Here is a 56,333-nt window from a genome sequence, read left to right on the forward strand (position 1 = left end):
TGTCCGGCGGAGTCGGCGACGGGGCCGAGGCCGTGGAAGAACGGCACGTTCGGCAACTGCCCGTAGTCCAGGGAGAAGACGCAGTAGCCCCGGTTGACCAGATAGGGCGCGAGGACCAGCCAGTTGTCGACGGAGTTGCCGAAGGTGCCGTGGACGAGGACCACCGGGCGGGGGTGGGCGGCGGAGGGCTTGCAGGAGAAGTCGTTCCAGCCGCGGCTGGGGGCGGATCCGGCGGTGTCGGCCTGGGCGGACGCGGTGGGGGCGAGGGTGGCGGCGACGGTCAGGAGCAGTACGGACAGTGCTCTGACGGCGTGCTTCCAGAGGTTCCGGGACAGCATCGGGCGATCTCCTTGCGGCTCAAGGGGAGTCTCGAAGAACGAGTTGCTGTACGCCCTGCGGTCCGGACCACAAGTGGGGATGCGCTTCCCGCCAAGCTACGCACGGGTAGCGTTCAGGGGGAAGTTACGCGTCGGTAAAAAGTCGTGTGTCGCGCTCGCGGGTGATCTCTCCGCCCGGCGTCCCGCTCACGCCGCCAGCGAGCCCGGCAGCACCGCCCGCGGCCCGAACTTCGCCCGGGCCCGGTCCGCCACCTCCTCGATCCGCCGGGCCTTGTCGTCCGCCGGGTCGAAGGTCAGCTGGTGCGCGGCGCCCTCGGCGGGCGCCAGACCCTCGGCGCGCAGCGCGATGCCGCGGACCCGGGCCCGCTGGAGCCCGAAGGAGGCGTGGATCGCGTACGCGAGCGCGGTGAGCTCGGTGGAGTGCGCGGTCGGTTCGCGCAGCGTCCGGGTGCGGCCGGACGTGGTGCGGTCCGCGTAGCGCACGGTCACCGTCAGGGAGCGGCAGACCTGTCCCTCGGTCCGCATCCGGGCGCCCAGCTCCTCGGTGAGCGAGAGCAGCGCCCTGCGGTGCTCGCCGGTGTCCAACTCGTCGTGCGGGAAGGAGCGTTCGGCCGCGAGAGAACGGGAGACCTCGCCGGGGACGACGGGGGCGCGGTCGATGCCCCGCGCCCGCTCCCAGAGCTCCCGGCCCGCCTTGGCGCCGACCAGCCGCTGGAGCACGGCGAGCGGCGCGTCCGCGACCCGGCCGACGGAGTCGAGGCCGTAGCCGCACAGGGTGCGGGCGGTGGCGCGGCCGACGCCGTCGAGGGCGACGACCGGGCGGTCGCGCAGGAAGGCCGCCGGGTCCTCGACGACCAGGGTGGCGCCCGGCCGGGCCTCACGGGCCGCCATCCGGGCCAGCATCGGGTTGGGGCCCGCGCCGATCACGCAGTCGATCCCGTACAGGGCGAGCGCCCTGACCCGGACGACGGAGGCGAGTTCGGCCGGGCTCCAGCCGAAGTAGCGCAGCGCGCCGCGCACGTCGGCGAGCGCCTCGCCGGGCGGGGCGGCCTCGACGACCGGGGTGAACTCCCGCAGCAGGTCGAGCAGCCGAGGGAGCATCACTTCGCCCATGGGCTCCATCCTGAACCGTACGCAGAGGATCATCCCGCGCTCCCCGGACTGCTGTGCCAGAGCTTCCGCGACGGTGTCGCGGCGCCTTCCCCGGCCGGCCGGAGGTCGGCCCAGGGGTTCATCGCGTAGCCGGTGGACAGGGTGATCCGGCGGCCGGTGTCGCCCTCTTCCGGAGTCCCGGTCTCCGGCTGTTCGGCCAGCCGCTCCCCCACCGCCTCCAGGCCGCCCTCCGCCCGCAGTTCGGCGAGCTCGGCGAGGTTCCAGGCGGCGGAGCCGACCACGCTGAGGCTGCGCGGGCCGCGGCGCTGCACCACGCCCCGGACGAGCAGCAGCCAGGAGTGGAAGACGGTGTGGGCGCAGGCCGCGTGGGAGTCGTCGAAGAAGGCGAGGTCGACCAGGCCGGTGCCGTCGTCGAGGGTGGTGAAGATGACCCGCTTGCCGGAGCGGATCGGCGGGGTCTGGGTGGCCGCCTTGGCCCCGGCGACCAGGACGGTCTGGCCGTGCCTGGCCGAGCGCAGCCGCTGGGCGGAGACCACGCCGAGTTCGCGCAGGAAGGCCTGGTGGTCGCCCATGAGGTGGCGGGAGGCGTCCATCCCGAGGATGCCGAGCTCGGCGCTGAGCCGTTCGGTCTCGTCGAGGTCGGGCAGGCCGACGGGCGCGGTCTTCTTCCCCTGGGCGAGGGGGAGCTGGCCTCCGTAGGAGGCGGCTCCGCGCTGGAGGCGGTGGAGTTCGGTCAGGTGGAGCAGCAGGTCGCGCCGGTTGGCGCCGAACGCGTCGAGCGCGCCGACCTGGGCGAGCCGTTCGGCGACGGGTTTGCGCGGGCGGGCCCGCTCCCAGAAGTCGAGCAGGGAGGCGTAGGGCTGCCCGGCCTCGATGCGGGCGCTCTCGGCCTCGCTGATGCCGTGGACGTCGGTGAGGCCGAGCCGCAGCCCCCACCTCTCCTCACCACGATCGGACACCAGTTCGATACGGTGGGCGACCGCCGACCGGTTCACGTCCAGCGGCAGCACGGGCACCCCGCGCCGTCGGGCGTCCGCGAGCAGCAGCCGCTTGGGGTACATGCCGGGGTCGTGGGTGAGCAGTCCCGCGTAGAAGGCGGCCGGGTGGTGGGTCTTGAGCCAGGCCGACTGGTAGGTCGGCACGGCGAAGGCCACCGCGTGCGCCTTGCAGAAGCCGTACGAGCCGAAGGCCTCGACGATCTCCCAGGTACGGGCGACGACCTCGTCCTCGTACCCCCTCCGCTTCGCCAGCTCGGCGAACCATGCCTTCACCCGCCCCTGCGCCTCGGGATGGGAGAGCCCGCGGCGGGCCTGGTCGGCCTCGTCGCGGCCGCAGCCGGTCATGACGCGCAGGATCTCGATGATCTGTTCGTGGAAGACGACGACTCCGTACGTCTCCTTCAGCGCCTCCTCCAGGTCGGGGTGCGGGTAGCGGACCGGGGCGCGGCCGTGCCGGGCGGCGATGAAGGGGCGGACCATGTCGGCCGCGACCGGTCCCGGCCGGAAGAGCGAGATGTCGACGACGAGGTCGTGGAGGGTCTCGGGCTGGAGCCGGCCCACCAGGTCGCGCTGGCCGGGCGACTCGATCTGGAAGCAGCCGAGGGTCTCGGTGGAGCGGATCAGCCGGTACGTGTCGGGGTCGCCGGGCGGGATCGCGTCGATGTCCGGGCGGGTGCCGGTGGCGCGCTCGACCTCGGCGACGGCGTGCGCCATCGCGGACTGCATCCGCACGCCGAGGACGTCGAGCTTGAGCAGCCCGAGGTCCTCCACGTCGTCCTTGTCGAACTGCGCCATGGGCAGGCCCTCGCCGCTGGTGGGCACGACGGGGGTGCGGGTGAGCAGCGAGGCGTCCGAGAGGAGCACGCCGCAGGGGTGCATGGCGATGCCGCGGGGCAGCGCGTCGAGGGCCTCGACCAGCTCCCAGAACTTCTCGCGGCCCCGGGTCTCCTCCGCGATCCCGCGCAGTTCGGGCAGTTCGGCGAGGGCGGCGCGGGCGTCCCGGGCGCGGATGTGCGGGAAGGCCTTGGCGATCCGGTCGGTCTCGGCCGGGTCCATGGACAGGGCGGCGCCCACGTCCCGTACGGCGTGGCGGACCCGGTAGGTCTCGGGCATGGCGACGGTGGCGACCCGTTCGGCGCCGAAGCGGCCGATGATCGCCCGGTAGACCTCGAGCCGGCGGGCGGACTCCACGTCGATGTCGATGTCGGGCAGCTCGGTGCGGCGCTTGGACAGGAAGCGTTCCATCAGCAGGTTGTGCTCGACCGGGTCGGCGTGGGCGATGCCGAGGAGGTGGTTGACGAGGGAGCCGGCGCCGGAGCCGCGGGCGGCCACCCGGATGCCCATCTCCCGGACGTCGTCCACGACCCGGGCGACGGTGAGGAAGTAGCTGGCGAAGCCGTGGTGGGCGATGATGTCCAGCTCGTGGTGCATCCGGTCCCAGTAGACGCGCCGGTCGGGGCGGCGGTCGTAGCCCTTCAGGACCATGCCGGCGGCGGCCCGGGAGGCCAGCACGCGCTGGGCGGTGCGGTGGGCCGCGCCGACCAGGTGCGGTTCGGGGAAGTGGGCGGAGCCCATGCCGAGGTCGTCCTCGGGGTCGACCAGACAGGCGGCGGCGACCTCCTCGGTCCGCTCCAGGAGCCGGTGCGCGGCGTCCCGGCGGAAGCCCGCGGCCTCGACCACCCGCTCGGCGGCGGCCAGCATGTCGGCGGGCCCCTTGAGCCAGGCCTCGCCGCTGTCGAGCCCCGCACCCCGGGGGTCGATGGGGACGAGGCGGCGGGCGGAGTCGAGCACGTCGGCGACGGGGCCCTGGCCGGGGTCGGCGTACCGCACCTCGTTGCCGAGCACCGGCCGGACGCCCTGCTCGGCGGCGAAGCCGACGGTGCGGGCGGCGAGCCGCAGCGAGCCGGGCCCGGTGCCGGTGCGCCCGTGGTGCACGACCTCCAGGCACAGGGCGTCCCCGTACCGCTCGCGCCAGGGCACGAGCAGTCGCGCGGCCCGGTCGGGGCGGCCGGCGACGAGGGCGCGCCCGACGTCGGAGCCGGGCCCGAGCAGCACGAAGAGCTCCTCGCCGCGATGGGCGGCCCAGGGCAGCACGGGCTGCCCCTCGCCGGCGTGGGCGTGGGCGGCGGTGACGAGCGCGCAGAGCTCGGCCCAGCCGGCGCGGGACCGGGCGAGGAGGACGGCCCGGGGCGCGGACTCGTCGACGAACGCCCCGCCGCGCACCGGCGAGCGCCGGGCGGAGGTCCGCGCGTCACCGGACGGACCGGCCGCCGGCGCATAGGCCAGGTCCACGCCGAACAGGGGACGGACACCCGCCTTGGCGCACGCCTTCGCGAAGCGGACGGTGCCGGCGACGGTGTCGCGGTCGGTCAGGGCGAGGGCGTCCATGCCCCGCTCCGCGGCGCGCTCGGCCAGGCGGGCGGGGTGGGAGGCGCCGTAGCGCAGCGAGAAGCCCGACGCGGTGTGCAGATGCGTGAACCCCGACATGCGCACCTCCCGCACTTCCGCTCGAATTCGTACGTACGTTCCACCCCCTCGGATCCAGCGTAACGCATTTCGAACGCCCGTACGATAACCGTGGCGCGTCAGCCGTTCGGCCCAGGCCCGCCTGCGCGGACGGTCCCCGCCCCCGAGCGTGGGGGCATGAGTCTCGTCGACGAACTGAAGAGCGCCGTCACCCCCCGAGCAGCCCTGCTGGTCGTCGGCGTGTTCGCCCTCCAGCTGCTGTTCATCGCCTCGTACGTCGGAGCCCTGCACAACCCGAAACCGAAGGACGTGCCCTTCGGGGTGGTCGCCCCCCAGCAGGTCTCCGCCACCCTGATGGGACGCCTCGAGAAGCTGCCCGGCGAGCCGCTCGACCCGCGGACGGTGGCGAGCGAGGCCGAGGCGAGGCGGCAGATCATGAACCGGGACATCGACGGCGCCCTGATCGTCGACCCGGGAGGCCGCACCGACACCCTGCTCGTCGCCTCCGGCGGCGGCACCGTGCTCTCCTCCGCCCTGGAGCGCATGTTCACGCAGGTGGAGGCGGCCGAGCAGCGCACCGTGAAGACCGTCGACGTGGCCCCCGCCTCCGCCCAGGACTTCGACGGCCTCTCGGCCTTCTACCTGGTCGTCGGCTGGTGCGTCGGCGGCTACATCTGCGCCGCGATCCTGGCGATCAGCGCGGGTTCCCGGCCCGCCAACCGGGAGCGGGCGATCATCCGGCTCGGGGTGCTCGCGCTCTACGCGGTCCTCGGCGGCCTCGGCGGCGCGGTCATCGTCGGCCCGATCCTCGGCGCCTTGCCCGGCGGCGTCGCCGCGCTGTGGGGGCTGGGCACCCTGGTGGTCTTCGCGGTCGGCGCCACCACCCTCGCCCTGCAGTCGGTCTTCGGGATCGTCGGCATCGGCCTGGCGATCCTCCTCGTCGTCGTCGCCGGCAATCCCAGCGCCGGCGGCGCCTTCCCGCTGCCGATGCTGCCGCCGTTCTGGAACGCGATCGGCCCGGCCCTGCCGCCGGGCGCGGGCACCTGGGCGGCGCGCTCGATCGCGTACTTCAAGGGCCACGACATGACCGCCTCGATGCTGGTCCTGTCGGCCTGGGCGGTCGTCGGCTCGGTCGTCACCCTGGTGATGTCCTCGCTGAAGCGGCGGCCGGAGGGCGAAACGGCCGTCCCTCCGGCCGCCGCGGGCGCGGCGGCCGGAGGGACGGGAGTGCCCGACCGGGGAGGGTCGGTCCGCGGGACGGGTCAGTAGACGCTCACGCCGTACGCGCTCAGCGCCTCCGTCACCGGCTGGAAGAACGTGGTGCCGCCCGAGGAGCAGTTGCCGCTGCCGCCCGAGGTGAGGCCGATGGCACGGCTGCCGGAGTAGAGCGGGCCGCCGGAGTCGCCGGGCTCGGCGCAGACGTTGGTGCGGATCATGCCGTAGACGATGTCGCCGCCGCCGTAGTTCACCGTGGCGTTGAGGCCGGTCACCGAGCCGCTGTGGGTGCCGGTGGTGGAGCCGCGGCGGGTCACCGACATGCCGACGGTGGCGTTGGCGGCGCTGGTGATGTCGACGCTGCCGACGGTGCCGGACTTGGTCACCGTGCTGTTGGTGTAGCGCACGATGCCGTAGTCGTTGTTCGGGAAGCTGGATCCGGAGGTGCTGCCGAGCACCGTGGTCCGGCCGGAGTTGGAGTACCAGGTGCCGGCGCCGTCGGTGCAGTGACCGGCGGTGAGGAAGTAGTAGTTCCCCGCGCTGTCCTTGACGTTGAAGCCGAGCGAGCAGCGCCAGCTGCTGGCGTAGACCGCGTCGCCGCCGGAGATCAGCTTGGTGAACCTGCCGGGCGTGCGCTCGATCTTCAGCGCGCCGGCGTTGGCGCCGGCCTGGCGCTTGATCTTGGCTATCTCGGCCTGGGAGACGGTGGAGTCGACGGTGACGACCACCTTCCCGGTGGCGGCGTCGGTGTGCCAGGCGGTGCCCGCCACGTCGGCGGCGAGGACGGCGTCGCTCGCGGCGGCGAGCTGGGTGGTACCGAAGGTGCCCGCCCGGGCGGCCGAGTCGGCGTTCGCGGTGGGGACGGCGAGCGCCGCGGCGGCGGCGAGGCCGGTCGCGACGGCGAGCATCCGGATGTTGCGGGTTCTCGTGGGGGTGGTGCGCTTGATCCTCACTTTTCGTTCCTCCAGAGGGGAATCGGGGGCCCGCAGTGGGGTGTCGGACCCGTGAGGCGCGGCCCTGGGCCGGCGCTGTGGGGGAGTCTCGGGCCGCACGGCTTCACGCCTCAAGGGCGCCTTTCGGCCGTGCGGCCCCTCAACTGAGGTGCTTCATACGGGAGTTGCGAACTCAGGAGGGCGGGCTCGTCAGAGCAGGGTCGCCCGGTACTTGGCGAGCGCCTCGGGCACCGGCTGGTAGAAGGTGGTGCCGCCCCGGGAGCAGTCGCCGCTGCCGCCGGAGGTGATGCCGAGCGCCTTGCTGCCGTCGTAGAGGGCGCCGCCGGAGTCGCCGGGCTCGGCGCAGACGTTGGTCTGGATCATGCCGCGCACGGTGCCGCCGCCGGAGTAGTGGACGGTGGCGTTCAGGCCGGTCACGGTGCCGCTGTGGGTGCCGGTGGTGGAGCCGGAGCGCCTGACGGACTCGCCCACGTAGGCGTCGGCGGCGGTGAAGCCCCCGGTGCGGCCGAGCGAGGTGTTGTCGTAGCGGACCAGGGCGTAGTCGTTGCCGGGGAAGCTGGACCCGACGGTGGGGCCGATCAGCGTGGACTGCGCCGAGTTGGCGTACCAGGTCTTGACGACGTTGCCGCAGTGGCCGGCCGTCAGGAAGTGGGGCACACCGCCGCTGACCACGTTGAAGCCGAGCGAGCAGCGGTAGCCGCCGCCGTAGATGGCGTCGCCGGGGCCGAGCAGGGGCTTGAAGACGCCCGGGGTGCGCTCGATGCGCAGCGCCCCGGAGTCGGCGCCGGCGGCCTGGCGGATCTTGGCGAGACCGGCCTCGGACACGGTGGAGTCGGCGGTGACGACGACTCTGCCGGCGGCCTTGTCCACGTACCAGGCGGTGCCGCCGACGTCGGCCTTCAGGACGGCGGCGTCGGCCCGGGCGAGCGCCGCGGCGCTCGCCGGTCCGGGGGTGGGGGCGGCCTGGGCGCCGGGCAGACCGAGGGCGGTGGCGGCCGCGACGGCGGCGGCGACGGCGAGCAGTCGGATGCGCGTGGTCCTCACTGTTCTCCTTCGAGTACGGCGGAGGAGCCCGTGGGTGGCGGGCCCATGAGGCACCGTCAGGTGACGTGTTCCTGACATGCACCGCGAGCGATACTGGCCTCCGCGGCCGGAACGCACAAGACCGCCCGCACACACCCGCAACGGACGGGGACGGCGCGGCCCCCCGTCGGCCCGCACCGTCCCCGCCCGATCCGGACGCCCCGGTTCAGCGCTCGGACCAGGGCTAGGACCAGCCCCGCCCCCGCCCGATCCCTACACCCCGGCTCAGTCCTCGACCAGCCGCCGCTCCCCCGCCGAGACCGCCGTGTCCAGCGTGTTCCCCGGCGGCGGGAAGGGGCAGATGAAGTGCGGCGCGAACGCGCACGGCGGCAGCAGCGTCCGGTTGAAGTCCACCGTCACCGTGCCGTCCGCCGCCGGCGCGGCCGGCCGCAGGAAACGGAAGCGGTAGCTGTCCCGGCCGCTGGTGGCGTCCGCGAAGACCGCCCACAGCGTGCCGTCGTCCTCCACCGCCACCTGGAGACTGTGCTCGGCGCCGTGCAGGTCGAAGACCAGCTCGCCGGCGAGACCGAGCCCGCGCTCCCTGCCGTCCGCGTTCTCCACCCGTACGTGACGGTCCTCGGCGTACGGGCGGAACACACCGGGCCGCACCCACTCCTCGTCGTACGGCGTGGCCACGATGCCCCGGAAGGCGCGGCGCGCCGCCGACTCGGGGTCGAAGTCCCGTACCGCCCACTCCCCCTCGCGGCGCAGCACGACGAGCCGCCGCCCGGCCGACTCGGCCCGGGACTCGTGGATCGGGGCGTGGTCGGCGGTCAGCCGCACCGTGCCGATCAGCGGCTTTCCGTCGACCGTGATCCCGTCCTCGGCACCCGCGGTCAGGACGACCTCGTCACCGTCCGCCCGCCACTCCCCCGGAACGGCCGGAATTCGCCCCTCCGGGAAGTCCGAGAGCCAGTACGTGCCGGCCAGCGAGAGCGGTCCGTACGACGAGGCGACGGCCGCCGTGCGCTGCTCGTGCCACTGCTGCCACTCCTGCCGGGGGTCGCTCGGCGCGTCCCTCGATACATCCGTGCTCATGGTGGTTCACCTTTCCATACGGGCGGGGCGGGTCAGAGGACCTTGGAGAGGAAGGCACGGGTCCGTTCGTGGCGCGGGCTGTCCAGGACCTCGGCGGGCGGCCCCTGTTCGACGATCCGCCCCGCGTCCATGAAGACCACCGTGTCGGCGACCTCGCGGGCGAAGCCGATCTCATGGGTGACGACGATCATGGTGGTCCCCGCGGCGGCCAGGTCCTTCATGACGTCGAGGACCTCGCCGACCAGCTCGGGGTCGAGCGCGGAGGTGGGCTCGTCGAAGAGCAGCAGACCCGGTTCGAGGGCGAGCGCGCGGGCGATGGCGACCCTCTGCTGCTGCCCGCCGGACAACTGCCCGGGATAGGCCCCGGCCTTCTCCGCGAGCCCCACCCGGTCGAGCAGCCCCAGGGCGGCCGCCTCGGCCTCCTTGCGGGGACGTTTCAGGGCGGAGACCGGCGCCTCGACGACGTTCTCCAGGACGGTGAGGTGCGGGAAGAGGTGGAAGTCCTGGAAGACGAAGCCGATGCGGGTGCGCTGCCTGAGGACCGCGCGCTCGCGCAGTTCGTACAGCCTGTCGCCGGAGCGGCGGTAGCCGACGTAGGTGCCGTCGACGCTGACGGAGCCGCTGTCCGCCTTCTCCAGGTGGTTGACGGTGCGCAGCAGCGTGGACTTGCCGGAGCCGGACGGTCCGAGGACGACGGCGACCTCGCCGGACCGGACGTCGAGGTCGATGCCCCGCAGGACCTCCAGCGGGCCGAAGCTCTTGCGTACGCCGCGGATGCGGACCTTCACGTCGGACTCGGCGGGAACGGGGGTGGCGGCCATGGCGGTACCTCTTCGGGACAGGGGGAAAGGGCGGGGAGGAGGGGCGGTCAGGCGCCGCACAGGTCGCGCAGCAGCGCGAGGGCGGCCCGCGCCGCCCGGTCGTTCTGGCGGAAGGCGAAGCCGCCGGTACGCGGCCGGGTGAAGGCACCGCCGAGGCGGGCGGTGGTGTGCGGGCCGAGCGCGAAGCGCCGGGGGTGCGGGCGGCCGTCCCGCCCGAGGACCCGCCCGTCGCCGGGGTCGACGGCGAGCAGCCCGGCGTCGGTGGCGCGGGCCCCGTCCTCGTACAGCGCACGCAGCAGCGCGCTTTCGGTGTGCTCCCGGGTGGGTTCGGGCAGCCGGGCCTCGACGAGGGCGCGGGCCTCGGTCCACTCCCCCGGCAGGCTGGTGGCGCGAGCCCGGAAGACGCCCCGCTCCTCGTCGGTCTCCACCGTCAGGCCGGCGCCCAGGAAGCGCACGATCCCGGCCTCGGAGAGCGCGAGCAGCTGCCGCAGCCGGGGCCCGGGCGGGCCCGACGCGAGCAGGCTGAAGAAGCCGTGCCACCGGTTGCCCGGGTCCCCGAGGTCGCCGAGCCGCGCCAGCTGTCCGTAGACGGAGAGCAGGGCGCCGAAGACGGCCAGGTCGGGGCTGTGGCCGGGGTCGTGGCGGCGGGCGAGGTCGGCGGCGACGTACCGGCGCATACCCTCCTGGAGGGCGTCGGCGGAGGCGTACCGCACCCCGTCCAGCGGGTGGTCGAGGACGTCGAGGTCCAGCCGGTCGGCCGGGTCCGGCACGGCGGCGGCGACGAGGGCGTCGAGTTCCGGGCCGAGGGGTGCGGCGGCGGCGTACGCCTCCTCGAAGTCGCTCCACGCGACCGCGGTCCGCTCGGGGTGGGCGCTGAAGAGCCGGTGGTAGTGGGCCCAGCCGAGTTCCTTGGCGACGAGCGGCCACACGTCACGCCGGAAGTCGAGCGGGCCGGGCGCCGCGCGCAGGGCGTCGACCTGGACGGGCCCGAAGAAGCGGGGCAGCGGCGGCCGTTCGCCGTCGAGCTCGTAGCCGATCTTGGAGTGGTACGGGACTCCCCGCCGCGATCCGACGTGGAGCACCGGCTCGCGGCCGGACGGCACGTAGACCAGCCGGTCCGCGTCCTCGGGGTCCCGCTCGTACCGCCCGCCCCGCCCCTCGGTGAGCAGCACCATGAGGTCGACGAAGGCGAGTCCGAGGCCACGCACCAGGACGGGCTCGCCGGGGGCCAGGGCGGACAGGTCGCAGTCGGCGGTGAAGCCGGGCGGCAGATGGACGAGGCCGTGGCGGGCGGCGAAGTCGGCGAGCCGCCGCTGCCGTTCGTCGGGGCGGGCGTCGAGGTGACCGAGGGCGAGGACGACGAGGTCGGCGACGAGCGGTGCGGCCCGCCCCTCCAGCCGGACCCGCTGGCGCCCGTCGTGCGGCCCCTCGACACGCGTCGCGGTGGTGGGGTGTTCGTGGACGGTGACGGACGGCGGCAGGGCGGCGCGCGCCCGGGCGTGGACCCAGCGCAGATAGGCGCCCTGCCGGCGGCGGCTGGGGAAGACGTGTCCGTCGATGCCGGCCCATTCGGCGAGGGTGGGTCCGGGGCGGACGGGCCCGTCGATCTCCACGGTCTCGTCGGTGAACATGGTGACGTCCCCGGCCCGCGAGTTCATCCACAGCAGCGGTGACTGGGCGGTGCGCCAGACCCGGCCGGGCCCGGCCGGGTGCGGGTCGACGAGGTGGACGTCGAGGGGCCGCTGGCCGTACAGCTCGGGGAGGTTGGCGGCGAGCCGTTCCAGGAAGCCGGTGCCGCGGGGCCCGGCACCGACGACGACGATCGCCCGGCTCATCGGGTGCCGGCCCCGGTCGTGCCGCGCGCGTAGTGCCGCTCGACGTAGTGCTGGCCGACGCTGAGGACCGAGGTGACCAGGACGTACCAGACGGTGGCGACCAGGAGCAGCGGGACGACCTGGTAGGTGCGGTGGTAGACGAGCTGTACCGAGTAGAGCAGGTCCTGGACGGCGATGACGGAGACGATCGAGGTGCCCTTGAGGGTGCCGATCAGCATGTTGCCGGCGGGCGGCACGATGGAGCGCATGGCCTGCGGCAGCACGATCCGGGTGAGCCGGCGCAGCCGGCCGAGGCCGAGGGACTGGGCGGCCTCGATCTGGCCGCGGTCGACGGACAGGATCCCGCCGCGCACGACCTCGGCGGCGTAGGCGGCCTCGTGGAGGGTCAGGCCGATGACGGCGACGGAGACCGGACCGAGGAGGTCGACCGTACGGACGCCGAGGACGACCGGGTAGAGGGCGCCGATGTTGAACCAGAACAGCAGCTGGACCAGGATCGGCGTGGAGCGGAAGAACCACACGTAGGTCCGGCTGACCGCGCGCAGGACCGGGTTGGCGGACAGCCTGAGGACGGCGAGCAGGGTTCCGAGGGCGAAGCCGAGGACCATCACGACGGCGGTCAGCCACAGGGTGAGGCCGAGGCCGCGCAGCACGGCCCCGGAGGTGAAGTAGTCGCCGACCACGTCCCATTGGAAGGCCCGGTTGGTGGCGACGGAGTGGATGCCGAGGGCGGCGAGGACGAGGACGGCGCCGGCGGCGGTCCACTGGCCGGCGCGGCGGGCGGGGACGATGCGCAGTGCCGGCGGTTCGGTGGGTTCGGCCGGGGTGGGCGCGGGGGCTTTGGCGAGGATCGCGGACATGCGAAGGCTCCGTGGATGCCGGGGGCGGATCGAACACGGGGTGCGCCTTCACGCGCGAGGAGGCGGACCGGGCCCCTCAGCCCGAACCGCTCGTCGAGGCTAAGCGGTGAACACGGGCCGCTGTCAAGGCTGTCCGGACTGTGAGCCGTACGTCTCATCATGGTTGACGCGGAAACGGATCGCTGTTCCACTTGTGCCATGCATCCGCAGCAGTGGCTGGTCACGCGCTCCCACATCGACCTCGGTCGTGTGTGGTCCTCCTCCTGTTGAGCCGACCCCCTGCTTCACCCCTGCCCGCGTGCTCTCTCCCGCGGCGCCTTCACGCCCAGGCGCGTCTTTCGAGCGCCTGAACCCTCCCCTCCCCTCGCTTTCCCTTTTTCGCCCTGCCCTCTCCTCGCTTCGCCCTGCCCTGTGTCTGGAGACCCCGAAGCCATGAGCAGCACCCCACACACGCAACGTGCGCAACGCACCGCCACCGGCGCCGCCTTCGCGCTCATCACCGCCGCCGCGCTCACCCTGACCGCCTGCTCGGGCGGCGAGCCGGTCACGGCCCCCACCGGCGCGGCCAGCGCGTCGCAGGCCGCGCTGCCGACCGAGGACGTGGTGGCGGGGGTGAGGAGGAACGAGGCCGCGGCGAAGCTGCTGCCCGCCGACGTACGGCGGCGGGGCACCCTGACCCTCGCCTCCTCCGTCGGCAGCCCGCCCAGCTCGGCCTATCTGCCCGACGGCCGGACCGTCGTCGGCCTGGACGCCGACTTCGCCGACGCGGTGGCCAAGGCGCTCGGCCTCGAACTGAAGCGGGAGGTGGCCGGCTTCGAGGCGATCCTGCCGGCGCTCGGCAGCGGCAGGTACGACGTCGGCACCGGGAACTTCGGCGTGACGGAGGGACGCCGGAAGACCATCGACTTCGTCACCTACGTCAACGACGGCCAGGGCTTCGCGACCCGCGCCGACAGCACCCTGCCGGCCGTCACCGACCTCACCCTGCTCTGCGGCCTGAAGGTGGCCACCGGCGCCGGCACCACCTTCGAGCGGACCCTGGAGGAGAACAGGGGCCGGTGCGCCGAGGCCGGCCGCGAGCCGTACGAGGTGAAGGTCTTCAACGAGCCGGCGGCGGTCTGGATGTCGCTCCGGCAGGGCCGCAGCGACGTCGTGATGAGCACCATCAACGGCATCCGCCACGCGGTGACCCAGCAGCCGGACACGAAGTTCCTCAATGAATACCGCCGCCTCGACGTCGGCTTCGCCTTCAAGAAGGGCACCCCGCTCGCGCCCGCCTTCCGGGCCGCGGTGAACGGTCTGAAGGCGGACGGGACGTACGACCGGATCCTGCGGAAGTGGGGCGTGACGGCCTCGGCGATCGCGGAGTCACGGATCTCCCCGCCGGAGATCCCGGCACCGAAGCGGTGACGGCGAGCTGACGGCGCGCGCTGACGGCGGAGTGCCGATGCCGCTCCTGCCGGCCCGTCAGCAGCCGTCGCAGGGGCAGCAGCAGCCGTCGCACGGGCAGTCGCAGTCCCGGCAGCAGCCCTCGCGCTTCTTCCGGGACCAGGGGCCCTCGTACTCCTTCGCGCAACAGATCTGGCAGGTGCAGAACAGCCAGGTGAACATGGCGCACCCGGCCAGGAAGCCGCGCGGCTCGGGCTGCCGCGGACCGCCGGCACCGAACTGCGGCGGCAGCCCGCCGGGGCCCCCGGGTCCGCCCGCCCCGCCGTACGGGTTGCCGCCGCCGTACGGATGGCCGCCCCCGCCGTACGGGCCGGGCGCCCCGCCGCCGTACGGGTTCCCCGGCACCGGCCCCTGCCCCGGTCCCGGCATCCCGTGCGCGCAGGTCGTCGTGCCGAAGGCGCGGTCGATCGAGGTGCGCAACTCGTGGGCGAGGAGGACGTGGGCGAGACGGCCGTCGGCGAAGTCGACGTCCTTCAGCGCCAGGCGGATGCCGTGCAGCGCGTCGTCGGCGAGCCGGCGGGCCTCCTCCAGTGAGGTGCCGGTCGCGGTGAGCGGGTTCCAGGAGCCTGCCTCGGCGTCGGCGGCCTGGTCCTCGACGGCGTCCAGGAGGTGGGCGAGGCGGCCGAAGAGGCGGCCCGCCTCGGCGAGGGGGGCGGCGTTGCCGGGGCGGCCGGCGAGGACCGCGGTGTGCGCGAACGCGGCCGCGGTCGCCGTCTCCGTCGGCTCGGTGACGACGAGCAGCGGCGTGCCGGGGCCGGCGAGGGCCTCGAGGCCGGTCTGCCGGTCGACGGCGTCGACCAGCACGGCGGTGTCGAAGCCGAGCGCCCGCCCGGTGCGCGCGCCCGCCCGGTCCCAGGACCGGGCGACCCGGCGGGCCGCCGCGGCGACCGGCCGCCGGGCCAACAGGCCGTCCCGGTCGGCGACGTGGTCCCGGATCTTCGCGGAGGCGAGGACCAGGGAGACGGCGCCGGCGAGCCGGGCACCCTCGCCCCGGGCCACGGGCGCGGTCCGCATCGCGCGGAGCGGGCAGGGTCCCGCGGTGCGCCGGCCGGCCTGGGTCACTCCGGTCTGAGCCTCCGTCAGGACCGAGACGATCAGGCCGTCGTAGTTGGTGACGACCCGGGCGAGCTGACCGTGGTCCGCGCGAAGTGCCAGGCAGAGGCCGCAGAGGTGGGCCATCCACTCGGTCTTGAGGCCTTCGGTGAGGCGGTGCGCGCAGGGCCTGACGATTCCGAACAAGACATTCCCCCGTACGTTTCCCCCGTGGACGTGCGCGCCGGTTGCGCGAACGCGTCGGGCATCGTACCCAGGAGGTCGCCGGAGGAGTCGGTTCACCCGTACGCCCCGATCGTCACCCTTCCGGCCCGACGTTCATATTTTAAGTTGCGTGGCCGGATCCGACCCCCTGTCAGACGCCGCATACCGCAAGATCCCTGACGAATCGCCAGTTTTCGAACCTCACGTTCTGCACCAGTACCGTCACGAATCCCCTGCGCGCCGACTATCCACTTGGCGCGCGATCCGCATCATGGACGACGATAGGGATATGCGGAACCACAAGTGACCGCGCTGAAAGGAGGCGTCCATGGGATCGGTGCGCAAGGCCAGTGCCTGGCTGGGACTCGTCGAGGACAACGACGAGCGTTACTACGACGACGAGTACGCCGACGGTGCCGAGAGCGGCGACGCCTGGGTGACGGACCCGCGGGTGCGGGTGGCGTCCGACACGGCGCAGGAGCACGGCCGTCGGATCGCCACCGTCTCCCCGGACGGATTCCGGGACGCCCGGGGCATCGGCGAGCTGTTCCGGGACGGCGTCCCGGTGATCGTGAACCTCACGGCGATGGAGCCGAACGACGCCAAGCGCGTGGTCGACTTCGCCGCCGGCCTCGCCTTCGGTCTGCGTGGCTCGATCGAGCGGGTGGCGACCCGGGTCTTCCTGCTGACCCCGGCCGACACCCAGATCGTCAGCGGCGAGTCCGCCGGCCGCTCGCAGGACGGCTTCTTCAACCAGAGCTGAGGCCCCTCACGGGGCCCGGCCCGCCGCCACCCGTCGGGACTCCGGCCGCCACGGCCGCCCGGCCGTCAGACCCCGACCGTCAACACCGCCCGACCGTCAGCGCCCCGGTCGCCCCGGTCTCCCCGAGCCCGCCGGCTCGACCGGGCCCCGGCCGGCGGGGACGCGGGCGGTGCCCGAGGACTCCCCCGTCACGGCCCCGGGCGCACCGGGCAGCTCCGCGAGCAGCGGCCCGGCCGGCTTCCGGTCGACGGGCTCCGCTCCGGCGAGCCCCCGGCCTTCCGTACGGCCCTCGCCGTCGGCCCCGCGCCCGTCGTCGAGGTCGCCGTCCGGCACCGGCGGGCACTCCATCACGCGCGGCAGGCGCAGTGCCATCAGCGCGCCGAGGAGCAGCAGGCCCGCGCTCACGAACAAGGTCACGTGGAGGCCGTTCACGAAGGCGTGCCGGGCCGCGTGCCGCAGGGCCTCGCCCGCCGTGCCGCCGAGCTGCCCGGCGACCTGATAGGCCTCGCCCAGGGAGTTCGCGGCGGCGCGGGTGGCGCTTTCCGGCACCCCGGGCACCCCGCTCAGACCGGGGCCGTACGCCGCGTTCATCACGCTGCCGAGCAAGGCGATGCCCATGCCGGCGCCGAGCTGGTAGGAGGTCTCGCCGATGGCCGCGGCCCCGCCCGCGCTCTCCGGCGGCGCCTCGCTCAGCATCGACTCGTACGCCGAGAAGAGCGTGGTCTGCAGTCCGAAGCCGAGCAGGACGAAGCCGACGGTCAGCAGCAGCGGGCGGTCCTGGTGCCCCATGAGGACGAGCAGCAGCACCGCCGAGGCGGTCAGGACGAAGCCCCAGCCGACCATCCGGCGCGGGCCGAGCCTGCGCAGGGTGTACGAGCCGGTGGCGCCGGCCGCCATCGCGGCGAAGGTCAGCGGGAGGAGCCGGAGCCCGGTCTCCACCGGGCTGAGTCCCAGGACCAGCTGGAGGTACTGGACGGCGATCAGCTGCAGTCCGACCAGGGCGAGCATGGCGAGCACGACGCAGCCGACCGAGGTGGTGAAGGCGGGCCGGGAGAACAGCCGCATGTCGATCAGCGGGTGCGCGCGCCGCTTCTGCCGCCGTACGAAGAGGACGAGCAGCGCGGCTCCGGCGAGCAGCGGACCCGCCGTGGGCAGCGCGAGCAGCGGGTCGCCGGCGCCGAGCCGCTTGACGCCGAGGACGGCGCCGAGCACTCCGGCCGCGGCCATCAGCGCGCCGAGCACGTCCCAGGGGCCGTCGGAGCCGCCCCGGGACTCGGGCAGCAGCCAGCGGCCGAGCGGCAGGATCAGCGCCATCAGCGGGATGTTGATCAGGAAGACCGAGCCCCACCAGTAGTGCTCGACGAGGAAGCCGCCGAGCACGGGTCCGGTGGCGGCGCCGACGGCGGCGACCGCCGTCCAGATGCCGATGGCGGTGGCCCGCTCGCGCCGGTCGGGGAAGACCGCGCGGAGGATGGAGAGCGTGGCGGGCATGATCATCGCGCCGCCGACGCCGAGCAGGGCGCGGGCGCCGATCAGCACCTCCGGGGCGGTGGCGAGCGCGGCGACCGCCGAGGCGACGCCGAACAGCCCGTAACCGAGCAGCAGCACCCGTCTGCGGCCGACCCGGTCGCCGAGGGTGCCGAAGAGGATCAGGAGCGAGGCGCAGATCAGCGGATAGGCGTCGACGATCCACAGCAGCGCGGTGGAGCTCGGACGGAGGTCCTCGGTGAGGGAGGGGACGGCGACGTGCAGCACGGTCGCGTCGAGCGCGACGAGCAGCAGACTGACGCAGAGGACGACGAGGACGACCCAGCGGTTGGCACCGACGTCGGTGCGGCGGCCCAGGGGACGCGGCCGCGTTCCGGCCGTGATCGTCCGCGCCATGTACGTACCTCCCAGTGAAGCCCTCGCGCTCGGCGGGCACCGGCCGGGGAGCGGCCCCGGGGCGGCCCGGCATCGACGGGCGAGTGAGCCGTCAGCGTACGCGAGTTCAAGCCCCGAGCGCGTGGTGCAGCTCTCACCCCGGCGGACCGGGCGGTGTGGCGTACGCCACTCGGGCCGGACCGCGCGTCGGGTGGAATTCCTCCCGGGCCGCCGTTCGCGGAATTCTCCGGGCCCTCAAACACACTTCCGGAAAGACCACTTCGGCAATAGGGCCGAAGGTCATCGGATTTTCCGACGGGTGACCAGAACAAACGCCCGGCTGAGAGCGACTCCACATCACATCGTCATCACGAAGGCACCGGAACGACCAAGGTCGCTACTCACTCCCTGTAACGTCGATTGGGTGCGTACCGACATCTTTGCCCGGCTGGACCGGGAGCCGGAACCGCCGAAGATAGAGGTCCCGCGGATGACCCGCACGCGTCTCGCCCTCTTCGGCGGGACGTCGGCGTTCTATCTGGCCATCGTCGTCGCCGTACTGCTGTCGACCTGGCTGGTGACCCTCGACTGGAAGATCATGCTCTTCCGGCCCTATCAGCAGTGGCCGGAGCTGCACGCCTTCCTCGACTACTACGTCGTCCTCGGCCAGCGCGGCCCCACGGCCGTCATGGTGGCGGCCTGGCTGGGCTGGCGCTCCTGGCGCCAGCACACCCTGCGGCCGCTGCTCTCCCTCGGAGCGGCGCTGCTGCTGCTCAACGTCACGGTCGGCTCGGTCAAACTCGGACTCGGCCGTCTCGGCCCCCACTACGCGACGCAGATCGGCTCGGCCGAGCTCTTCGCCGGCGGCGATATATTCCCGTCCGGTCACACCGCGAACGCGGTGGTGACCTGGGGCATCCTGGCCTATCTGGCGACCACGCCGAGGGCCCGCCGCTATCTCTCGGCCCTGTCGGCCGTGGTCGCGCTCGGCGTCGGCCTGACCACCGTCTACCTCGGTACGCACTGGCTGAGCGATGTGCTGCTCGGCTGGGCCGCCGGCCTGCTCATCCTGCTCGCGCTGCCCTGGTGCGAGCCGGTCATCGCGGTGGCGGAGGCCTGGATCCTGGGCCTGCGCGACCGGCTGCGCGAGCAGCTGCGGGCCCGCCGCCGGCTGGTGCCCTCGCTGCCCGTGGCGTCCGGCGGTCCGGTGCCCGGCCTGTTCCCGCAGCGTCCGGCCGGAGCCGAGGAGCCGGTGCGGGAGACCGTGGGCGCCGGTTCCGGCCGGGGCTCGACCGGCCGGGCCGCGGGGCGGCCGACGGCGCCGCTGGCCCCGCAGCGCTCGCACCACCCGGCCCATCACGCGCACGCCGCCCACCACGCGGTGCGCTCGGAGCGCGCTCCGGTCGGTCCGGCGGGCAGCCGCCGCCCGCCGCACTCGCGGCCGGCGACGGGCGGCTGAACCGGGCGCGCCGGTCACGACGGTTGCGTAGTACGGGGAGGGCCCCGGCCGATGAACGGCCGGGGCCCTCCCCGTGTCGCGGCTTCCCCGTGTCGCTGGTCAGCCGAGCCAGACGCGGGTCACGACGCCGTTCTCGACCTCGAAGTTGATGCGCCCCTCCAGGTACTCCATGGTCACGATCGAGCCCGGCGGAAGGGAACGGACGACGTTCCAGCCCCGGGTCCGGGCGAGCCGTTCGGCGTCGTCGGCGGCGAGCCCCACATACGTATCGGGTGCGTGTTCGGGTGTCATACAGCTCACGTTAGTACCCCGCCGGTCACGCTTGTGTCACAGCTTCTCGACATATGTTTGACGTGCCGCCCGTCGCCGGCAGTGGCGGTTTCCAGCCGTTTCCCCGGCTATTCCCGCCCTTCCGCGCCGGGCGCCCCGCGCCTTCCGCCGCGGCCTTCCGGAATTCCGTACGACCGCGCTCCGGCGGGAATTCCCCGGGCCGGGCCCGGCACACGCGGCATTCACGATTTCCCCGCGTTCCGACCACACCGTCCGCCCGCCCTCCGCCGACCGGACGACCTGTCGGTCGGCCTCCGCCGTCGTCCGCACGGCGGGGGACATCATCCGGGGATGGCTACCGAGACCGAGACCGAGAGCATCGAACCGCCGCGGCAGCGGCACGGTCGGGTCCTGATCGACTGGATGACCACGACCGACCACAAGAAGATCGGCCACCTCTATCTGGTGACCTCGTTCGTCTTCTTCCTGATCGCCGGGGCGCTGGCGATGGTGATGCGGGCCGAGCTGGCGCGGCCGGGGCTGCAGCTGGTGTCCAACCAGGAGTTCAACCAGGCCTTCACCCTGCACGGCACGATCATGCTGCTGCTCTTCGCGACGCCGACCTTCGCGGGCTTCGCCAACGAGCTGGTGCCGCTGCAGATCGGCGCCCCCGACGTCGCCTTCCCCCGGCTCAACATGTTCTCGTACTGGCTGTTCCTCTTCGGCGGCCTGATGGTGCTCGGCTCCCTCCTCACCCCGACCGGGCCCGCCGCCTTCGGCTGGACCGCGTACGCCCCGCTCAACAGCCTGGTGCGCTCACCCGGCGTGGGCGTCGACCTGTGGATCATGGGGCTCGCGCTGTCCGGCTTCGGCACCATCCTCACCTCCGTGAACTTCATGGCGACGATCATCGGGATGCGGGCCCCCGGCATGACCATGTTCCGGATGCCGATCTTCACCTGGAACATCCTGTTCACCGCGATCCTGGTGCTCGCCGCCTTCCCGGTCCTCGCGGCGGCCCTGCTGGTCCTGGAGTCCGACCGGCGGCTCGGCTCGGTGGTCTTCCAGTCGGAGAACGGCGGCGCGCTGCTGTGGCAGCACCTGTTCTGGTTCTTCGGGCACCCCGAGGTCTACATCATCGCCCTGCCGTTCTTCGGCATCATCAGCGAGATCATCCCGGTCTTCGCCCGCAAGCCGCTGTTCGGCTACACGACCCTGATCGCCGCGACCATCTGCATCACCGGCCTGTCGGTGGTCGTGTGGGCGCACCACATGTTCGCGACCGGGGCGGTGCTGCTGCCCTTCTTCTCCTTCTTCTCGTTCCTGATCGCCGTGCCGACCGGGGTGAAGTTCTTCAACTGGACCGGCACCCTGCTCAAGGGCTCGCTCTCCTTCGAGACCCCGATGCTCTGGTCCATCGGCTTCCTGGTGTCGTTCCTGTTCGGCGGAGTGACCGGGGTGATCCTCGCGTCGCCGCCGCTGGACTTCCACGTCACCGACACGTACTTCGTGGTCGCCCACTTCCACTACACGGTCTTCGGCACCGTCGTCTTCGCGACCTTCGCCGGCTTCTACTTCTGGTGGCCCAAGTTCACCGGGCGGATGCTCGACGAGCGCCTCGGGAAGGTCCACTTCTGGTCGCTGTTCGTCGGCTTCCACACCACCTTCCTCGTCCAGCACTGGCTGGGCGCGGAGGGCATGCCCCGGCGGTACGCCGACTACCTCGACGCCGACGGCTTCACCGCCCTCAACACGGTCTCGACCATCGGCGCCTTCCTGCTGGGGGTGTCGACGCTGCCGTTCCTCTACAACGTGTGGCACACCGCCCGGCACGGGAAGAAGGTCGAGGTGGACGACCCGTGGGGCTACGGCCGCTCCCTGGAGTGGGCGACCTCCTGTCCGCCGCCCCGGCACAACTTCCTGGAGGTGCCCCTGATTCGCTCCGAGGCACCCGCCTTCGACCTGCACCACCCCGAGTACGCCGCCTACGAGCGGATGCGGCTCACGAGCCCGCCGCCGGAGCGGCGCCGCCCGGCCGGTCGAGGGCCCGGCTCAGCAGGTCCCTGAGCGCCCGCACCCGGTCGGTCAGCTCCGGCGGGTCGATCACCTCGAACTCGAACCCGAGCATCGACACGTGGATCACGAGCAGGTCGAGGCTGTGGGCCCCGGTCCGCAAGCGGCAGGAGGCGTCCCCCTCGGCGGTCAGGACGCCGTCGGCGGCGCCGACCGCGGCCGCCGCCTCGGCGAGCGGCACGTGCAGCCGTATCGTCGCCTCGCTCGCGTACGCCGCCGTGGACACGCCCTTGGCCACATAGGCGGCCAGGTCCTCGGCGGGCGGCTCGCGGGGCGGGAAGCGGGGGCCGTGCGGCGGCGTCGGCGTGATCCGGTCGGCCCGGAAGGTCCGCCAGTCGGCCCGGTCCACGTCCCAGGCCACCAGGTACCACCGGCGCTCGCTGCACACCAGGCGGTGCGGCTCTACGGTCCTGCGGGTGGCGGTCCCGCCGTGGTCGCGGTACTCGAAGCGCAGCCGTTCGGCGTCCCGGCAGGCGTTGGCGAGCTCGGTGAGGACGGCGGGGTCGATCCGGTCGCGAGGGGTGCGCAGCATCGGCACGGTGAAGGCGTTGAGGGCGCCCACCCGGCGGCGCAGCCGGCCGGGCAGCACCTGCTCCAGCTTCGCCAGTGCCCGTACGGAGCTCTCCCCGATGCCCTCGATGCCCTGCCCCGCCGCGGCCCGCAGCCCGACGGCGACCGCGACCGCCTCCTCGTCGTCCAGCAGCAACGGCGGCAGCTCGGCCCCCGCCCCCAGCTGGTAGCCGCCCCCGGTGCCGGGGGTGGCGTTGACCGGATAGCCCAGCTCACGCAGCCGCTCGACGTCCCGCCGCACGGTCCGCGCCGTCACCCCGAGGCGGTCGGCGAGATCGGCGCCGGACCACTCGCGGTGGGCCTGGAGCAACGAGAGCAGACGCAGCAGCCGTGCGGAGGTCTCCAACATGCGGCCGAGTCTGCCAGGAGTCGCGGACAGCCACGGTCCTCGATCCGCACGATCCGGAGGCGCCTCGGGGTGCCTCAGCGGAAGCGGCGGACCAGCGCTCCCGCCCTGGCCTTCGCCGTGTAGACGGCGTCGACGACCGTGCCGACCGTGCGGTGGAGGGTGGCGCGGGCGGGCGGGTGGCTGCGGGAGCGCTCGGCGCCCCGGCCGACGAGGTCGGTCCAGATCTCCTCGTGGCGGGCGGCGATCCGGGCCGGGTCGAAGCGCTCGGAGGCGGCGAGGGCCGCCTTCGAGGCGCGGGCACGGGCCTCGTCGTCGTTGATGAGGGCGAGCAGGGCGGCGGCGACCGCCGCCGTGTCGTCGACCGGGACGAGCCGGCCGTCGACGCCGTCCTCGATGATCTCGGCGGGGCCGTACGGGCAGTCGGTGGAGACCACCGGCAGCCCGCAGCGCATCGCCTCCACGATGGTCATGCCGAAGGACTCGCGACGTGAGGTGACGGCCGCCAGCGAGCCCTTGGCCCACTCCGGCTCCATCGGGTGGGCGGTGCCCATGAGGAAGACGTGCTCGCCGAGACCGCGCCGCTCGATCTGCCGGGCCAGGGTCTTCCTCAGGTTGTCGGAGGCGTCGCCGGTGCCGTAGATCCGCAGCTTCCAGTCGGGGCGGGCGGCGGCCACGTCAGCGAAGGCGTCGATCAGCAGGTCGTAGCGCTTGACCGGGGTGAGCCGGCCGGCCGCGACGACGATCTTCGAGGCGGGGTCGGCGGGGGGCACGCTCGGCGCGGGCACGCTGTTGGGCACCGCGTCGATCCGCACGCCGGGCAGGGACAGCGCCCGGTACGAGCGGGCGTCGGCCTCGGTGACGGTGGTGACGGCGTCCAGGAGGGCGTACTCGTGGGCGATGTCGCGGCGCAGCCGGTAGCTGTGCCCGTCGAGGATGAGGTGTTCCTGGCCGACGAGGACCGGCCCGCGCGGGGCCTGGCGGGCCAGCTGCACGTTGAGGCCCGGGCGGGTGGCGACCACCACGTCCGCCTCGACCGACGCCAGGTACGCGCCGATCCGGGCGTCGGTCAGGGCGCTGTACTGCTTCCAGCGGCCGTCGCCGCGCGGGAAGACCCGGGCGGGGCGGTGGAAGTCGGGGTGCTCGCCGTCGTGGCCGGGAGAGTTCTTCCGGATGTCGACGAGGTGACGCAGGGTCACTCCGGCGGGGACCCCGAGGATCGGCTCGTCGCGGTGGCGGAACACCGAGACGATCTCCACCTCGTGACGGGCCGCCAGTTCGGCGGCGAGCGTGAAGGTCGTCCGGATCGTCCCACCGATGTGGTAGCCGTTGTGGAGCAGGAAGGAGATGCGCATGGCCGTACCGGTTTCCCCCCGGTGAAGTGCGTGGTCGTGGCGACTGTACTGCGCCGCGCGAGGGACCCGTTCACGGCCGGTACCCCAGCTGGGGCACGGTGGCGCAGTTCGCGGTCATCTCGCCCTGCGAGACCCAGCCCCGGCCGTCCTGCCAGCGGGCCACGGACAGGCAGGTGGAGCGGGTCCTCGGCGGCTCCGCCAGCCGCTCGAAGCGGACCGGCAGCAGCAGTCCGCGCGCGGTGTACGGCTCCCGCCGATCGAGGTACGCCTCGACACACGCCCGGGTGAGCCGGTCGCCGCAGGACCTGGCCGCGTCGGTGAACCACATGGCCGCCGCCCATCCCTCCAACTGCCACTGGGAGAGCGGCCGGTCGCCCATCGCCGCGCGGAACTCCCGTACGGCGGGGAAGGCGGTCTCGTCGTGGTTCCTGCTGGATCCGGTCGCGAAGAGCGCGGCCCGGCAGCCGGGCGAGCGCGCGTAGTCGCGCGGCACGGACGAGGACCAGTTCTGCACGTTGGTCACCTTGGCGGCGACCCGTACGCCCGACGCCTCCATCGCCTCGCACAGCCGGGCGTTGCCGTGGCTGTCCATCGCGTCGAAGACGAGGTCGGCCTTCTGGGCGCGCAGATCGGCCGCCACGGCACGGAAGTTGGGCAGCACGAAGTCGACCCGCTCCTCGACGACCCGGTAGCCCTCGGCGCGCAGTCCCTGGGTGATCAGCCGGGCGTACGCGGCGGAGGCGGCCTGGTTGTAGGAGACGACGGCGGCGGTCCTGGCGCCGAGGTGCTTCCTGAACCAGCGGTAGACCTCGGTGCCGCCGTAGAGCACACCGTTCCAGCCGGGCTCCTTCCCGGTGCGCGGGGCGGAGCTGCCGTAGATCCCGTAGAGATGGGGGTACGTGTCGTAGGCCGGGGTCAGCGGCTGGCCGCCGACGTCGGGGACACCGGCCCGGGCGACGCGTGGGGCGCCCGCGTAGTCGAGGGCGGTGGTGGCGACCAGGGCGAAGACCTTGCGCTCGTCGATCAGCCGGTGCACGCAGGCCTGGTTGCCGACGCCGCTGCCGCCGTCGTCACAGGTGACGACCTCGATCCGGCGGCCGTCGAGGCCGCCGCGGGCGTTGAGGGCGTCGAAGTAGGCGCGGGCGCCGTCGCGCGGGCCGGTGAGGGTGGCTCCGCCGACGGGGCTGGTGGCGCTGGTGATGATGCCGACGCGCAGCGGCTCGCCGCCGGAGGGGGTGACGGCGGGCCGCGCCTCGAAGGCGCTCTCCGGGAGCCGGCTGCCGCAGCCCGTGGCGAGGAGGGCCAGGACGGCGAGGACGGCGGTCAGGAGGAGTGCCGCGGCTGCGTCAGCAGCCCGGGACCTGTGTCGCACCGCTGAGCTGGACGAGGCCGCAGAGGGTCCGCACGGAGACCTTCCAGGTGTCGTCCTGCAGGACGGAGGTGCCCTTGGCGTCGGGCAGGGCGGGGTTGCCGCCGACGAGCAGGTCATAGGTGACGTTCGCGTCCGACGGCGAGGTGAACTCGACCCCCTTGACCTTCGCTGAGCTCGTCGCGGCGTTCTTGTCGCCGGCGAAGGCGGCGAGGACGGGGGCCATCCGCGCGCCGTTCTCCAGGAGCTTGATCCGCTCGGCGGTCGGGGTCTTGGGGTCGAAGAAGGCCGTCCAGTTCCTGGTGATCTCCGCCTCGGCCGCGGCCGGGTCCACGGGCTGGGCCGCCATGGTGGGCAGCGTCGTCGCGGGGGCGTCCGTCCTGCCGTTGCCGCCGTTGTCGTCGCCGCAGCCGGCGAGGGTCGGCGTCAGCACCAGTACCGCGGCTGCCGCGAGCGCGGCGGCGCGTCTCTTCAGAACCATCTGGCTCACCACCGGATGTCCGTGCAGGCCGGGCGGCCTGATGATTCCAGGGTGTGCCGGTTCGGGGCATAGTGCAAGGAAGCGGATGAAGATGACATAAAGGCTGCGATGAAGACCGGATGGTGGTCTGAGGCCGAGGGAGGCGCCGTGCCGTCGACACCCCGGATCCTGCTGTGGGGCGGGCTCGTGGCGGCCGCCGGGGGCGCGGTGCTGTGCGTGCTCGGCTGGTACGGGGTCTCGGGCGAGCGGTTCGCGGAACGGCAGCTGCCGTATCTGGCCTCGTGCACCGTCCCGGGGGCGGCGCTGCTCGTGGTGGGCGCGGTGCTGGGCGCGGCGGCCCTGTTCGCCCCCGTGGCGCCCTCGCCGGTCCGGCCCCCCGAAGAAGGGGACGCGGTCGAGGAGCCGGCGGCGCCCTCCTCGGGGGAGCCACCGCTGCGGGTCCCCGGCGGGACGCTCGCGCACCGGCCGGACTGCCCGCTGGTGGCCGGGCGGCCGGAGGCGGTCCCGGCGGGCGACGCCGCGCTCGCGCCCTGCCCGGTGTGTGAGCCGTGGCCTCGCTGACGTACGACCTGGTCCTCGCCGGTCTCGCGGTCGGCAGCGCGGCGGCGCTGACCGGCATCGGACTGATCGTCACCTACCGTGCGACCGGCGTCCTCAACCTGGCGCACGGCGCGATCGCCATGGTGTGCGCGTACGTGCTGCGCCAGCTGGTGGTGGAGTGGGGCTGGCCGCTGCCGCTCGGGGCGGCCGTCACCCTGCTCGTCGTGGCGCCGGGCATCGGCCTGCTCCTGGACCGGGCGGTGTTCCGGCCGCTCGCCCTGGCCGGCGCGGGCCCGGCGCGGACCCTGGTGGCGTCGATCGGCGTCTTCGTGCTGCTGGTCGGCGGGGCGGCGCTGCTCTGGGGCGGCGGCGCCCGCGACGACGCGCCCGTGCTGCTCGGCGACGACCCGTGGGCACAGCTCGCGTCGGTGGTGGCGCTGGCCTGCCTGGTGGGGGCGGTGACCCGGTGGACACGGTTCGGCCGGGAGCTGCGGGCGGTGGTGGACAACCGTCCGCTGGCCGTGCTGTCCGGCATCCCCGCGGACCGGGTGGCGGCGGCGGGCTGGGCCTTCGGCGCGGTCACGGCCGGCCTCACGGGCGTGCTGCTCGCGCCGTACGTGCGGCTCGACCCGTACGGGATGCCGCTGCTCGTGGTCGAGGTGATCGCGGTCGCGGTGGTGGCCCGGATGCGGAGCCTGCCGGTGGCGGTCCTGGCCGCGCTCGCGCTGGGCGTGGCGCAGGCCCAGCTGACCCGGCTGCACCCGGCCGGCTGGGCGGGCGAGCTGCTCCAGGCCGCCGCGGCGAACCTGTTCGTGGTGGCCCTGCTGGTGGCGGCGCTGGTGCTGCCGGGGGTGGGCGACGGGGACGCGCTGCCGCCGTCCGAGGGGCGTCTTGTCGATCGGGCATCGCCACGCGGTGGGGAGACATCCCTCAGGGCGGCGCCGCGGGTCCCGGCGGGTGTGTGGCCGGTGGCGGCGGTGCTCTTCGCGCTGCCGCTGGGCTTCGCGGGCGAGGACCTGACGACGGCGGTGCAGGTGCCGGCGCTCGCGGTGATCCTGCTGTCGCTGGTGGTGGTCTCGGGCCGGGGCGGTCAGATCGCGCTGGGCCAGGCGGCGTACGCGGGGCTCGGCGCGCTGTTCACGGGCCTGCTCTCGGCGGCCGGTCTGCCGGAGCTGGTCGCGCTGGGGGCGGCGGTGCTGTGCGTGGCGCCGCTGGGCCTGCTGACCGGCTGGCCGGCGATCCGCCGGCACGGGCTCGCGCTGGCCCTGGTGACGCTCGCGGTGGGGGTGGCGGTGAGCCGCTTCGTCTTCGCGCAGCCGTACGCGACGGCGGGCGTGGCCCTGGAGCGCCCGGCCGGCTTCGAACCGGACCGGCGCTACTACGTCCTGGAGCTGACGGTCCTCGCCTGCTGCCTGCTCCTGGTGGGTGCCCTGCGCCGGGGCCGCACGGGCCGCGCCCTCGCCGTGCTGCGCGACCACGAGCGCGGCGCGGAGGCGGCGGGGGTGCGCGTGGCGGGCCTCAAGCTCCTCGCCTTCGTCCTGGGCGCGGCCCTCGCGGCGCTGGGCGGCGGCCTGCTGGGCATGGGCGTCCGAGCCTTCGACCCGGACGCCTTCGACCCGGTACGCGGCCTGCTCTGGTTCGCCGCCGTCCTGGCCCTCGGCGCCGACCTCCTCCTCACCCCGCTCCTCGCCGCCACCCTCCTGGTCGCCCTCGACGCCGGCGGCCACGCGGGCGTCGCAGCCGCCCTGATCGGCCTCCTGGCCACCTTCACCGGCCGCGTCCCGCCCCTCCTGACAACCCTGCTCCCGAGGTTCCCCGGCGCGCGGCGGGCGGGCCGGCGTCTGTCGGCTCCTCCGCCCGCCGGGCCCGGCGGGCGGCCCGATCGCACCACGGGAACGCGCTCGGGCGATACGGGCGCCGCCGAGCACCCGGCGGCGGACCGGGCCGCTCCCCGGGAGCCGGGTGCCCCCGAGACCCCCACGCCCCAACCCGCCGCAGCCGGCCCTGAGGAGCACGGCCCCCCGGCCGCAGGCCCTGGCCCCGGCACCCCGCCCACAGCCCCAGCCCACACGGGCGGCCCTGACCCGCACAACCACCCGGCCCAGGGCCAGGACCCCGGGAGCCGCCTTCCCGCCCCCGCGCCTAACGCCGCACCGCCCGGACCGGGTCCGGCCCGCAGCCCGGCCGCAGGCCAGGGACGCGGCGCCCCGCCGACCGCCGACCTGACACCCGAGCCCCCCGCCCCCACGGGCGACCCGGCCGCAGGCCCGCCCCACCCCGTCCGCCCACCGGCCGAAGGCCAGGGACCCAAGGCCCCGCCCACAGCCCCCGCCCACGCGGGCGGCCCTGACCCGCACAGCCACTCGGCCCAGGGCCGGCCGAGCCCCGACCCGCCAGCGCGCGCGCCTGGCGCCGCACCGCCCGGACAGGGTCCGGCCCGCAGCCCGGCCGCAGCCCAGGGACCCGGCGCCCCGTCGACCGCCGACCTGGCACCGGAGCCCCCCGCCCCCACGGGCGACCCGGCCGAAGGCCCGCCCCACCCCGTCCGCCCACCGGCCGCAGGCCCGGACTCCGGTGGCCGCCCCCGGGCCACGGCGGGCGCGCCCGCCCCCCGGCTCGTCGCCCAAGGCCTTCGCCTCACCTATCCCGGGGGGCTCACCGCTCTCGATCGTGTCGACCTGGTGCTGCGGCCCGGGCGGGTGACCGCGGTCGTCGGGCCGAACGGGGCGGGGAAGAGCACGCTGTTCGACTGTCTCGCGGGGACGCTGCGGCCGACCGCGGGGCGGGTGGTGCTCGACGGGGTCGACATCACCCGGCGGCCGGCGCACGTCCGTCATCGGCTGGGGATCGCCCGGACGTTCCAGCAGCCGGCCGTGTTCCCGTCGCTCACCGTCGAGGAGAACGTCCTGGTCGGCGGCCGGGGCGCGCCCGCCGAGCAGGCGCTGCGGTTGCTCGGGCTCGCCGGGAGCGTGCGGCACCGGGCGGCGGCCGGGCTGCCGACCGGCACGCTCCGCAGGGTGGAGCTCGCCCGGGCGCTCGCGGGCGCCCCGCACACGCTCCTGCTCGACGAGCCCGCCGCGGGGCTCGACGCCGACGAGACGGCCGCCCTGGCCCGTATCCTCGCCGCGCTCGCCGCCGACGGCCTCACCGTGCTCGTCGTCGAGCACGACCCGGACCTCGTCGCCGGCATCGCCCGCACCGTCCACACCATGGAAGGGGGCCGGATCGTGTCATGAGCGTCGAGATCGCCCTCCGCCGTGCCCGGGTCAACTACGGCCCCCTGGAGGCCCTGCACGGCCTCGACCTTCCCCTGCCCGCCGCGACCGTCACCGTCCTGCTCGGCCGCAACGGTTCCGGCCGCACCACCGTCCTGCGCGCCCTCGCCGGGACGGTGCCGCTCACGGCCGGGCGCGTGGAGTGGCGCGGTACGGACGTCACCCGGCTGCCCGCCCACGCGCGGGCCCGCCGCGGCCTGTGCTTCGTACCGGACCTGCGGGCCGTCTACGCGACCCTCACCGTCGCGGAGAACCTGGACCTGGCGGCGCCCGGCCGCCGGGACGAGGCCCTCGCCGCCTACCCGGAGCTCGCACCGCTGCTCGGCCACCGCGCCGCGAGCCTGTCCGGCGGCGAGCGCCGGATGCTCGCGCTGACCCGCGCCCTGCTCTCCCCGGCCCGCGTCGTCCTGGTCGACGAGCCGTCCCTCGGCCTGGCGCCGGCCGTGGCCTCCCGTACGTACGGGCTGCTCGCCGCCCTCGCCCGGCCGCCCCGCTCCGCCGCGGTGGTGCTGGCCGAGCAGCGCGTCCCGTACGGGCTGCCGCCGGGCTCGCTCGCGTACGAACTCAGCCGCGGCTCCCTGGCGGCCGTCCGCGAGATCACCGCGCGGTGGACGTGAGCCTCAGCATCGTGCCGACCGTCAGCCGGTTCGGGTCCGGTCCGACCGCCGCCCGGTTCGCCTCGTACAGCGCCTGCCAGCCGCCCCGGATCTTGAAGCGGCGGGCGATCGAGCTGAGCGTGTCGCCGGGCTGGACGACATGGGCGCGCCCGCTCAGGCCGTACCGCCGCGAGCAGACCGGCCAGGCCCCCCAGCCCTGGATCCGCAGCACCTCCTCGGCGACCGTGATCTGCTGGGCGCGGGTCGCCAGGTCGGCGCGGCGGGCGTAGCGGCCTCCGCCGAACTCGTCCCAGGTGGGCTGCCAGAACTGCAGTCCGCCGTAGAAGCCGTTGCCGGTGTTGGCGTGCCAGTCGCCGCCGCTCTCGCACTCGGCGACGCAGCCCCACGGCCACTGGTCCTTCACGCACGCCTCGACGGGCGTGGGGGCGCTGCCCGACACCCGCGCGCCCATCACCCACTCGCCCAGCGCCCGCTCGCCCGGCGCCGGTGCGCCCGACGCCCCAGGGGCCGACGCCTCGGCGACCGACACCGGGGACAGCAGCGACGCCGCCAGGACGGCACCGGCCGTCCAATATCGGATCTTCGACATCGGGGCAGGCTAGGCACCGGCTCCCGCCGCCGGACCCGTGCCGCGCGGAACACCGTTCACATGCCACCCGGTCGGAGTCACCGGCGAGTCACCGGCGGGCCACCGGCGCCTCCCCCAACTTGGCGCCGCTCCGCGCGTGACCCCGGTGGATCCTTCCCCGTTGAACTCGGCATGAGACGACCGGGAACCGCCCGGCGTCGCACGCGAAGAGTCCAGGAGTCCCCCGTGCCGCGCATGCTCGACGTCAGCGAGGACGTACGCGCCGAGATCGGCGACGAAGAAGCCGACCGGCTGCTCGCCGGCGACAACGCCCCGGGCAGCTACGACTGCACCTCCTGCCGCACGCCCGGCGACTCCGAGCAGGAGCGCACCAGCACGGTGCTGTTCGTCGGAGAGGAGACGGCCGTTCTCGCGTTCGCCCACGCCAGCTGCATCCCGTCCCAGGTCGTCCGGGTCGCCGAGGAGCAGCTCCAGGGCGCCGTCGCCTCCATCACCGCGGCCGACGCCGCCGACTCCCTGTCCGCCGCGCACCCCGAGCAGGCGGTCCTCGGGGTCACGAGCGGTCTGGTCCTGATCGGGGGAGAGCTGCACCCGGCGCTCGTCGTGGAGCCGACGGCGCCGGTCGCCCGCCCGGGCTCGGACGGTCTGACCGACGAGTTCCTCCCGCTCCTGGTCGAGCAGGGCTTCCAGCCGGTCTCCGACGTCAACGTCCGGCCGGCCCCGCTGCCCGGCTGGTCGGTCCTGGTCGCCATGGGTCAGCTGCACTCCGTCCTCCAGCCCGGCGCGGGCGGTACGGGCCAGGCCGCCTGGTGGCAGGCGCACCAGCCGCTCCAGGTCACCGAGGGCTGGCGGGCCGCGGCCAACAAGTCGCACACGGTGCTGGTCTTCGCCGCCCCGGTGGGGTCCATCGGCCAGCAGCCGCGCGAGGACCTGCTGCGCGACGCCCTGGAGAAGGCCGCGGCCAACGGGCGCCTGGTGGCCGCCGCGATGCCGCTGGCCGGTACGTGATGGAGGACACGCGACCCGGCATAGGGCCGGCCCGCGTCCCGGGGGTGCCGTCCGTCCCGCGGCCCCGGCGGGCTCCTCTTTCCGAGAGCCGCCCGCATCTCACGGACGCCGGGGTCGTTGGCACATACGTGCACGCATACGACCCCTTCCGCCAGCAGTATCCGAGTCCGATCCCGTCCATGCGCCCGGCGCAGGACGTCCCGGCGGCCCTCTCCTCGACGCCGATCTACGACGCCCTGTACTCCGAGTACCGCCGGACCTTCCGTACGCTGCCGGGCGACCGCAGCGGGGAGGAGGAGCTGAGCTTCCGGGCCTTCGGCACGGGGGCGGCGGGGACGGCGGGATACCGGCAGCACGCGGGATGGTCGGCGTACGCGCTGCCACCGGGCTCACGGAGCGGTGTCTAGCAGGGCGTGGACACGGACGCGCATACGGCTGAGGGCCGGGGCTCATCGCCCCGGCCCTCAGCCGTTCCGCTCACTTCTTCTTGCCGCGCTTCTCGCGCACCCGCACCGAGATGTGGATCGGGGTGCCCTCGAAGCCGAACTCCTCGCGCAGCCGGCGCTCGACGAAGCGGCGGTAGCCGGCCTCCAGGAAGCCGGAGGCGAAGAGCACGAACCGGGGCGGCTTGGTGCCCGCCTGCGTGCCGAAGAGGATGCGGGGCTGCTTGCCGCCGCGGATCGGGTGCGGGTGGGCGGCGACCAGCTCGCCGAGGAAGGCGTTGAGCCGGCCGGTGGGGACGCGGGTCTCCCAGCCGGCGAGGGCCGTCTCGATGGCCGGGACCAGCTTCTCCATGTGGCGGCCGGTCTTGGCGGAGACGTTGACCCGGGGCGCCCAGGAGACCTGCTGCATCTCGGTCTCGATCTCGCGCTCCAGGTAGTAGCGGCGCTCCTCGTCGAGCTCGTCCCACTTGTTGTAGGCGATGACGATGGCGCGGCCCGACTCGACCGCCATCGTGATGATGCGCTGGTCCTGGACCGAGATGTGGTCGGTGGTGTCGATGAGGATGACGGCCACCTCCGCCTTCTCGACGGCGGCGGCGGTCCGCAGGGAGGCGTAGTAGTCCGCGCCCTCCTGGAGGTGGACCTTCTTGCGGATGCCCGCGGTGTCGACGAACTTCCAGGTCGTGCCGCCGAGCTCGATCAGCTCGTCGACCGGGTCACGGGTGGTGCCAGCCAGCTCGTTGACGACGACCCGGTCCTCGCCGGCGACCTTGTTGAGGAGGGAGGACTTGCCGACGTTGGGGCGGCCGATGAGGGCGATGCGGCGCGGGCCGCCGACGGCGTTGCCGAAGCGCTGCTCGGGGGCCTCGGGCAGCGCCTTGAGGACCTCGTCGAGCAGGTCGCCGGTGCCGCGGCCGTGCAGCGAGGAGACGGGGAACGGCTCGCCGAGACCGAGGGACCACAGCATGGCGGCGTCGGCCTCGCCGGAGGGGCCGTCGACCTTGTTGGCGGCGAGCACGACCGGCTTGCCGGCCCGGCGCAGCAGCTTGACGACGGCCTCGTCGGTGTCGGTGGCGCCGACGGTGGCGTCCACGACGAAGAGGCAGGCGTCGGCGGCCTCGATGGCGTACTCGGCCTGGGCGGCGACGGAGGCGTCGATGCCGAGGACGTCCTGCTCCCAGCCGCCGGTGTCGACGACCTTGAAGCGGCGGCCCGCCCACTCGGCCTCGTAGGTGACGCGGTCGCGGGTGACGCCCGGCTTGTCCTCGACGACCGCCTCGCGGCGGCCGATGATCCGGTTCACCAGGGTCGACTTGCCGACATTGGGGCGGCCGACGACGGCGAGGACGGGGAGCGGGCCGTGCCCGGCCTCCTCGATCGCGCCTTCGACGTCCTCGACGTCGAAGCCCTCTTCCGCGGCGAGCTCCATGAACTCCGCGTACTCGGCGTCGCCAAGTGCCCCGTGGTCGTGCTGGTCGTTCATGAAGTCCGTTCCTTGATCATTCGTGGTCGGTGGGTCCCCGGATTCCGGGGCCCACTACTGAGAGTGTCGCTCAGCGCCCGGTGAGGCGCCTGGCGTTTTTCAGGTGTTCGGTGAGCCGTGCCTGGATGCGGTACGTCGCCTCGTCCAGCGCCTTGCGGGTGCGCCGGCCGCTGCCGTCGCCTGCCTCGAAGGGCTCGCCGAAGACGACGTCGACGCGGCCGCGCAGCGGCGGCAGTGCTTTGATCAACCGTCCGCGCCGCTCGGAACTTCCCAGGACGGCGACGGGCACGATCGGGGCGCCGCTGCGGACGGCGAAGTAGGCGAGTCCGGCGCGCAGCGAGGCGAAGTCGCCCTCGCCGCGGGTGCCCTCCGGGAAGATGCCGAGGACGCCGCCGTGCTCCAGGACCGCGAGGGCGTCGGATATCGCCGTGCGGTCGGTGCCGTGGCGGTCGACCTTGACCTGCCCGATGCCGGTGAGGAAGCTGCCGAGCGGCCCGACGAACGCTTCCTTCTTGATGAGGAAGTGGACGGGACGCGGGGCGGTGCCCATGAGCATGGGGCCGTCGATGTTGTGCGCGTGGTTGACGGCGAGGATGACGGGGCCGGAGGCCGGCACCCGCCAGGCGCCGAGGACGCGCGGCTTCCAGAGGCCGTACATCAGGCCGATGCCGATGCCCCGGCCGACGGCGGCACCCTTCTCGGAGGGCTGGGTCACAGGGCGGCCGCCGGCTTCTGGCCCCGCTTCTCCTCCACCAGGGTCACGACGCACTCGATGACCTGGTCGAGGGTGAGGTCGGTGGTGTCGACCTCGACGGCGTCGTCGGCCTTGGCGAGCGGGGAGGTCTTGCGGCTGGAGTCGGCCGCGTCCCGCTTGATCAGGGCCTGCCGGGTGGCGTGCACGTCGGCGCCCTTGAGCTCTCCGGAGCGACGGGCGGCGCGGGCCTCGGGCGAGGCGGTGAGGAAGATCTTGAGGTCGGCGTCGGGCAGGACGGTGGTGCCGATGTCCCGGCCCTCGACGACGATGCCGAGCTCGGCGCCCTTGGCGATGGACCGCTGGAGCTCGGTGATCAGGGTGCGCACCTCGGGGACGGCGCTGACGGCGCTGACCTTGGAGGTGACCTCCTCGGTCCGGATCGGACCGGAGGCGTCCACCCCGTCCACGGTGATGGTGGGCTTGGCGGGGTCGGTGCCGGAGACGATGACGGGCTTGCCGGCGGCGTTCGCGACCGCGTCGGCGTCGGTGACGTCCACGCCGTTGCTGATCATCCACCAGGTGATGGCCCGGTACTGGGCCCCGGTGTCGAGATAGCTCAGCCCCAGCTTGGCGGCAACCGCCTTCGAGGTGCTCGACTTGCCCGTGCCGGAGGGGCCGTCGATGGCGACGATCACGGTTTCCACGGTGGGGAACGCCTTCCTGGGTGAGCGGCAGCCCCCGTCGTACATGCGGGGACCCCCACAAGGTTACCGAGTCCCCCGCACCCATTCGGCCCAGCGCCCGCCCGCACCCAGCGCCGCGGCCCCCGCCCCGCGCCCGTCCGCGCAATCACCCACCGGTGCGGCGCCCACCCCCGCGGGGCCCCTGCGGCCCACCCGTGTGCCCGCCTGCGCGCGGGCCGCCGCCCACCTGTGCGAGCCACCGCCCGCGCTCCGCGCCCGTGTGGGCCTGTGGCCCGCCCGTGTGGGCAATCGTCCCGCAGGGCGGGACGGGTGGGCACACGGGACGGCGCCCATGCGGGCGCGTTCCGCACCTGTTCCTAGCCGCACCACGACGGCCCCGCATTCGTGGTGCGGGTCAAGGCACCGGGAGCCTAGGCCCGGCAAGGGGCACCGTTCCGTTGTGCCCACCCGTTCCGCCCCAGCGGAACGAATGCCCACAACGGGGGCGGCGACAGGCAGGCCCGAGCGGGCACCGCCCCAGCGGGGCGAAGGCCCAGCGGGGCGAAGGCCCAGCGGGGCGAAGGCCCAGCGGCGCGCCGCGCCCGGAAACGGGCCGGCACCGCCCCGGCGGGGCGCAGGCGCAGCCGCGACGCTCCCGCCGCGGTCAGGTCGTACGCAGGGCCCAGCCCCGTTCCCGCAGTGCCGCGCCCAGGACGGGCGCCGCGGAAGGGGTCACCATCAGCTGGACGAGACCGGCCTGCTGGCCCGTCGCGTGCTCTATGCGGACGTCCTCGATGTTGACGCCGGCCCGGCCTGCGTCGGCGAAGATGCGGGCCAGCTCGCCGGGCTGGTCGCTGATGAGGACGGCGACGGTCTCGTACACGGTGGGGGCGGCGCCGTGCTTGCCGGGGACGCGGGCGCGGCCGGCGTTGCCGCGCCGCAGCACGTCCGCCACGCCGGAGGCGCCGTCGCGGCGCTTGGCGTCGTCGCCGGACTGGAGGGCGCGCAGGGCCCGGACCGTCTCGTCGAGGTCCGCCGCCACGCCCGCGAGGACGTCGGCGACGGGCCCCGGGTTCGCGGAGAGGATCTCGACCCACATGCGGGGGTCGGACGCGGCGATCCGGGTGACGTCACGGATGCCCTGCCCGCACAGCCGTACCGCCGTCTCGTCGGCCTCCTCCAGGCGGGCCGCGACCATCGACGACACCAGCTGCGGCGTGTGCGAGACCAGCGCGACGGCCCGGTCGTGGGCGTCGGCGTCCATGACGACGGGGACGGCCCGGCACAGGGCGACCAGTTCGAGGGCGAGGTTGAGGACCTCGGTGTCGGTGTCCCGGGTCGGGGTGAGCACCCACGGCCGGCCCTCGAAGAGGTCGGCGGTGGCGGCCAGCGGCCCGGAGCGCTCCTTGCCGGACATCGGGTGGGTCCCGATGTACGTGGTGAGGTCCAGGCCCAGCTGCTCCAGCTCCCGCTTGGGTCCGCCCTTGACGCTGGCCACGTCCAGGTAGCCGCGGCCGAGGCCCGACCGGATCGCCTCGGCGAGGGTGCCGGCCACGTGCGCGGGCGGGACGGCGACCAGGACCAGGTCCACCGGACCGTCGGGCGCCTCGTCGGTGCCGGCGCCGAGCGCGGCGGCCGTCCGGGCCTGGGCCGGGTCGTGGTCGCGCAGGTGGACGGTGACGCCCCGGCCGGCGAGGGCGAGCGCCGCCGAGGTGCCGATCAGGCCGGTTCCGATGACGAGCGCGGTTCTCACTGGGCGATGTCCTTGCGCAGGGCGGCCGCGGCGCCGAGGTAGACGTGCGCGATCTTCGACTTGGGCAGGTCCGACTCGACGTGGGCGAGGAGCCGTACGACCCTCGGCATCGCACCGGCGATGTCGAGTTCCTGGGCGCAGATGAGCGGGACGTCCACGATGCCGATGCGGCGGGCGGCCGCGGCCGGGAAGTCGCAGTGCAGATCGGGCGTGGCGGTGAACCAGATGCTGATCAGGTCGTCCGCGCTCAGGCCGTTGCGTTCGAGCACGGCGGTGAGCAGCTCCTCGACCTGCTCGTGCATGTGTCCGGCCTCGTCCCGCTCCAGCTGGACGGCGCCTCGGACGGCTCGTACCGCCACCTCGTACTCCTTCGCCTGCGTCAGTGCTCCGACCAGCCTAGTCAGGTCCGCGCACCGGCGGTCGCGGCGCCCGCCCTCCGAGACGGCGAGCGGGCGGCGGGCGGGCCGGGTCCGACGGGCGGGGGCGCCGGGGTACAACTGTCGGATGCTGCTGCACGTCGTACCGCTGGACGAATGGTCCGCCGATCCCGGCCGTCCCTATGCCCCGCCGTCCCTCGCCGCCGAGGGCTTCGTCCACTGTTCCCCGGACGAGACGGCCGCCCTCGCGATCGCCGACGGCCACTACGGGAGCGTGGCGGGACCGCTCCTGGTCCTGGTGATCGACGAGACGCGGCTGGCCGGCGAGGTCCGCTGGGAGGGCTCGCGGGACATGCTCTTCCCCCATGTGTACGGGCCGATCGAGCGGTCCGCGGTGACGGCGGTCCTGGAGGTGCGGCGGGACGCGGACGGCCGTGCGAGGGAGCTGACGCCCTGGGCGTAGGCGTGTTGCGGTACGGGCGCGGGGCGCGCGGCCAAGCTGGTCGGCATGACGACTTCTGACGCCCTGCCCCGTCGTACGGCGCTCCTCGCCGGAGCGGTCCTGGTCTCCGGCTGTGGGGGCGGATCGGACGGCACGAAGGAGGAGCCCGCGCCCTCGTCCCCGGCCGGATCGCCCGCCACGCCTTCCGCGCCCGCCGAGTCCCCCGCCACGCCCCCCGCGCCCGGTGAGGCGCTCGCCCGCACGTCCGAGATCCCGGTCGGCGGCGGAAAGGTCTTCAAGGACGAGAAGGTCGTGGTGACCCAGCCCCGGGCCGGGCAGTTCAAGGCCTTCTCCGCGGTCTGCACCCACCAGGGCTGTCTCGTGGACAAGGTCGCCGACGGCACGATCGACTGCCCGTGCCACGGTTCGAAGTACCGGGTCGCGGACGGTTCGGTCGCCGCCGGGCCGGCGCCCCGCCCGCTGCCGGCCGAGACTATCGATGTGTCGGCGGACACCATCACTCTGGCCTAGCCTGTCGCGCATGACTCCCGAGGAACTGGTGCGCGACCACACGATCTACTCCTGTGTCATGGGGTCGCGCGCGTTCGGTCTGGCCACCGAGGACAGCGACACCGACCGCAGGGGCGTGTTTCTCGCCCCCACCCCGCTGTTCTGGCGGTTCGACAAGCCGCCGGCCCATGTGGAGGGTCCTGCCCCCGAGCAGTTCAGCTGGGAGCTGGAACGCTTCTGCGAGCTCGCCCTGCGCAACAATCCGAACGTCCTGGAGTGCCTCCACTCCCCCGTCGTCGAGCACGCCGACGCGACCGGCCGCGAACTGCTGTCGCTGCGCGACGCGTTCCTCTCCCGCCGTTCGCACGCCACCTTCGTCCGTTACGCGAGCGGCCAGCGCCGCAAGCTCGACGCCGACGTCCGCCAGTACGGCGCCCCGCGCTGGAAGCACGCCATGCACCTGCTGCGCCTGCTCACCAGCTGCCGCGACCTGCTGCGCAGCGGCGAGCTCCGGGTCGACGTCGGCGAGCACCGGGAGCGCCTGCTCGCGGTGAAGCGCGGCGAGGTGGCCTGGCCGGAGGTCGAGTCCTGGATGAACCGCCTCCAGGACGAGGCCGACCACGCCCACACCACCAGCCCCCTCCCCGAGGCCCCGGACACCCCCCGCATCGAGGACTTCCTGGCCCGCGCCCGCCGCGCCTCAGCCCTGCGCGTGCTGGAGGCGGACCCGCACCACGAGATCGTGCAGGGCGCCGAGGGCGTCCGTCTCGTCGCGGAGTCCTGAGGCGGCCTGGGCCGCGTCCAGGACCTCGTGGAGCCGCTCCACCTCCCCGCGTACGTCCTCCGTCGCCACCGTCGCCGGCCCGTGCTCGGCGGCGGCCTTCGCCTCGATCAGCTCGGGCAGACGGGCGGGTGCCTCGGGCACCTGGGCGGCGAGCGTCGGCAGATGGGCCTGGATCTCGCCGGACCGCATGAGGTGGATGCCGGTGAGCAGCGCCCGGTAGGTGTAGAGGAGCGGCTTGAGTTCGCCGCTCCTCTCGAAGAGCCGCCACTGGGTGCCGGCGAAGCCCCGGTAGTGGTGGGCGTGGCGGGAGGTGACCACGTCCGGCACGTGGGAGCACAGTTCGGCGTGCGGGGCGGAGGTGTGGGCGACCAGCGGTGAGGTGAGCTGTTCCAGGACGTAGCCGTTGCGCCGGAGCATGAGCCGGACGAACTTCCGCAGGTCGTGGGTGACCAGGTCCATCTCCACCCCGTCCCGGTCCCACATGCGCGTCCGGGTCTCCTCCGGCTCGCGCAGGCCGATCAGCCCCGCGACCGGCAGCAGGTGCACGCCCCGCAGGTCCACGTCGGAGTCGCGGGAGGGAAAGCCGTAGAGGTGCGCGCCGGAGACGGTGGCGAACAGCAGGGGGTCGGGCTGCTCGGCGACGACGGCGGACAGGTCGAGGCCGGGCAGCCCGGCGTCGGACAGGTCGAGGCCGGGCAGCCCGGCGTCGGACAGGTCGGCTGCGGACACCTTCGGGTGCGTCATGGGTTCACGCGTCCCAGAGCGCGCCGAAGGCCAGCAGTTCGTCGCGGTACTCGACGCGTTCCGCCCACTCCTTCGGCCAGGCGTCCGCGCCCAGGTGGGCACCGGCGAAGGCGCCGGCGAGGGCGGCGATCGAGTCGGAGTCGCCGCGGGTGCAGGCGGCGCGGCGCAGGACGGTGAGGGGCTCGTCGGGGAAGAGCAGGAAGCAGAGCAGGGCGGTGGCGAGCGCCTCCTCGGCGATCCAGGCGTCGCCGGTGTACGTGCAGGGGTCGAGCTCCGGGTCGGCGGTGCGCTGGACGGCGTCCAGGCGCTCCAGGACGGCCAGGCACTCGTCCCAGCCGCGCCGGATGAAGTGCGGGGCACTGGGGTCCTGGGAGCGGGTCCACAGGTCGCCGAGCCAGCGCTCGTCGTAGCGGGAGCGGTTGTCCAGCGCGTACGAGCGGAGCTGCCCGACGAGCCCGGTGGGGTCCGCGCCCTGGGCGAGCAGGTACACCGCGCGGGCGGTCAGGTCGGAGGCGGCCAGGGCGGTGGGGTGGCCGTGGGTGAGGGCGGACTGGAGCTGGGCGGCGCCGGCCCGCTGCTCGTCGCTCAGACCGGGCACCAGGCCGATGGGCGCGACCCGCATGTTGGCGCCACAGCCCTTGGAACCGACCTGGCTGGCGTCCTGCCAGAGCCGGTCCGTCGACAGCAACTGGCACGCCACCATGCAGGTGCGGCCGGGGGCCCGGTTGTTCTCCGGGGACCTGTACCACTCCACGTACTCCTCCCGCAGCGGCCGGGCGAGCCGCGGCGGAGTGAGGGCACCCCGGTCCGTGGCGGTGCGGATGCCTCGCGCGAAGGCGAGGGTCATCTGGGTGTCGTCCGTGACGCGGCCCTTCTCGGGGAGCGCGAGGTCCCGCCACGGTCCGTACCAACGGGTGATCGTCGCCACGTCGATGAACTCCGTGGGCAACCCCAGCGCGTCGCCGAGCGCCAGCCCGATCAACGCCCCCGTCGCGGCCCTCTTGGTGGTGCCGTTCGTCATGCCGTCCGTCCTTCCGGTCGCAGCAGTGGCGGGTGCAGGGTCGTGGCCTCGCCCGCCCGGTAGAGAGCGGCCGGTTTCCCCCGTCCGCCGGTGCGGCGCGGTGGTGCCTCGACGGGCCGGACGAATCCGGGGGTGGCGAGGACCTTGCGCCGGAAGTTGGGGCGGTCGAGCGTGACGCCCCAGACCGTCTCGTACACCTGCCGCAGCTCGCCGAGGGTGAACTCGGCCGGGCAGAAGGCGGTGGCGAGACAGGTGTATTCGAGCTTGGCGCCGACGCGTTCGCGGGCGTCGGCGAGGATGCGGTCGTGGTCGAAGGCGAGGTCGCGGACGTCCTCGTACGGCAGCCAGCGGGCCTGCGCCGCGTCGCCGCCGCCGCGCGGCTCGGGCAGGTCGGGGACGAGCGCGGTGAACGCGACGGAGACGACCCGCATCCGGGGGTCGCGGTCGGGTTCGCTGTAGGTGCGCAGCTGTTCCAGGTGGAGCCGGGCGGCGGTGTCCCCGGACAGGCCGGTCTCCTCGGCGAGTTCGCGGCGCGCGGCCCGCTCGGCGGACTCGTCGGGCAGGACGAAGCCGCCGGGCAGTGCCCAGGCGCCGGCGTAGGGTTCCTGGCCGCGCTGGACGAGCAGGACGTGCAGGCGTTGCTCGCGGACGGTGAGGACGGCGAGGTCGGCGGTGAGGGCGAAGGGCTCGAAGGCGTACTTGTCGTAGCCGTCGGGCGCGGGATGCGCGGTGCTCATCGGCGTTCCGGGAGGGGGTCGGTGAAGTGCCAGCCCTCGGTGAGGAGCGCGTCCACGGCGGCGACGGCCGTGGCGAGGCGCTCCTCGTGGGGACCGGTGAGGACGACGGTGCGGCGGCCGGTGTGGGCGAGCTGGGTGAGGAAGCGCGCGGTCATCCAGGGCCTCAGGTGCTCGCCGTCGCGCAGTCCGTCGTCCTCGAAGTCGACGCCCCGGTGGTCGGTGAGCAGCCACAGGTGCTGGCGGCCCCGGGCGGCGATCTCGCCGGTGCCGGGGCTGGTGGTGCCCATGTACCGCTCGTGCCAGATGGTGGTGGCGAAGGCGTCGGTGTCGCAGATGAGCACGGGCGATCCGTCGCGGGCGGCCTCCTCCTCCAGTTCGGCCTGGCGCAGGGCGATGACGGGGAAGTCCGTGGAGTGGAAGGCGACGTCGGACCAGGTGGCGTCCGGCTGTTCGGCGCGGAGTTCGGCGAGCTTGAGCTCGCTGTACGCGCGTCCGTACTCGGGGACGCAGCGGGTGCCGGCCCACACGCCGCCGCGTCGCCGGTAGTGGTCGGCGAGGGCGAGCGCCAGGGTGGTGGTGCCGGTGGACTCGGCGCCGAGGACGACGACGCGGCGGGTGAGGGCGGCCCGTACGGGGGCCTCCAGCCGGTCCCAGTGGGCGACCGGGTCGGCGCGCACGGCCGTGCCGGAGACGGGGTGGCGGAGCCGGTGGGGGTCGACGCAGACGGAGGCGGCGCCGAAGCGGCGGGCGAGCTCCTCCCCGTACGGCTCGGAGGTGAAGACGGCGTCGACGGTCTCGGGCACGGCGGCCCGGAACACCGCCATGTGGGCGTCCCACACCTCGGGGTCGTGGAGGTCGACGGGGTGGTCGTCGACGGCGCCCACGACGAGGGCGTCGGGGTGGATCTCGCGCATCCAGGCGACGCGGTCGGCGAGGGGCACGGATTCGACGGAGGAGGCGCAGACGAGCACGGTGAGGCGGTCGCACCGCTCGCGCGCGGTGCGGACGAGGTGGTGGTGGCCGGCGTGCGGCGGATAGAACTTGCCGAGGACGAGGCCGTGTCCGAAGCGGGTCATGCCGCGGCCTCCCGGACGTGGAGGGGACGGGACGCGATGTCCCGGTGCCAGCCGCGCAGGCCGATGACGCAGAGCGCCATGAAGCCGACGTACAGCACCGAGGTGAGGTAGAGCTCCTTGTACGCGTACAGGGGCACGTACACGACGTCGGCGGCGATCCAGAGCCACCAGCATTCCAGCCGCTTGCGGCACTGGCCGTAGGTGGCCATCAGGGACAGGGCGGTCGTCAGGGCGTCCCAGAAGGGGACGTTCGAGTCGGTGGCCCGGTCGAGGAGCAGGGTGAGGGCGAGGGTCCCCACCGCCCCCGCCGCGATCAGCCAGGTCCATTCGGTGCGGCTGGTGCGCCGTACCGGAAGGGCCTGGGTGGCGGAGCCTGGTCCACCCCCGTGGGTCCAGGTCCACCAGCCGTAGGCGGCGAGGGCGATGAAGACGATCTGGAGGCCGGCGTCGGCGTAGAGCCCGCTCTGGGTGAAGAGCAGGACGAAGAAGACGTTGTTGGCGATGCCGATCGGCCAGTTGGCGAGGTGCTGACGGGCGACGAGCCAGACGCAGAGCGCCCCGCTCCCGAAGCCCAGCACCTCGGTCCAGGAGACCGGGGTGTCGAGGAGCGTGAAGAGCGGCTGCTGGAGCGGGTCCAGGACGTTCGCGAGACTCATGCTCGCCTCCCTTTGAGCCCTTAAGAGTCAGGGTGACTATAAAAGGCGACGGGGCTCGACCACAAGTACGAAAAAGGCCCGCGACCGCCGGTGTGGCGGTCGCGGGCCCTTCGCTCCCCTCAGGGAGTGACCGCGGGGTGGCGGGGGTGGCTACAGGCCGACTTCCTTCATCAGCATGCCGACCTCGGTGTTGCTCAGGCGGCGCAGCCAGCCCGACTTCTGGTCGCCCAGGGTGATCGGGCCGAAGGCGGTGCGGACCAGCTTCTCCACCGGGAAGCCCGCCTCGGCGAGCATGCGGCGCACGATGTGCTTGCGGCCCTCGTGGAGCACGACCTCGACCAGGTAGTTCTTGCCGGTCTGCTCGACGACCCGGAAGTGGTCGGCGCGGACGTAGCCGTCCTCCAGCTGGATGCCGTCCTTGAGCCGCTTGCCGACCTCGCGGGGCAGTGGACCGGTGATGGCGGCCAGGTAGGTCTTCTTCACGCCGTACTTGGGGTGGGTGAGACGGTGGGCCAGCTCGCCGTGGTTGGTGAGCAGGATGATGCCCTCGGTCTCGGTGTCGAGCCGGCCGACGTGGAAGAGCCGGGTCTCGCGGTTGGTGACGTAGTCACCGAGGCACTGGCGGCCGTCGGGGTCCTCCATGGTGGAGACGACCCCGGCCGGCTTGTTCAGCGCGAAGAACTGGTACGACTGGGTGGCGACGGTCAGGCCGTCCACCTTGATCTCGTCCTTCTCGGGGTCGACCCGCAGGCCCTGCTCCAGCACGATCTCGCCGTTGACCTCGACGCGGGCCTGCTCGACCAGCTCCTCGCAGGCGCGGCGCGAGCCGTAGCCGGCGCGCGCGAGCACCTTCTGCAGGCGCTCGCCCTCCTGCTCGGCGCCCGGGAAGGTCTTCGGGGTCTTGATCTCGGGCTTGTTCGCGTACCGCTCGCGGTTGCGCTCCTCGGCGCGGGCGTCGTACTCGCGCGAGCGCGCCGGGGCGGTGCGGCCGCCACCGCGCTTGGGTGACTGCTTGGGACCGCCCTTGGCACCGCCGCGGGCGGCGTCGCCGCGACCGCGCTTCGGGCCGTCGGAGGGGCGCCCGGCCAGGCCGTCGACGTCGTAGGAGCGCTCCTCGGGGCGGGGCCGGCGCGGGCGGCCGGCGCTCTGGCCGCGCTCGTCGCGGCTGTTGCCCGCACCCCTGTAGTTGCCGCGGCCGCCGCTCTTGGCACCACGGCTCCCGCCGTTGTTTCCGCTGTTCCTGCCGCTGCTGCTTCGCATCAAACTTCCGTCGTCTACTCGTTCTCGTCTGCGTCCGGCTCGCTTGCGTCCGGATCGAACGACGGAACGCCCTCCAGGGAGTCCGGCTCGACCGCTTCCGCCTCGGGGAGGAAGGGGGCGAGCTCCGGGAGTTCGTCCAGGCCGCGCAGGCCCATCCGCTCCAGGAAGTAGTTCGTCGTCCTGTACAGGATCGCACCTGTTTCGGGTTCCGCGCCCGCCTCCTCCACCAGACCCCGCTGGAGGAGGGTGCGCATGACCCCGTCGCAGTTCACTCCGCGCACGGCGGAGACGCGGGACCGGCTGACCGGCTGGCGGTACGCGACGACCGCCAGGGTCTCCAGGGCCGCCTGGGTGAGCCGGGCCTGCTGGCCGTCCAGGACGAAGGCCTCGACGGCGGCCGCGTGGGCGGCACGGGTGTAGAACCGCCAGCCGCCGGCGACCCGGCGGAGCTCGAAGCCGCGGCCCTGGACGGTGTACTCGTCGGCGAGCTCGTTCAGGGCGTCGGCGACCTCGCGCGGGGTGCGCTCGAGGACCTTGGCGAGGTGGGCCTCGGTGGCGGGTTCGTCGACGACCATGAGGACGGCTTCGAGGGCGGGCTTGAGATCGCTCATCGGGCGTCCTCCTGGGGGGCTTCCTGGTCGAACTCGTCGGTGACGGCGGTGGCCGCGGCGTCCGTCTCGCCGCCGGTCCAGGAGACGGTGAGGTCGCCGAGGGCGGTCTCCTGGTCGAGGGCGACGGCCTTCTCGCGGTAGAGCTCCAGGAGCGCGAGGAAGCGGGCGACGACGGTGAGGGTGTCGTCGGCGCCCTCCACGAGCTCCCGGAAGCTCAGGGTGCCGCGCTCGCGCAGCAGCGCGACCACGACGGCGGCCTGCTCGCGCACGCTGACCAGCGGGGCGTGGATGTGGTCGACGTACACCTGCGGCCTGGCCTTCGGCTGCATGGCTTTGACGGCGAGTTTGGCGAAGCCCTCGGCGCCGATGGAGATGACTACCTCGGGCAGCAGCTCGGCGTGGTGCGGCTCGAGCCCGACGGTCCGGGGGTGGCGACGCCCCTCCGCCTCCCACCGCTCGGCGAAGATCTCGGCGATCTTCTTGTACGCGCGGTACTGCAGCAGCCGCGCGAACAACAGGTCCCGCGCCTCCAGCAGGGCCAGGTCCGCCTCGTCCTCCACCTCGGCGGCCGGCAGCAGCCGCGCGGCCTTGAGATCGAGCAGGGTCGCGGCGACCACGAGGAACTCGGTCGTCTGGTCGAGGTCCCAGTCGGGCCCCATGGCCCGGATGTGGGCCATGAACTCGTCGGTGACCTTGGAGAGGGCGACCTCGGTGACGTCCATCTTGTGCTTGGCGATCAACTGCAGCAGCAGATCGAACGGCCCCTCGAAGTTCGCCAACCGCACGGTGAACCGCCCGTCGGCACCCACGGGGGGCGCGGGCGCGCCCGTGGCGGGCGCCGTCGGACCACCGGGCTCGCCCGACGCGCCCCCGGACCCCACTGCCTCCGGCAGGGCGCTCGGGACGGCCTCCAGCCGCGGCCCGTCCAGGACAGAGTCCGGTACGGAGTCCTGCTGGGCCCTGCCCGGCACGACCTCCGATACGAAGTCCTGCTGGGCCCTGCCCGGCACGACCTCCGACACGGAGTCCAGCTGGAGGGCCCTGTCCGGTACGGCGACCGGCTCTGCGTCATGCCGCGGCCCGGCCGGGAGGCCGTCCTGCTGCTCCGCGTGCGGCGCCTCGCCCGCCTCGTACTGGCCTTCCAGGCCCTCCGAGCCGTCCCGGTCGGCGTCCGGCCCCGCCCCGGCCTCCGTGGCCGCCCTGGCGGCCTCCAGGCGCTCCCGCGGCCCCTCGGGCCCGTCGGGGCCTTCCGAGCCGCCCGGGCCGTCCACGCGCTCCGCACCGGCCTTCGAGGCGGCTGAGGCCCGTGCGCCCGCCGAAGGCGCCGGCACGGGTCCGTGCGGTTCGCGCGGCTCCGGCCGCTCCCCCGCCGTCGGTGACGCCGGTGACGGCGACGCGCCCGGGCCCCGGCCCAAGGCGCGGCGGCGGGGAGGGCGGGACGTTTCGTCAGGGGGTGGGGGCATGGGGATGGTCCTGGTGGAGCGGGGGTGGCGGGAGCCCGCAGGCTACCGTCAGCGGCCGCGCAGGCGGCGCACGAGGATGCTCGCGTCGCCGCGGGACTCCAGGTCCGCCAGGACCACGGCGACCGCCTCGCGGACGATCCGGCCGCGGTCGACGGCGAGGCCGTGCTCGCCGCGCAGCACCAGACGGGCGTGCTCCAGGTCCATCAGCTCCTCGGCGGAGACGTAGACCGTGATCTTCTCGTCGTGGCGCTCGCGCCCGCTGGGGCGCCGGTTGGTGGTGCGGCCGCCCCGCCGCCGGGCGGCGGCCGGGGCCGCGCCCTTGGCGGCCTCCGGCTCCGGCGTCCGGGCGCGCGGCTCGGCCGCCTCCGAGTCCGCCGCGGCGTGCTCACTCGTGCCCGGGCCCTCCGCTCCCGCCCCCGCGGCCGAGTCGCTCTCACCCGCGGGTGACGGAACGGTCCGGCGCGGCGAGGACGCCTGGAGCGCCGTCCCACCGGTCGTACGGAACAGTTCGTCGGCGCCGGGGAGACTCACTCGGCGTGACACCGGGCGAGCACCTCCCTGGCGAGCTGACGGTAGGCGGCGGCGCCCACGGAGTTCGAGGCGTACGTCGTGATGGGCTCGCCGGCGACCGTGGTCTCCGGGAAGCGCACGGTCCGGCCGATCACCGTGTGGTACACGTGGTCGTCGAAGGCCTCGACGACGCGCGCGAGCACCTCGCGCGAGTGCACCGTCCGCGAGTCGTACATCGTGGCGAGGATGCCGTCGAGCTCCAGCTCGGGGTTGAGCCGCTCCTGGACCTTCTCGATGGTCTCGGTCAGCAGGGCCACTCCGCGCAGCGCGAAGAACTCGCATTCCAGCGGCACGATGACCTTGTGAGCGGCCGTCAGGGCGTTCACGGTCAGCAGGCCGAGCGAGGGCTGACAGTCGATCACGATGTAGTCGTAGTCGTTCATCAGCGGCTTGAGCGCCCGCTGGAGCGTGGACTCGCGCGCGACCTCGCTGACCAACTGCACCTCGGCGGCCGAGAGGTCGATGTTGCTCGGCAGCAGGTCCATGTTGGGCACGGCGGTCTTGAGCAGCACCTCGTCCGCCGACATCCCCCGCTCCATGAGCAGGTTGTAGACGGTGAGGTCGAGCTCCATCGGGTTCACGCCGAGACCGACCGACAGGGCACCCTGCGGGTCGAAGTCGACGAGCAGCACCCGGCGTCCGTACTCCGCGAGCGCCGCGCCCAGGTTGATGGTCGACGTGGTCTTGCCGACGCCGCCCTTCTGGTTGCACATCGCGATGATCTTCGCGGGGCCGTGGTCGGTCAGCGGGCCCGGGATCGGGAAGTACGGCAGGGGCCGTCCGGTGGGGCCGATCCGCTCGCGGCGCTGGCGGGCAGCGTCGGGCGCGAGGGTGGCCGCGTACTCCGGATCGGGCTCGTACTCGGCGTCGGGGTCGTAGAAGTGCCCCTCGGGCACCTCGTCATAGGCGGCGAAGTGGGTGGACTCTCGGCCCATCTCGTTGCCGGCCGTGGCGTTCACGTGTAGGCCGTCCGTCATCTTCATCGTATGGGCTGGCGTCATGGGCTGGTGCGTCGCGAAGGTCCGCACCGCGACGGAGCCGATCGGGGCTCCTGGCTCCGCACCCCCGGGAGTAAATGTCGACTCATTCACAAGTCGTCTTACCTCCTTGGATGTGACCAGGAACATTTATCGATAGGTCAGCGTGGCACCATGCCGACGGTTGGCGACTCTATGGCGTGTCACCGCTCCGCAGCAACACAATCCGCCGGACCCGGCCCGATGTGTCGGCGACCGAACACCCCGCTGTCAAGGGTCCGCACGCAGGGAACCGCACGTTTCGGGGCTGCGCGAAACGGTTAAAGAGTTACGTTCGAGGCGAGTTGACCAGGCGTCGGAACGTGGCCGGACACACATCGGGCCGGACCTCGCGTAGCAAGGTCCGGCCCGGTGCATGAGGTTGACGGTACGGGTTGACCGACCGTTTCTGCGGCCGCGCCGCAAGCCTCGTGAGGTCAGCCCAGCAGGCTGCTCAGCTCGACGTGGTCGTAGCCGTGGGCCTCGGCGACCTCGCGGTAGACGACCTTGCCGTCATGGGTGTTGAGGCCCTTGGCGAGCGCGGCGTCGCGGCGCAGCGCCTCGGCCCAGCCGTTGTTCGCCAGCGACACGATGTAGGGCAGCGTGGCGTTGGTGAGGGCGTAGGTGGAGGTGTTCGGGACCGCGCCCGGCATGTTGGCGACGCAGTAGAAGACCGAGTTGTGGACCTGGAAGGTCGGCTCGGCGTGGGTGGTCGCGTGGGAGTCCTCGAAGCAGCCGCCCTGGTCGATGGCAATGTCGACAAGGACACTTCCGGGCTTCATCTTGGCGACGAGCTCGTTGGTGACCAGCTTCGGGGCCTTGGCGCCCGGGATGAGGACGGCGCCGATGACGAGGTCGGCCTCGATGACGGCCTTCTCCAGCTCGTAGGCGTTGGAGACGATCGTCTTCACCTTGGTGCCGAAGATCTTGTCGGCCTCGCGGAGCTTGTTGATGTCGCGGTCGAGCAGGGTCACGTGGAAGCCCATGCCGACGGCGATCTGGGTGGCGTTCCAGCCGGACACGCCGCCGCCGATGACGACGCACTCGCCGGCGTGGGTGCCGGGGACGCCGCCGGGGAGCACGCCGCGGCCGCCGACCGAGCGCATCAGGTGGTAGGCGCCGACCTGCGGGGCCAGGCGGCCCGCGACCTCGGACATCGGGGCGAGCAGCGGGAGCGCGCGGTTCGCGGTCTCGACCGTCTCGTACGCGATGGCGGTGGTGCCGGACTCCAGCAGGGCGTCCGTGCACTCCTTGGATGCGGCGAGGTGCAGGTAGGTGAAGAGGGTCTGGTCCTTGCGGAGGCGGTGGTACTCCTCCGCGATGGGCTCCTTGACCTTGAGCAGCAGGTCCGCGGTGGCCCAGACCTCGTCGGCGGTGGCGAGGATCTCGGCACCGGCGGCGACGTACTCCGCGTCGGTGATCGAGGATCCGACACCGGCGTTCTGCTCGATGAAGACCTGGTGGCCGTTGCGGACGAGCTCGTGGACACCGGCAGGGGTGATGGCCACGCGGAACTCGTTGTTCTTGACCTCGCGGGGGATGCCGACCTTCATCGTCGATCACGGTCCTTGAATCAGGGGGGACAACGGGGGGTGTGCTGCGGTGTGGCAGAGCCAGTGGTCCTGACAAAGCCATACATACCCGGAAGCTCTACGGCGCACCGGGACAGACCGCGATCCAACGCGGCGCACCCAGTCTAATGAAGGAGTTCCCCCTGTCTAGCCTTTCAAAGTATTAATCTTCGCCGAACCCACTGCGGATTTCGTAGGCGGAGGGGTCGCTTCCAAGGAGTCTTTCCGAGGCGGACCGGTGCAGCCGGGCGGCCGCCGGGTCGCCGAGCCGGTCCAGGGTGTCGGCCAGCCTCAGCTGCAGCGCCGCCTGAAGCCGTACGTCCCCGGCCCGGCGGGCCCATTCGACCGCCTCCTCGCAGGTGCGCAGGCACTCGTCCGGCCGGCCCGCGTACTCCTGGACCCGGGCCGCCTCGCTCAACGCCCGTGCGTAGCCCGGGAGATCGGCGAGCCGCCGGTAGCCCGCGGCGGCGGCCCGCCAGTTCCGCAGCGCCTCCCCGTAACGCCCCGCGTAGGTGTGCACCGCGCCGAGCCGGCCGTAGAGCCGGGCCTGGTCGGCACGCTCGTCCCGGGCGAGACGCTGGGCCAGGGCCCGCCCGTACCAGTCACCGGCCCGCTGCCAGTCACCCAGCTCCTGATAGGCCCCACCTACGGATTCCATTGCGCGGCCGGTCGCGTACGGATCATTTGCTTCTCTTCCGGCATCCAAAGCCGACCGATATCGCAGCAATGCGTCCTTGGTGCGACCGGTCCTCGCATCGAGGTCGGCCAGGTTCAGCAGGGCCGCGGCCCGCTCGCGGTGCAGCCCGCGCCGCTCGGCGACGTCCAGGACCAGCCGGTGCAGCCCGTACAGATCGGGGGCGGCGGCCTCGGCGCCCCGGTGCGCGGCCAGCGCCCGCACCAGGGCGGCGATCAGCCGGCGGGCCAGGGTGTCGAGCTCCCCGTCGGCGACCGCGAGCCGGGCGGAGGCCAGCAGCACGGGCCGGCGGCTGTCCAGCCAGGCCCCGGCGGTGACGGTGTCGGGAAAGCGCAGGGCCCGGGGCAGTCCGGCGAGCCGGCGCCGGGCCGGCGAACCCTCGGGCTCGGTGACCGCGCGGCCCGACTGCAGCAGCCGTACGGTCCGCTCCAGCATCCGGGCCCGGGCGAGCTGCACCTCGGCCGGCCGGTCGTGCTCCTCCAGCTCGGCCCGGAGCAGCGGCATCAGATACCCCGGCACCTGGTACTGCCCGTCGCCGTCGGGGATCTCCCGTACGAGTCCCAGCGCGGTGAAGTCGGCGAGGGTGGTCGCCGCGGCGGAGACGGAGCAGCCGGCCAGGGCGGAGGCGGTGTGGGCGTCGGCCCGGCCGAGCGGGGCCAGGGCGAGGTGTCGCAGTATCCGGGCGGCCGGCTGCGGCAGGGACTCGTGGACCAGGGCGAAGGCGCGGGAGACCGGGTCGCCGGAGAGGGCCCGCAGCCGTTTGGTGAGGTCGGCCACCGATGCCTTGGGGCGGGCGGCCAGCCAGCCGCCGGCCAGGACGAGGGCGCCGGGCAGTCCGCCGCACTCCTCGGCCAGGCTCTCGGCGGCCTGCGGGTCGACGGTGACGCGGACGGAGCCGGTGAATCCGGTGAGCATGTCGATCGACGACTTGGGGTCGAGCCCGCCGACGGTGCAGGGCCGCACGTCCGGGATGCCGGTGAGCGGGCCTCGGGCCACGCCCACGACCAGGGTCTCGGGGTTGTCGGGCAGCAGCGGGTCGACCTGCTCGGCGTCGACGGCGTCGTCGAGGAGCAGCAGCGCCCTGCGGTCGGCGAAGGCCTCGCGGACCAGGGCGGCGAGCTCGTCCTCCGCGGCGCCGGGCGGTTCGGCGACGCCGAGGGCGGCGAGCAGGTCCTGGGCGGCCCGGGCGGTGGGCACCGGCTCGCCGCCGGGTTCGGTGAGGCGGGTGCGGAACACCCCGCCGGGGTAGCCGTCGGCGAGCGAGGCGATCAGTTCCTCGGCGAGCGCGGTCCGCCCGGAGCCGGGCTTGCCCGCGATCAGCAGGACCCGGGCGCGGGGTGCCTTGCGGCCGGTCAGGGTGTCGAGCCCGGTGCGTTCGATGTCCGCCCGCAACGCCTTCAGTTCCCGCTGGCGGCCGTAGAACTGTGAGGCGCCGACCTCCTCCAGACCTCGTCCGGGGGTACCCCCAACCGCCTGATCCGTCACGGGCCACGCTCCCGTCCACCTGCGCACGCCGATCCCGCGGGGGTCTCCGCACGGGCGATCACGAGCGTAGTTCAGCGGGCAGCGCTTACCCGGCGGAGCGCGGCGGACACGTCCCCCGATCGGATCACTGGATTGTCCGACCGGTCGGCCGCGGGCGTCACGGGCCCGCGCTCCCTCGCCCCCGGCTCCGGCCTACGCCGCGAAGGGCCGTGCCGGCCAGGGCGCCTCCGCGGGTCGCAGCGCGTCCAGGCCGTCGCCCGTGCGCGCGGCCATCAGCGACAGCACGCCCACCACGAGGCAGTTGTTGTGGAGCTCGCCGGCGAGGACACCGCGCACCAGGTCCGTGAGCGGCACCCGGGCCAGCTCCATGTCGGCCTCCTCCTCGGCGACCTCGAAGCGGTCGCCCTCCGCCTCGGACAGGTCACGGGCGAGGAAGATCCGTACGGCCTCGTCGCAGCCGCCGGGCGTGGTGTACACGTCGGCGAGCACCCGCCAGTCCTCCGCCTTGACGTGCGCCTCCTCGTACAGCTCGCGCTGCGCCGCGTGCAGCGGGTTCTCGCCGGGCACGTCGAGCAGACCGGCCGGGATCTCCCAGAGCTTCTGCCGCACCGGGTGCCGGTACTGCTTGAGCAGGACGACCCGGTCCTGCTCGTCGAGGGCGACGACCGCGACCGACCCGGGGTGCACCTGGTAGTCGCGGTGGACGACCGAGCCGTCCGGCATCACCACGTCGTCCGTGCGGACACTCGTCTTGTTGCCCGTGAAGGGGGTGGTGGTGGCGACGACCCGCCACTCCTCCGGGGTGTCCTGCACCTGCATCAGCTGTCCTCCCACTGCCCGTCTGCGAAAAAACCGGGGTACGCGTCCCGGAAGGGACGCGTACCCCGGCAACGTTAACCCCAGCGGGCTACTCGGCCGACTTGCCCGTCTTGCGCTCGACGGCCGCCTTCACCAGACCCGCGAAGAGCGGGTGCGGGCGCGTCGGGCGGGACTTGAGCTCCGGGTGCGCCTGGGTGGCGACCAGGTAGGGGTGGATCTCACGCGGGTACTCGACGAACTCGACGAGCTTGTTGTCCGGGGAGGTGCCCGAGAAGACCAGACCGGCGTTCTTCTCCAGCTCCGCGCGGTAGGCGTTGTTCACCTCGTAGCGGTGGCGGTGGCGCTCCTCCACGTACGGCTGGTCGCCGTAGACCTCGCGCACGACCGAGCCCTCGGCGAGCTTCGCCGGGTAGAGGCCCAGGCGCATCGTTCCGCCCAGGTCGCCGGCGCCCTCGACGTACGCCAGCTGCTCCTCCATCGTCGAGACGACGGGGTGCGCGGTGGCCGGGTCGAACTCGGTGGAGTTGGCCTCGGGGATGTCGGCCAGGTTCCGGGCGGCCTCGATCACGATGCACTGCAGGCCGAGGCAGATGCCGAGCAGCGGCACCTTGTTCTCCCGGGCGTAGCGGATGGCGCCGACCTTGCCGGAGACACCGCGGTCGCCGAAGCCGCCGGGAATGAGGATCGCATCGCAGTCGCCGAGCTGCTTCTCGGCGCCGGCCGGGGTCTTGCAGTCGTCGGAGGTGACCCACTTGACCTTGACCCGGGCCTTGTTCGCGAAGCCGCCGGCCCGCATGGCCTCGGTCACCGAAAGGTAGGCGTCGGGCAGGTCGATGTACTTGCCGACGAGCGCGACGGTGACCTCGTGCTCGGGGTTGTGGACGCGGTCCAGGAGGTCCTCCCAGACGGTCCAGTCCACGTCGCGGAAGGGCAGGTCGAGCTTGCGGACGACATAGGCGTCCAGGCCCTCGGTGTGCAGCACCTTCGGGATGTCGTAGATCGACTTGGCGTCGATGGCGGCGACGACGGCGGCCTCGTCCACGTCGCACATCAGCGAGATCTTGCGCTTGATGGCGGTGGGGACGTCACGGTCGGCGCGGAGCACGATGGCGTCCGGCTGGATGCCGATGTTGCGCAGCGCGGCGACCGAGTGCTGGGTCGGCTTGGTCTTGAGCTCGCCGGAAGGGCCGATGTAGGGGAGCAGCGAGATGTGCACGACGAAGACGTTGTCGCGGCCGACCTCGTGGCGGACCTGGCGGACGGTCTCCAGGAACGGCAGCGACTCGATGTCGCCGACGGTGCCGCCGACCTCGGTGATGACGACGTCGACGTCGTCGGTGGCCATGCGGCGGATGCGGGACTTGATCTCGTTGGTGATGTGCGGGATGACCTGGACGGTGTCGCCGAGGTACTCGCCGCGCCGCTCCTTGGCGATGACCTGCGAGTAGACCTGGCCGGTGGTGACGTTGGCCGAGCCGTCGAGGTCGACGTCGAGGAAGCGCTCGTAGTGGCCGATGTCCAGGTCGGTCTCGGCGCCGTCGTTGGTGACGAACACCTCACCGTGCTGGAACGGGTTCATCGTGCCCGGGTCGACGTTCAGGTACGGGTCGAGCTTCTGCATCGTGACCCGCAGGCCCCGGGCCTTGAGGAGCGCACCCAGGCTGGAGGCGGTCAGGCCCTTGCCGAGGGAGGAGGCGACACCCCCGGTGACGAAGATGTGCTTGGTCGTCGTGGTGTTGGGCGGCATCGCCAAGAGGGGGCTCCCGTGGTCGCGTTCTGGAGGTGCGTTCCGGCGGCCCCTCGGGAAGAATCGGGGGGTGCCGTCGCTGCGGTTTCGGGGTCTTCGGCTCTCGCCGTTTCCCACCGGTCCACGGGGTACCAGGGTATCAGCGACATCGGGAGACCGCTTCCGGCCACACGGGGCAGTCGGGTGCATACGCACCGCGACACGCCGGGTCCGGAACGACTCCCACCGGGACCATGACCGGGGCGTCGGTCGGCACCGAGGCCGGTGCCGGCGGCTCGGCCTGGGCTGTGCACGGCTCAGGTCAAGACCCTTTCACCCGATCGGGTCAGTGCCGTTACAAGATCGGCGCCACCGGTCACTAGGGTGCGTCGTATCCTGCTCGGACACGCGCTGCCGAGCCGGACCGGCACGGCACCACCCCCGCCCGTCAACCGGACCAAGAGCTCGTCAACGATCCCTTGACCCGCTGACCTGTAGGAAACGCCCCGCGGGGCGGACGTGGCCGTTCGATCTGGAGTGAAGCACGTGGCCGGGCGCATCGAGGATTACGCACTCATCGGAGACATGCAGACCGCTGCCCTGGTCTGCCGGGACGGCAGTGTCGACTGGCTCTGCCTGCCCCGCTTCGATTCGCACGCCGTCTTCGCCGGACTGCTCGGCACCGAGGAGCACGGCTTTTGGCGGGTCGCCCCGGCCGGGCCCGACGGCGCCCCGGCGCCCCATGCCGACCGGCGCCGCTACCGGGGCGACTCGCTCGTCCTGGAATCCGAGTGGGACACCCCGCGCGGCACGGTCCGGGTGACCGACTTCATGCCGCCCCGCGACGGCGCGCCGCAGCTGATCCGCATCGTGGAAGGGGTCAGCGGCCGGGTGCCGATGCGCTCCGCGCTGCGGATGCGCTTCAGCTACGGCCGGATCGTGCCCTGGGTGCACAAGGTCGGCGACCGCACGGTCGCCGTCGCCGGGCCCGACTCGGTGTGGCTGGACACCGACGCCGAGACGCACGGCGAGCATCTGACCACGTACTCCGAGTTCACCGTCTCCCCCGGCGACCGGATCACCTTCACGCTGTCCTGGCAGCCCTCGCACAAGGAGCCGCCGCCGCTGCCGGACCCGGAGGGCTCGCTGGAGGCGACCACCGACTTCTGGCGCGAGTGGGTCGAGCACTGCACGTACCACGGCCCCTACCGCGAGGCGGTGGTCCGCTCGCTGATCACCCTGAAGGCGCTCACCTACGCGCCGACCGGCGGGATCGTGGCCGCGCCCACGACCTCGCTGCCGGAGGAGATCGGCGGCGTACGGAACTGGGACTACCGCTACACCTGGCTGCGGGACGCGGCGATCACCCTGTCCTCGATGCTGCGCACCGGCTACCGCGAGGAGGCCCGCGCCTGGCGGGACTGGCTGCTGCGCGCGGTCGCGGGCGACCCCGAGAACCTGCAGATCATGTACGGCATCGCCGGCGAGCGGGAGCTCGGTGAGGCGGAGCTCGACTGGCTGCCGGGCTACGAGAACTCCGGCCCGGTCCGGGTCGGCAACGGGGCCGCCAACCAGCTCCAGCTGGACGTGTACGGCGAGGTCACCGAGGCCCTGCACCTGGCGCACATGACGGGCCTGTCCCGCAACGACTACGCCTCGCTGCTGCAGATCAAGCTGATCAACTATCTGGAGACCCACTGGGACCAGCCCG

The 56,333-nt window shown here is 73.5% G+C and carries 50 protein-coding genes (2 of these 50 cut by a window edge); 14 read left to right on the forward strand and 36 right to left on the reverse strand.

The window, feature by feature from the left end:
- From ACFY7C_RS33025 to ACFY7C_RS33035, 3 genes are all read right to left on the reverse strand, one after another.
- Positions 1–338, reverse strand: partial view of an esterase/lipase family protein gene (locus ACFY7C_RS33025; RefSeq protein WP_389657935.1) — the 5' end (the start) only. 541 nt of this gene lie to the left of the window's left edge; 338 of the gene's 879 nt are visible here — the first part of the coding sequence; its start codon is at positions 336–338; its stop codon lies beyond the left edge, outside the window.
- A gap of 186 nt (positions 339–524) precedes the next feature.
- Entirely contained in the window at positions 525–1,484 is a 960-nt protein-coding gene (locus tag ACFY7C_RS33030; protein ID WP_389657938.1) for a hypothetical protein, read from the reverse strand.
- The gene (locus tag ACFY7C_RS33035) at positions 1,481–4,936 is read right to left on the reverse strand and encodes a DNA polymerase III subunit alpha (protein WP_389657941.1); all 3,456 of its coding nucleotides are present in this window, start codon (positions 4,934–4,936) and stop codon (positions 1,481–1,483) included. Before ACFY7C_RS33035 ends, ACFY7C_RS33030 begins: the two co-directional genes overlap by 4 nt.
- 156 nt (positions 4,937–5,092) lie before the next feature.
- On the opposite strand from ACFY7C_RS33035, the gene ACFY7C_RS33040 reads away from it, so the two are divergent.
- Positions 5,093–6,184, forward strand: coding sequence for a DUF3533 domain-containing protein (locus ACFY7C_RS33040; protein ID WP_389657944.1), 1,092 nt, complete (start codon positions 5,093–5,095; stop codon positions 6,182–6,184).
- On the opposite strand, the gene ACFY7C_RS33045 is transcribed toward ACFY7C_RS33040, so the two are convergent.
- The 6 genes from ACFY7C_RS33045 to ACFY7C_RS33070 all read right to left on the reverse strand — a co-directional run bounded on the left by ACFY7C_RS33045 (position 6,178) and on the right by ACFY7C_RS33070 (position 12,720).
- The gene (locus tag ACFY7C_RS33045) at positions 6,178–7,083 is read right to left on the reverse strand and encodes a S1 family peptidase (RefSeq protein WP_389657947.1); all 906 of its coding nucleotides are present in this window, start codon (positions 7,081–7,083) and stop codon (positions 6,178–6,180) included. The two genes, ACFY7C_RS33040 and ACFY7C_RS33045, sit on opposite strands and share 7 nt — an antisense overlap.
- A 189-nt stretch (positions 7,084–7,272) precedes the next feature.
- Positions 7,273–8,127: a S1 family peptidase gene (locus ACFY7C_RS33050; RefSeq protein WP_389657950.1), complete on the reverse strand. Its 855-nt coding sequence runs from the start codon at positions 8,125–8,127 to the stop codon at positions 7,273–7,275.
- 264 nt (positions 8,128–8,391) lie between these two features.
- Positions 8,392–9,204, reverse strand: a complete 813-nt coding sequence (locus ACFY7C_RS33055; RefSeq protein ID WP_389657953.1) for a DUF1684 domain-containing protein — start codon at positions 9,202–9,204, stop codon at positions 8,392–8,394.
- A gap of 32 nt (positions 9,205–9,236) precedes the next feature.
- On the reverse strand, positions 9,237–10,025 hold the full coding sequence (locus ACFY7C_RS33060; protein WP_389657956.1) for an amino acid ABC transporter ATP-binding protein: 789 nt from the start codon (positions 10,023–10,025) through the stop codon (positions 9,237–9,239).
- Positions 10,026–10,072: 47 nt separating this feature from the next.
- Positions 10,073–11,860, reverse strand: coding sequence for an FAD/NAD(P)-binding protein (locus ACFY7C_RS33065; RefSeq protein ID WP_389657959.1), 1,788 nt, complete (start codon positions 11,858–11,860; stop codon positions 10,073–10,075).
- Complete coding sequence (locus tag ACFY7C_RS33070; protein ID WP_389657962.1) at positions 11,857–12,720, reverse strand: amino acid ABC transporter permease; 864 nt, start codon at positions 12,718–12,720, stop codon at positions 11,857–11,859. Before ACFY7C_RS33070 ends, ACFY7C_RS33065 begins: the two co-directional genes overlap by 4 nt.
- Positions 12,721–13,152: 432 nt before the next feature.
- Between ACFY7C_RS33070 and ACFY7C_RS33075 the strand changes: the two genes are divergently transcribed.
- Entirely contained in the window at positions 13,153–14,130 is a 978-nt protein-coding gene (locus tag ACFY7C_RS33075; RefSeq protein ID WP_389657965.1) for an ABC transporter substrate-binding protein, read from the forward strand.
- 57 nt (positions 14,131–14,187) lie between these two features.
- Here ACFY7C_RS33075 and ACFY7C_RS33080 read toward each other — a convergent pair whose 3' ends face one another.
- On the reverse strand, positions 14,188–15,408 hold the full coding sequence (locus ACFY7C_RS33080; protein ID WP_389657968.1) for a DUF5685 family protein: 1,221 nt from the start codon (positions 15,406–15,408) through the stop codon (positions 14,188–14,190).
- Positions 15,409–15,754: 346 nt separating this feature from the next.
- Here ACFY7C_RS33080 and ACFY7C_RS33085 point away from each other — a divergent pair, with 346 nt between their 5' ends.
- Entirely contained in the window at positions 15,755–16,189 is a 435-nt protein-coding gene (locus ACFY7C_RS33085) for a cell division protein SepF (RefSeq protein WP_352080362.1), read from the forward strand.
- Positions 16,190–16,285: 96 nt separating this feature from the next.
- Here ACFY7C_RS33085 and ACFY7C_RS33090 read toward each other — a convergent pair whose 3' ends face one another.
- Complete coding sequence (locus tag ACFY7C_RS33090) at positions 16,286–18,073, reverse strand: MFS transporter (RefSeq protein WP_389657971.1); 1,788 nt, start codon at positions 18,071–18,073, stop codon at positions 16,286–16,288.
- 403 nt (positions 18,074–18,476) lie between these two features.
- Between ACFY7C_RS33090 and ACFY7C_RS33095 the strand changes: the two genes are divergently transcribed.
- Complete coding sequence (locus ACFY7C_RS33095; protein ID WP_389657974.1) at positions 18,477–19,511, forward strand: phosphatase PAP2 family protein; 1,035 nt, start codon at positions 18,477–18,479, stop codon at positions 19,509–19,511.
- Positions 19,512–19,610: 99 nt separating this feature from the next.
- Here the strand turns inward: ACFY7C_RS33095 and ACFY7C_RS33100 are convergent, their stop codons facing one another.
- Positions 19,611–19,802: an I78 family peptidase inhibitor gene (locus tag ACFY7C_RS33100; protein WP_389657977.1), complete on the reverse strand. Its 192-nt coding sequence runs from the start codon at positions 19,800–19,802 to the stop codon at positions 19,611–19,613.
- Positions 19,803–20,132: 330 nt separating this feature from the next.
- Here ACFY7C_RS33100 and ctaD point away from each other — a divergent pair, with 330 nt between their 5' ends.
- Entirely contained in the window at positions 20,133–21,848 is a 1,716-nt protein-coding gene (gene ctaD / locus ACFY7C_RS33105; protein ID WP_389657980.1) for a cytochrome c oxidase subunit I, read from the forward strand.
- Here ctaD and ACFY7C_RS33110 read toward each other — a convergent pair.
- The 4 genes from ACFY7C_RS33110 to ACFY7C_RS33125 form a co-directional block, all read right to left on the reverse strand.
- A complete protein-coding gene (locus ACFY7C_RS33110; RefSeq protein WP_389657983.1) occupies positions 21,784–22,773 on the reverse strand; it encodes a helix-turn-helix transcriptional regulator in 990 nt (329 codons plus the stop codon). The genes ctaD and ACFY7C_RS33110 overlap by 65 nt on opposite strands.
- Positions 22,774–22,847: 74 nt before the next feature.
- Positions 22,848–24,125 (reverse strand): glycosyltransferase, encoded by a 1,278-nt coding sequence (locus ACFY7C_RS33115; RefSeq protein ID WP_389657987.1) that lies wholly within the window; start codon positions 24,123–24,125, stop codon positions 22,848–22,850.
- Between the two features lie 70 nt (positions 24,126–24,195).
- Positions 24,196–25,497, reverse strand: a complete 1,302-nt coding sequence (locus ACFY7C_RS33120) for an ABC transporter substrate-binding protein (protein ID WP_389657990.1) — start codon at positions 25,495–25,497, stop codon at positions 24,196–24,198.
- Positions 25,472–25,975 (reverse strand): hypothetical protein, encoded by a 504-nt coding sequence (locus ACFY7C_RS33125; protein WP_389657993.1) that lies wholly within the window; start codon positions 25,973–25,975, stop codon positions 25,472–25,474. Before ACFY7C_RS33125 ends, ACFY7C_RS33120 begins: the two co-directional genes overlap by 26 nt.
- A 108-nt stretch (positions 25,976–26,083) precedes the next feature.
- Between ACFY7C_RS33125 and ACFY7C_RS33130 the strand changes: the two genes are divergently transcribed.
- The 3 genes from ACFY7C_RS33130 to ACFY7C_RS33140 are packed head-to-tail and all read left to right on the forward strand — an operon-like array spanning position 26,084 to position 30,407.
- On the forward strand, positions 26,084–26,536 hold the full coding sequence (locus ACFY7C_RS33130; protein ID WP_389657996.1) for a hypothetical protein: 453 nt from the start codon (positions 26,084–26,086) through the stop codon (positions 26,534–26,536).
- Positions 26,524–29,751: an ATP-binding cassette domain-containing protein gene (locus ACFY7C_RS33135; protein WP_389657999.1), complete on the forward strand. Its 3,228-nt coding sequence runs from the start codon at positions 26,524–26,526 to the stop codon at positions 29,749–29,751. The genes ACFY7C_RS33130 and ACFY7C_RS33135 overlap by 13 nt, the downstream gene beginning before the upstream one ends.
- Positions 29,748–30,407: an ATP-binding cassette domain-containing protein gene (locus ACFY7C_RS33140; RefSeq protein ID WP_389658002.1), complete on the forward strand. Its 660-nt coding sequence runs from the start codon at positions 29,748–29,750 to the stop codon at positions 30,405–30,407. Before ACFY7C_RS33135 ends, ACFY7C_RS33140 begins: the two co-directional genes overlap by 4 nt.
- On the opposite strand, the gene ACFY7C_RS33145 is transcribed toward ACFY7C_RS33140, so the two are convergent.
- Positions 30,388–30,996: a transglycosylase family protein gene (locus tag ACFY7C_RS33145; protein ID WP_389658005.1), complete on the reverse strand. Its 609-nt coding sequence runs from the start codon at positions 30,994–30,996 to the stop codon at positions 30,388–30,390. The genes ACFY7C_RS33140 and ACFY7C_RS33145 overlap by 20 nt on opposite strands.
- A 225-nt stretch (positions 30,997–31,221) precedes the next feature.
- Here ACFY7C_RS33145 and ACFY7C_RS33150 point away from each other — a divergent pair, with 225 nt between their 5' ends.
- Together ACFY7C_RS33150 and ACFY7C_RS33155 are read left to right on the forward strand one after the other, a co-directional pair.
- Positions 31,222–32,004, forward strand: a complete 783-nt coding sequence (locus ACFY7C_RS33150) for a hypothetical protein (protein WP_389658008.1) — start codon at positions 31,222–31,224, stop codon at positions 32,002–32,004.
- Between the two features lie 179 nt (positions 32,005–32,183).
- Positions 32,184–32,411 carry a hypothetical protein gene (locus ACFY7C_RS33155; RefSeq protein WP_389658011.1) on the forward strand — a complete coding sequence of 76 codons (228 nt, stop codon included), beginning with the start codon at positions 32,184–32,186 and terminating at the stop codon, positions 32,409–32,411.
- Between the two features lie 70 nt (positions 32,412–32,481).
- Here ACFY7C_RS33155 and der read toward each other — a convergent pair whose 3' ends face one another.
- The 5 genes from der to aroH form a co-directional block, all read right to left on the reverse strand.
- The gene (der, locus tag ACFY7C_RS33160) at positions 32,482–33,930 is read right to left on the reverse strand and encodes a ribosome biogenesis GTPase Der (RefSeq protein WP_389658014.1); all 1,449 of its coding nucleotides are present in this window, start codon (positions 33,928–33,930) and stop codon (positions 32,482–32,484) included.
- Positions 33,931–34,000: 70 nt separating this feature from the next.
- A complete protein-coding gene (locus ACFY7C_RS33165) occupies positions 34,001–34,588 on the reverse strand; it encodes a lysophospholipid acyltransferase family protein (protein ID WP_389658159.1) in 588 nt (195 codons plus the stop codon).
- Positions 34,589–34,641: 53 nt separating this feature from the next.
- On the reverse strand, positions 34,642–35,373 hold the full coding sequence (cmk, locus tag ACFY7C_RS33170) for a (d)CMP kinase (RefSeq protein ID WP_389658017.1): 732 nt from the start codon (positions 35,371–35,373) through the stop codon (positions 34,642–34,644).
- A 598-nt stretch (positions 35,374–35,971) separates the two neighbouring features.
- The gene (locus ACFY7C_RS33175; RefSeq protein WP_389658020.1) at positions 35,972–37,060 is read right to left on the reverse strand and encodes a prephenate dehydrogenase; all 1,089 of its coding nucleotides are present in this window, start codon (positions 37,058–37,060) and stop codon (positions 35,972–35,974) included.
- On the reverse strand, positions 37,057–37,419 hold the full coding sequence (aroH, locus tag ACFY7C_RS33180; RefSeq protein WP_389658023.1) for a chorismate mutase: 363 nt from the start codon (positions 37,417–37,419) through the stop codon (positions 37,057–37,059). The genes ACFY7C_RS33175 and aroH overlap by 4 nt, the downstream gene beginning before the upstream one ends.
- A 145-nt stretch (positions 37,420–37,564) precedes the next feature.
- Between aroH and ACFY7C_RS33185 the strand changes: the two genes are divergently transcribed.
- From ACFY7C_RS33185 to ACFY7C_RS33195, 3 genes are read left to right on the forward strand one after another with little or no spacing between them, the layout of a single operon-like run.
- The gene (locus ACFY7C_RS33185) at positions 37,565–37,900 is read left to right on the forward strand and encodes a DUF952 domain-containing protein (protein WP_389658026.1); all 336 of its coding nucleotides are present in this window, start codon (positions 37,565–37,567) and stop codon (positions 37,898–37,900) included.
- A 45-nt stretch (positions 37,901–37,945) separates the two neighbouring features.
- Positions 37,946–38,410 carry a Rieske (2Fe-2S) protein gene (locus ACFY7C_RS33190; protein ID WP_389658029.1) on the forward strand — a complete coding sequence of 155 codons (465 nt, stop codon included), beginning with the start codon at positions 37,946–37,948 and terminating at the stop codon, positions 38,408–38,410.
- Positions 38,411–38,420: 10 nt separating this feature from the next.
- On the forward strand, positions 38,421–39,173 hold the full coding sequence (locus ACFY7C_RS33195) for a DNA polymerase beta superfamily protein (RefSeq protein WP_389658032.1): 753 nt from the start codon (positions 38,421–38,423) through the stop codon (positions 39,171–39,173).
- Here ACFY7C_RS33195 and ACFY7C_RS33200 read toward each other — a convergent pair.
- The 14 genes from ACFY7C_RS33200 to ACFY7C_RS33265 all read right to left on the reverse strand — a co-directional run bounded on the left by ACFY7C_RS33200 (position 39,090) and on the right by ACFY7C_RS33265 (position 54,643).
- Positions 39,090–39,917: a DNA polymerase beta superfamily protein gene (locus ACFY7C_RS33200; protein WP_389658035.1), complete on the reverse strand. Its 828-nt coding sequence runs from the start codon at positions 39,915–39,917 to the stop codon at positions 39,090–39,092. The genes ACFY7C_RS33195 and ACFY7C_RS33200 overlap by 84 nt on opposite strands.
- Before the next feature lie 4 nt (positions 39,918–39,921).
- Positions 39,922–40,938 carry an ADP-ribosylglycohydrolase family protein gene (locus ACFY7C_RS33205; RefSeq protein ID WP_389658038.1) on the reverse strand — a complete coding sequence of 339 codons (1,017 nt, stop codon included), beginning with the start codon at positions 40,936–40,938 and terminating at the stop codon, positions 39,922–39,924.
- Positions 40,935–41,675 carry an NUDIX domain-containing protein gene (locus tag ACFY7C_RS33210; RefSeq protein ID WP_389658041.1) on the reverse strand — a complete coding sequence of 247 codons (741 nt, stop codon included), beginning with the start codon at positions 41,673–41,675 and terminating at the stop codon, positions 40,935–40,937. Before ACFY7C_RS33210 ends, ACFY7C_RS33205 begins: the two co-directional genes overlap by 4 nt.
- Positions 41,672–42,751 (reverse strand): AAA family ATPase, encoded by a 1,080-nt coding sequence (locus ACFY7C_RS33215; RefSeq protein WP_389658044.1) that lies wholly within the window; start codon positions 42,749–42,751, stop codon positions 41,672–41,674. Before ACFY7C_RS33215 ends, ACFY7C_RS33210 begins: the two co-directional genes overlap by 4 nt.
- Positions 42,748–43,407 carry a nicotinamide riboside transporter PnuC gene (gene pnuC, locus ACFY7C_RS33220; RefSeq protein ID WP_389658047.1) on the reverse strand — a complete coding sequence of 220 codons (660 nt, stop codon included), beginning with the start codon at positions 43,405–43,407 and terminating at the stop codon, positions 42,748–42,750. The genes ACFY7C_RS33215 and pnuC overlap by 4 nt, the downstream gene beginning before the upstream one ends.
- 150 nt (positions 43,408–43,557) lie before the next feature.
- Entirely contained in the window at positions 43,558–44,667 is a 1,110-nt protein-coding gene (locus tag ACFY7C_RS33225) for a pseudouridine synthase (RefSeq protein WP_389658050.1), read from the reverse strand.
- Between the two features lie 14 nt (positions 44,668–44,681).
- Entirely contained in the window at positions 44,682–45,278 is a 597-nt protein-coding gene (gene scpB / locus ACFY7C_RS33230) for an SMC-Scp complex subunit ScpB (RefSeq protein WP_389658053.1), read from the reverse strand.
- Positions 45,275–46,741 (reverse strand): segregation/condensation protein A, encoded by a 1,467-nt coding sequence (locus ACFY7C_RS33235; protein WP_389658056.1) that lies wholly within the window; start codon positions 46,739–46,741, stop codon positions 45,275–45,277. The genes scpB and ACFY7C_RS33235 overlap by 4 nt, the downstream gene beginning before the upstream one ends.
- 48 nt (positions 46,742–46,789) lie before the next feature.
- Positions 46,790–47,284 (reverse strand): hypothetical protein, encoded by a 495-nt coding sequence (locus tag ACFY7C_RS33240; RefSeq protein ID WP_389658059.1) that lies wholly within the window; start codon positions 47,282–47,284, stop codon positions 46,790–46,792.
- Positions 47,269–48,294 (reverse strand): ParA family protein, encoded by a 1,026-nt coding sequence (locus ACFY7C_RS33245; protein WP_345492490.1) that lies wholly within the window; start codon positions 48,292–48,294, stop codon positions 47,269–47,271. Before ACFY7C_RS33245 ends, ACFY7C_RS33240 begins: the two co-directional genes overlap by 16 nt.
- Before the next feature lie 470 nt (positions 48,295–48,764).
- Entirely contained in the window at positions 48,765–49,880 is a 1,116-nt protein-coding gene (gene ald / locus ACFY7C_RS33250) for an alanine dehydrogenase (RefSeq protein WP_389658062.1), read from the reverse strand.
- A gap of 181 nt (positions 49,881–50,061) precedes the next feature.
- Positions 50,062–52,077, reverse strand: coding sequence for a tetratricopeptide repeat protein (locus ACFY7C_RS33255; RefSeq protein WP_389658065.1), 2,016 nt, complete (start codon positions 52,075–52,077; stop codon positions 50,062–50,064).
- A 192-nt stretch (positions 52,078–52,269) separates the two neighbouring features.
- The gene (locus tag ACFY7C_RS33260) at positions 52,270–52,896 is read right to left on the reverse strand and encodes an NUDIX domain-containing protein (protein ID WP_389658068.1); all 627 of its coding nucleotides are present in this window, start codon (positions 52,894–52,896) and stop codon (positions 52,270–52,272) included.
- 88 nt (positions 52,897–52,984) lie between these two features.
- Entirely contained in the window at positions 52,985–54,643 is a 1,659-nt protein-coding gene (locus ACFY7C_RS33265) for a CTP synthase (protein ID WP_389658071.1), read from the reverse strand.
- A gap of 525 nt (positions 54,644–55,168) precedes the next feature.
- On the opposite strand from ACFY7C_RS33265, the gene ACFY7C_RS33270 reads away from it, so the two are divergent.
- Positions 55,169–56,333, forward strand: partial view of a glycoside hydrolase family 15 protein gene (locus ACFY7C_RS33270; RefSeq protein WP_389658074.1) — the 5' portion only. Its footprint extends 638 nt past the window's final position; 1,165 of the gene's 1,803 nt are visible here — the first part of the coding sequence; the start codon lies at positions 55,169–55,171; its stop codon lies beyond the right edge, outside the window.

Origin of the sequence: Streptomyces sp. NPDC012769, from assembly GCF_042901205.1 — a bacterium.
GTDB lineage: Bacteria > Actinomycetota > Actinomycetes > Streptomycetales > Streptomycetaceae > Streptomyces.

Coding starts and splice junctions, on each gene's coding strand:
- ACFY7C_RS33030 (WP_389657938.1), bottom strand. CDS start 1,484: ATGATCCTCTGCGTACGGTTCAGGATGGAGCCCATGGGCGAAGTGATG.
- ACFY7C_RS33035 (WP_389657941.1), bottom strand. CDS start 4,936: ATGTCGGGGTTCACGCATCTGCACACCGCGTCGGGCTTCTCGCTGCGC.
- ACFY7C_RS33040 (WP_389657944.1), top strand. CDS start 5,093: ATGAGTCTCGTCGACGAACTGAAGAGCGCCGTCACCCCCCGAGCAGCC.
- ACFY7C_RS33055 (WP_389657953.1), bottom strand. CDS start 9,204: ATGAGCACGGATGTATCGAGGGACGCGCCGAGCGACCCCCGGCAGGAG.
- ACFY7C_RS33060 (WP_389657956.1), bottom strand. CDS start 10,025: ATGGCCGCCACCCCCGTTCCCGCCGAGTCCGACGTGAAGGTCCGCATC.
- ACFY7C_RS33065 (WP_389657959.1), bottom strand. CDS start 11,860: ATGAGCCGGGCGATCGTCGTCGTCGGTGCCGGGCCCCGCGGCACCGGC.
- ACFY7C_RS33070 (WP_389657962.1), bottom strand. CDS start 12,720: ATGTCCGCGATCCTCGCCAAAGCCCCCGCGCCCACCCCGGCCGAACCC.
- ACFY7C_RS33075 (WP_389657965.1), top strand. CDS start 13,153: ATGAGCAGCACCCCACACACGCAACGTGCGCAACGCACCGCCACCGGC.
- ACFY7C_RS33085 (WP_352080362.1), top strand. CDS start 15,755: ATGGGATCGGTGCGCAAGGCCAGTGCCTGGCTGGGACTCGTCGAGGAC.
- ACFY7C_RS33090 (WP_389657971.1), bottom strand. CDS start 18,073: ATGGCGCGGACGATCACGGCCGGAACGCGGCCGCGTCCCCTGGGCCGC.
- ACFY7C_RS33100 (WP_389657977.1), bottom strand. CDS start 19,802: ATGACACCCGAACACGCACCCGATACGTATGTGGGGCTCGCCGCCGAC.
- ctaD (WP_389657980.1), top strand. CDS start 20,133: ATGGCTACCGAGACCGAGACCGAGAGCATCGAACCGCCGCGGCAGCGG.
- ACFY7C_RS33110 (WP_389657983.1), bottom strand. CDS start 22,773: ATGTTGGAGACCTCCGCACGGCTGCTGCGTCTGCTCTCGTTGCTCCAG.
- ACFY7C_RS33115 (WP_389657987.1), bottom strand. CDS start 24,125: ATGCGCATCTCCTTCCTGCTCCACAACGGCTACCACATCGGTGGGACG.
- ACFY7C_RS33125 (WP_389657993.1), bottom strand. CDS start 25,975: ATGGTTCTGAAGAGACGCGCCGCCGCGCTCGCGGCAGCCGCGGTACTG.
- ACFY7C_RS33130 (WP_389657996.1), top strand. CDS start 26,084: ATGAAGACCGGATGGTGGTCTGAGGCCGAGGGAGGCGCCGTGCCGTCG.
- ACFY7C_RS33140 (WP_389658002.1), top strand. CDS start 29,748: ATGAGCGTCGAGATCGCCCTCCGCCGTGCCCGGGTCAACTACGGCCCC.
- ACFY7C_RS33145 (WP_389658005.1), bottom strand. CDS start 30,996: ATGTCGAAGATCCGATATTGGACGGCCGGTGCCGTCCTGGCGGCGTCG.
- ACFY7C_RS33155 (WP_389658011.1), top strand. CDS start 32,184: ATGCGCCCGGCGCAGGACGTCCCGGCGGCCCTCTCCTCGACGCCGATC.
- der (WP_389658014.1), bottom strand. CDS start 33,930: ATGAACGACCAGCACGACCACGGGGCACTTGGCGACGCCGAGTACGCG.
- ACFY7C_RS33165 (WP_389658159.1), bottom strand. CDS start 34,588: ATGTACGGCCTCTGGAAGCCGCGCGTCCTCGGCGCCTGGCGGGTGCCG.
- cmk (WP_389658017.1), bottom strand. CDS start 35,373: ATGTACGACGGGGGCTGCCGCTCACCCAGGAAGGCGTTCCCCACCGTG.
- ACFY7C_RS33185 (WP_389658026.1), top strand. CDS start 37,565: ATGCTGCTGCACGTCGTACCGCTGGACGAATGGTCCGCCGATCCCGGC.
- ACFY7C_RS33190 (WP_389658029.1), top strand. CDS start 37,946: ATGACGACTTCTGACGCCCTGCCCCGTCGTACGGCGCTCCTCGCCGGA.
- ACFY7C_RS33195 (WP_389658032.1), top strand. CDS start 38,421: ATGACTCCCGAGGAACTGGTGCGCGACCACACGATCTACTCCTGTGTC.
- ACFY7C_RS33200 (WP_389658035.1), bottom strand. CDS start 39,917: ATGACGCACCCGAAGGTGTCCGCAGCCGACCTGTCCGACGCCGGGCTG.
- ACFY7C_RS33205 (WP_389658038.1), bottom strand. CDS start 40,938: ATGACGAACGGCACCACCAAGAGGGCCGCGACGGGGGCGTTGATCGGG.
- ACFY7C_RS33210 (WP_389658041.1), bottom strand. CDS start 41,675: ATGAGCACCGCGCATCCCGCGCCCGACGGCTACGACAAGTACGCCTTC.
- ACFY7C_RS33215 (WP_389658044.1), bottom strand. CDS start 42,751: ATGACCCGCTTCGGACACGGCCTCGTCCTCGGCAAGTTCTATCCGCCG.
- pnuC (WP_389658047.1), bottom strand. CDS start 43,407: ATGAGTCTCGCGAACGTCCTGGACCCGCTCCAGCAGCCGCTCTTCACG.
- ACFY7C_RS33225 (WP_389658050.1), bottom strand. CDS start 44,667: ATGCGAAGCAGCAGCGGCAGGAACAGCGGAAACAACGGCGGGAGCCGT.
- scpB (WP_389658053.1), bottom strand. CDS start 45,278: ATGAGCGATCTCAAGCCCGCCCTCGAAGCCGTCCTCATGGTCGTCGAC.
- ACFY7C_RS33235 (WP_389658056.1), bottom strand. CDS start 46,741: ATGCCCCCACCCCCTGACGAAACGTCCCGCCCTCCCCGCCGCCGCGCC.
- ACFY7C_RS33245 (WP_345492490.1), bottom strand. CDS start 48,294: ATGAAGATGACGGACGGCCTACACGTGAACGCCACGGCCGGCAACGAG.
- ald (WP_389658062.1), bottom strand. CDS start 49,880: ATGAAGGTCGGCATCCCCCGCGAGGTCAAGAACAACGAGTTCCGCGTG.
- ACFY7C_RS33260 (WP_389658068.1), bottom strand. CDS start 52,896: ATGCAGGTGCAGGACACCCCGGAGGAGTGGCGGGTCGTCGCCACCACC.
- ACFY7C_RS33265 (WP_389658071.1), bottom strand. CDS start 54,643: ATGCCGCCCAACACCACGACGACCAAGCACATCTTCGTCACCGGGGGT.